Genomic DNA, 43,606 nt, shown 5'->3' with positions numbered 1-43,606 from the left:
CTATTTTGCGAAAGCCCCTTTATTTTTGGTAAAAATGAATAAATTGTGACAAGTTAAATTATTTGTAAAAATAAAAGTAAAAAATATATATTGACTTTGTTTTTCTTTAGTAATATACTTTGATTATCAAACTATTTGAAAGTCAAACAAAAGGAGAATAAAGTAGAATGAAATCCTTAAATTCAAATAAATACGTATTAAATGAATTATTAGTAACTATATTTAATGATATTCTAGAGATTGAACAAACTGCTCTACAAGAAGGAGTACTTAAAGATTTATCGGTTACAGAGATACATACTATTGAAGCTATAGGAATGTATCATCCAAGAACAATGACGGAAGTAGCAAATGATTTAAATATTACAGTAGGTACTTTAACTACAGCCATAACGAAACTTGTAAAAAAAGGATATGTAGAACGTACAAGAGGAGAAGAAGACAGAAGATCTGTAATGATAGCTCTTACTAGAAAAGGAAAGTTAGCATATAGAGTTCATGAAAAATTTCATCAGGATATGATTAGTGAAACTATAAAAGGTTTAACAGATGAAGAGGAAGAAGTGCTAATAAAATCTCTAGAGAAAGTAAATAGCTTTTTTAAGTCAAAATACAATCTTAAAAAATAAGTAAAGGAGAATAGATGTGATTGGTTCAAGAATACTAGGAACAGGTTCTTATACACCATCTAATATAGTTTACAATAAAGATATAGAAAATATTGTAGATACTTCAGATAGCTGGATTAGAGAGAGAACTGGAATTGCGGAAAGAAGAATTTCTAATGGAGAAGATACTTCAGAATTAGCAATAAAGTCAGCTTTAAAGGCTTTAGAAGATAGTAATGTAGATGGTAAAGAAATTGATTTAATTTTAGTGGCTACAGTTTCACCAGATAGTTTAATTCCATCAGTTGCATGTAATGTACAAAAGGAAATAGGTGCTATAAATGCTATGGCTTTTGATATAAATGCTGCATGTAGTGGGTTTATATTTGCGCTAGATATAGCTAAGGGGTATATAGAAACAGGTAGGGCTACAAAAGCTTTAATAATTGGAGCAGAGGTATTATCTAAAATCGTAAATTGGGAAGATAGAAATACTTGTGTATTATTTGGAGATGGAGCAGGAGCTGTAGTTATAGGAAAAGATTCTGAAGAGTATATAAGTTATATCAACTGTAAAAGTGTAGGATCTAAAGGTGAGTCACTTACTTGTGACATACTTCCTATGGAGAATATATATACCAAGGAAGTTATAAATAATAATAAGATTCAGATGAATGGAAAAGATATTTATAAGTTTGCTGTTAAGGTTATGGAAGAGGAATTTAATAGAATTATTGAAAAAGGCAATATAAAAAAGGATGATATAGATTTTATACTTCCACATCAGGCTAATATAAGAATGATAGAAAGTGTTAGTAAGAAGATTGATATACCTTTATCTAGATTCATTATAAATTTAGACAAAAAGGGGAATACATCTAGTGCAAGTATTCCAATAGCTTTAGATGAAGCAAATAAAAATGGTCAAATTAAACAAGGAAGTAACATAGTAATTATAGGATTTGGTGGTGGACTAACCTATGGTAGTGCACTGTTAAAATGGAATAAATAATTAAAAGCGTATAGGAGGAATAAAAAATGGTATTAGAAAGAGTAAAAAAAGTTATAGCAAAAGAACTAGGTGTAGAGGCAGAGGAACTAAATATACAAGCAAGTTTTACAGATGATTTAGGAATAGATTCTCTAGAAATATTTGAAATTGTTATGAGTTTAGAAGAAGAGTTTGATATTGAAATTCCAAATGAGGATATAGAAAACATAAAAAATGTTCAAGATATTTCAAGCTATATAGAAAGCAAAGTTAATTAAAACAAAGGTCAGATAGCTATCTATCTGACCTTAACCATAGGAGGTATATATGTTCAAATCAGATATATGTGAAGCTTTAAGAATACAATACCCAATAATTCAAGGGGCTATGGCTTGGATTGCAGATAGCATATTAGCAAGTAGCGTATCAAATGCGGGAGGACTTGGAATTATAGCGGCAGGAAATAACTCTCCAGAAAATGTTAGATTAGAAATAAGAAAAGCTAAAGAACTTACAGATAAACCCTTTGGAGTAAACATAATGCTTCTTAGTGATAATGCAGATGAGGTTGCTAAGATTGTTTGTGAAGAAGGAGTAAAGGTTGTTACAACAGGTGCAGGAAACCCAGGTAAATACATGAATATGTGGAAAAATCATAATATTAAGGTTATTCCAGTAGTAGCTTCAACAGGGCTTGCAAAACGAATGGAGCGAAGTGGAGCAGATATGGTAATTGCTGAAGGTTGTGAAGCTGGTGGACACATAGGAGAACTTACAACTATGGCACTTCTTCCTCAGGTTGTAGATGCTGTAAATATACCTGTTATAGCAGCTGGTGGTATAGGAGATTCTAGAGGAATGTTGGCTGCATTAGCATTAGGTGCTAATGGATTTCAAGTAGGAACTAGATTTCTAGCAGCGAATGAGTGCACTATTCATGAAAATTATAAAAAGAAGGTAATAGAATCAAAGGATATAGATTCAGTAGTTACAGGTAGAAGTACTGGGCATCCTGTAAGAGTTCTTAGAAATAGATTATCTAGAGAATATTTAAGACTTGAAAAGTTAGGTACATCAGCTGAAGAGCTAGAACAATTAGGGGTTGGTGGACTTAAAAAGGCTGTTATAGACGGTGATGTAGATAATGGTTCTATTATGGCAGGTCAAATTGCAGCTTTAATAAAAAAGGAAGAAAGTTGTGAAGAAATAATTAAAGATTTTGTAGAAGGTACTGAAACATTACTAAAATCTATGATAAATAAATTTTAAAGTTGAGAGGTAACTATGAAAAATATCGCATTTATTTTCCCAGGCCAAGGAAGTCAGTACGTAGGTATGGGAAAGGAAATATATGAAGAATTCTTAGAAGCTAAGAAAGTATTTGAAAAAGCTAACAAAATTTTAAATAAAGATATAAGTGAGTTATGCTTCAATGGTCCCATAGAAGAACTAACTTCTACTGAAAATAATCAAGTAGCTATAGTAACTCTTTCAATAGCATTATTTGAAATTTTAAAATCTCATGGAATAAATCCTAAAGTTGTTGCAGGATTGAGCCTTGGAGAATATTCTGCTTTAATCTCAAGTGGAATTATGAGTTTTGAAGAAGGATTAAGAGTAGTAAGAGAAAGAGGAATATTCATGAAGAAAGATAGTGATAAAACTAACGGCTCCATGGCGGCTATCATTGGTGGGAAAATAGAAATTATAGAAGAAGTCTGTAATGAACTTAGTGATAAAGGAATAATAGGTATAGCAAATTATAATTGTAGTTCCCAAATTGTAATTTCAGGAGAGGATTTCTTAGTAGAAGAAGCTATGAGAAGTTTAAAAATTAAAGGTGCTAAGAAAATTGTTAAGTTACCAGTAAGTGGAGGGTTCCATACAGAATTGATGGAAAATGCATCTAAAAAATTAGGGGATGTATTAAGCGAGGTATATTTTAATGAAAGCAATATAGAAGTAATACCTAATGTTACTGGAGAGATTTTACAAAATGTAATGGAACTTAGACAGTTGTTAGAAGCTCAGGTTAAATCTTCTGTGAAATGGCAAAAGACCATAGAAAATATGATTGATATGGGAATTAATACTTTTATAGAAGTTGGACCAGGAAAAGCCCTTAGTGGTTTTGTAAAGAAAATAAGTAAAGATGTAAAAATATTAAATGTTGAGGATAAAGAATCAATTTATAGTACATTGAAATATTTACAAGAAGCTCATGTATAGGAGAGGATATATATATGTTTAAAGGAAAGAATGTGGTAGTTACTGGAGGAAGTAGAGGGATAGGAAGAGCTATAGCTATAGAGTTTGGTAAAAAAGGAGCTAATGTGGTTATAAATTATGTTAGTAGTGATGCAGAGGCAGAAAAAGTTGCCGAGGAAATAAAAAGTCTTGGAGGAAATGCTATTTTAGTAAAAGGAGATGTAAGTAGTTTCGAAGAAGGAAAAAAATTAATAGATGAAACGGTAAAAGTTTTTGGAACTATAGACATATTAATTAATAATGCAGGAATAACAAAAGATGGATTAATTATGAGAATGAAAGAAGAGCACTTTGATAAGGTTATAGATATAAATCTTAAGGGTGTATTTAATACTTGTAAGAGTGCAGTGTCTCACATGCTTAAACAGAGAAGTGGAAAGATTATAAATATTTCTTCTGTAGTAGGAGTTGTAGGGAATGCAGGGCAGGCAAACTATGCAGCATCTAAAGCCGGTGTTATAGGACTTACTAAGTCAATAGCTAAGGAAGTAGGAACTAGAGGGATAACTGTAAATGCTGTAGCACCAGGATTTATAAAAAGCGATATGACAGATGTATTAAGTGAAAAAGTAAAGGATGGTATGTTAGGACTAATTCCTTTAAATAGATTTGGAAATGTAGAAGATGTAGCAAGGACTGTAGTTTTTCTTGCATCAGAGGGTGGAGACTATATAACAGGTCAAGTTATAAATGTAGATGGCGGAATGGTAATGTAGTTATTTAAGGAGGACATATAAAGTGAATAGAAGAGTGGTAATTACAGGTATGGGAGCATTAACCCCTATTGGTAATGATCTTAACAGCTTTTGGGATGGAGTTAAGAATGGTAAATGTGGCATAGATTTTATAAAATCTATGGATGTAGAAAAGTTTAAAGTTAAAATAGCTGCAGAGGTTAAAGGTTTTGACCCTACAGAGGTTATTGATAGAAAAGAAGCTAAGAGAATGGATAGATATTGTCAACTTGCTATGGCAGCAGCAGAGGAAGCAGTAAAATCTTCAAATTTAGATTTAGATAGTATTGATAAATATAGATTAGGTGTTTTGATTAGTTCAGGAATTGGCGGACTCGATACATTAGAAAATGAATATAAAAGAATGTTAGAAAGAGATACAACTAAGGTATCACCATTTTTAATTCCTATGATGATAGAGAATATGGCAGGAGGAAATGTTGCTATAAAATATGGTGCTAAAGGGCCATGCCTATCTGTAGTGACAGCTTGTGCTACAGGAACTAATAGTATAGGTGAAGCTTTTGAGATGATAAAGGCAAATAGGGCAGAGGTAATGATTACAGGTGGGACAGAGGCATCTATAACATCAATAGGTCTTGCTGGATTTACTGCGTTAACGGCTTTAAGTAAGAGTGAGGATCCTAAAAAAGCATCTACTCCTTTTGATAAAAATAGAAGTGGATTCGTAATGGGTGAAGGAGCAGGAGTTTTAATTTTAGAAGAGCTCCAGCATGCAAAGGCAAGAGGTGCAAAAATATATGGTGAAGTTATTGGATATGGATCTACTTGTGATGCCTATCATATCACTCAGCCTAGTGCTGATGGAGAAGGGGCAGCAAGAGCAATGCAACTTGCCATAGAAGAAGGAAATGTAAGTTTAGAAGATATATCATATATTAATGCTCATGGAACTAGTACTCCATATAATGATAAATTTGAAACTATAGCTATTAAAAATTTATTTAAAGAGCAAGCCTATAAGATCCCAGTTAGTTCTACAAAATCAATGACAGGACATTTATTGGGAGCATCAGGTGCTATAGAATCAATTGTATGTATAAAAGCTTTAGAGGAAGGGTTTATTCCAGCTACTATTGGTCTTGAAGAGAAGGATGAAGATTGTGATTTAGATTATGTTCCTAATATTGGAAGAAGAGCAGAACTAAAATATGCTTTGTCTAATTCCTTAGGATTTGGTGGTCATAATGCTACACTTTTATTTAAGAAATGGGAGGAATAAATTATGAATTATGAAGCAATTGAAAGGCTAATTAAATTAATAAATGATTCCAATCTTAAGGAATTAGAACTAGAAGAAGCAGGGCTTAGAATAAGGATGAGCAAAAATGATTCTAGCAAAATTATTTATAATGAAGATGCTAGAGCATTAAATCAATCTAAAATCACAGATAAATGTGATACAGAGTTTGTTAGTCATACTAATAATGCAAATGATAATACTTCAGTAATATCAACAAAGCATGAAGAAATAGCTACTGAAGAGAGTAATTTAGAAGAATGCTTTATAGTTAAGTCACCTATGGTAGGAACATATTATTCTTCACCTACAGAAAATGGAGAACCTTATACAAAAATAGGAGATTCAGTATCAAAGGAGTCAATTCTGTGCATAATTGAAGCTATGAAATTGATGAATGAAATTGAATGTGAAGTTGAAGGAACGGTGGCTAAAATATTTGTTAATAATGGAGATGTAGTAGAATTTGGTCAGCCTATAATGGCGATAAAACTTTAGAAATATAGATTATATAAAGGAGGTAGTATAAATAATGTTAGATGTAATAGAAAGTGATGTAATAAAACTCAATATAAAAGAGATACAAGAAATAATACCTCATAGATATCCATTTTTATTTGTAGATCAAATAGAAGGTTTAGAACCAATGAAAAAAGCGGTAGGATATAAAAATATAACTATGAATGAATATTTTTTTCAAGGTCATTTTCCACAAGAACCTGTATTACCTGGAGTGATAATAGTAGAAGCTCTTGCACAAGTTGGTGCCATTGCATTACTTTATGATGAAAAGTTTAGAGGCAAGATAGCCTACTTCGGTGGGATAAAAAATGCTAGGTTTAGGAGAAAAGTTATACCTGGTGATAGATTAAAACTAGAAGTTGAAATTATAAAGATAAAAGGACCAATGGGTATTGGTAAAGGAATTGCCACAGTTGATGGAGTAGTAGCTTGTGAATGTGAATTAACCTTCGCAGTAGGAGTATAAAAGTAAGAGAGGTAGCCGTATGTTTAAAAAGATATTAATTGCTAATAGAGGAGAAATTGCAGTTAGAATAATTAGGGCTTGTAGAGAAATGGGAATACAAACTGTAGCTGTATATTCTGAAGGTGATAGAGAAGCTTTGCATGCACAAATGGCAGATGAGTGTGTTTGTATTGGACCATCAGCCTCAAAGGATAGTTATCTAAATGAAAATAATATATTAAATGCTACTATTTTAAAAGGTGCAGAGGCTATTCATCCAGGGTTTGGATTTTTATCTGAAAATAGTAGATTTGCCAAGATGTGTGAAGAGTGTAATATTAAATTTATAGGTCCCACAGCAGAAAATATAAACAATATGGGAAACAAGTCAAAAGCCAGAGAACTTATGGAAAAGGCTAATATACCAGTAGTACCAGGATCAAAGGGAATTATAAATAATGAAGAGGAAGCTATAGTAATAGCTAAAGAAATAGGATATCCAGTAATGATAAAGGCCTCTAGCGGAGGCGGTGGAAAAGGAATTAGGATTGTAAATAATGAGAATCAGCTTATAAGTGATTTTAATGCAGCAAAGAGAGAAGCAAAAGTTTCATTTAACGATGATTCGATGTATATAGAAAAGTTTATAGAAAAACCAAGGCATATAGAAATACAACTCATAGCAGATAATTGTGGAAATACAATATATCTAGGTGAGCGTGAATGTTCTATACAAAGAAAAAATCAAAAGGTGTTAGAAGAAGCACCATCAGTATTTATAGATGATAGTATGAGAAAAAAAATGGGAGAGACTGCAGTTAAAGCAGCTAAATCTATAGGGTATGTAAATGCTGGAACGATAGAATTTCTAGTAGATAAGCATAAGAAGTTCTATTTCATGGAGATGAACACTAGAATACAGGTAGAGCATCCTGTAACAGAAATGGTAACAGGAGTTGACTTAATAAAAGAACAAATTAGGATAGCTTATGGAGAAAAGTTAAGTTTTTCACAAGAAGATATAAAAATTACAGGTCACTCTATTGAGTGTAGAATAAATGCGGAGGATCCTTATAAAAATTTTAGACCTTGTCCAGGTGAAATAACTAATTTATATGTACCTGGTGGAAATGGGATTAGGTTAGATTCTGCGGTATATCAAGGATATAAAATTCCACACTGCTATGATTCAATGATTGGTAAACTTGTAGTTCACGGTAAAAATAGAGAAGAAGCTATAAGCAAAATGAAAAGAGCATTAAGTGAATTCATAATAGAAGGAGTTAGTACTAACATAGACCTTCAGCTTGATATTTTAACTAATGAGAGTTTTGTAGAAGGAACTTTTGATACAGGGTTCTTAGAAGCATATCTTAATAAAGTTAAATAGTTTAAATCTAAATGAGGTAATTATATGAAAGATTTAAGGTCATTATTTAAAAAAAATGTTTATATAGAAGTAAAACCGAGCAATAAAGAGGGCGAGATAAAAAAGAGACCACAAGTACCTGATGGAATGTGGATTAGATGTCCTAAATGCGGTAATACCATATATAGAGGAGATTTAGTAAATAATTTAAAAGTGTGTTATTCTTGTGGAGGACATTTTAGACTTACAGCAAGAGAAAGAATTAAGCAAACAATTGATGAAGGAACATTTAAAGAATTATTTGCAGATATGATTTCAGACAATCCTTTAGATTTTCCACAATACACGGAGAAGGTAAGCAAGATACAAAGAGTTACTAATATGAAGGAAGCTGTTATAGCTGGTATAGGAAAGATAGATGGTAATACTGTAGTTATATGTGTTATGGATAGTAATTTTCTTATGGGAAGTATGGGAAGTGTAGTTGGAGAGAAGATTACACGAGCCATAGAATTAGCAACAAAGGAGGAACTTCCGATAGTAATATTTACTTGCTCTGGAGGAGCAAGAATGCAAGAAGGAATATTTTCTCTTATGCAAATGGCCAAAACGTCAGCAGCATTATCCTATCATAGTGATAGGGGGTTACTATATATATCTGTACTAACAGATCCAACCACTGGAGGTGTAACAGCAAGTTTTGCAATGATAGGAGATATAATACTTGCTGAACCTAATGCACTTATTGGATTTGCAGGACGAAGAGTTATTGAGCAAACAATAAAGCAAAAGCTGCCAGATAATTTTCAGACAGCGGAATTTCTTTTGGAAAAGGGATATGTAGATAAGGTTGTACACAGAAAGGATATGAAGGGTACTCTTAGTACTATTATAAAAATACATGTGAATTGAAGATACAAGGAATAGAGGTGTTGGAAGTAGATGGATAACAAGTTTAGCTCGTGGGAAAAGGTAAGTATAGCACGTAGTATTAAGAGACCTACAGCACTTAACTATATTAATAGTATATTTGAGGATTTTATAGAGTTAAAAGGCGATAGAGGCTATGGCGATGATAGTGCCATAGTAGGTGGTATTGCTAAATTTGAAAATAAAAGTGTTACAGTTATTGGAATACAAAAGGGCAATAGTACTAAAGAAAATATAGAAAGAAATTTTGGAATGCCAAAGCCAGAGGGATATAGAAAAGCATTAAGACTTATGCTCCAAGCAGAAAAATTTAAAAGACCTGTAATTATTTTTGTAGATACTCCAGGTGCCTTTTGTGGAATAGAATCAGAAGAGCGCGGTATAGGAGAGGCAATTGCTAAAAACCTTATGACTATGAGTAATTTAAAAGTTCCTATAGTTTCTATGATTATAGGCGAAGGTGGAAGTGGAGGAGCACTAGCTCTTGCTGTTGCTGATGAGGTATGGATGCTTGAGAATTCTATATACTCAATTTTATCTCCAGAAGGATTTGCATCTATTTTATATAAAGATGTTACTAAAGCTAAAGAGGCAGCTGAAATAATGAAAATAACATCTTCAGATTTATTAGGTTTAGGAGTTATTGATAGGGTTATCAAAGAACCTAAAGGAGGGGCACAGGAAGATTCAAATAAAATGATTTTAAGTATAAAAGCAAATTTAAAAGAAGTATTAGAAAGATTAAGTAAAGAACCTGTAGACTCTTTATTGACTAAGAGATACTATAAGTTTAGAAAATTAGGTAAATATATAGAATAAACTAATAAAATATGGTAATATATGACTAATTATAATATAGTATTGATGTAAATTGTTTTAACTTATAGTAAAATGATTATAATACTAATAATAATTGGTCTTATTTTATTTTGTTAATATATAATTAAATGAATAATTGAACTAGCTATTATAATATAGAAGAGACCATAATTAAAATTAAGTATATAAAATGAATGTAGTAAAAGCTATATAAATTTATAAATGAGAGGAATATGATATATGAATAATAAAGTAGTTTTAGTAGTTGATTCTGGTAGCGATTTACCTATTGAATTTATAAATCAACCTAACATAGTAGGTCTACCTATTGGGTGTAATTTCAAAGGCCGAGATATAGAGGATTATTTTGGTCAGACTTTGGATATTAAAGAGTTTTATGATGGTTTAAGAGCTGGAGATATGTATACTACATCCCAGATTAATGTATATAAATTTGAAGAAGCTTTTAAAAATATAGTAAAAGAAGGAAAAACAATTATTTATATAGGACTATCTTCAGGGTTATCAGGAACTGTAAATAATGCAATAAATGCGTCTTTAAGTGTGAAAGAAGAATATCCAGATTGTGATATAACTATAATAGATACATTATCTGCTAGTATGGGAATAGGATTATTAGTATATAAGGTTTATGATATGATGAAAAAAAATAAATCAAAAGAAGAAATAGTTGAGTTTGTGGAAGGAATAAAACTAAAAATAAATCATTACTTTACAGTAGATGATTTAAAGCATTTAAAAAGAGGTGGAAGAGTATCAAGTTCTGCTGCAACGGTGGGAACTTTACTTAGTGTAAAACCGGTACTTCATATGAATAATGAGGGGAAACTAATACCTCTTAGTAAGGTTAGAGGTAGAAAAAAGGCTATGCTAGAGCTTGTAAAAAAATTTGAGGAAAGAAGCATCGGAGAAGAACAACTAATAACTATTTCTCATGGAGATTGTTTAGAAGATGCAAAGTTGTTAGAAGAATTCTGTAGAAAAAGTGGAAGAGTTAAGGAGTGTATAATTAATAATTTAGGACCGACTATAGGTAGTCATACTGGAGCAGGATTATTAGCACTATTTTTTGTTGGTAATGGCAGAGAAGAGTAAACAAATCAGTAGATTGTGAGTATATAAGTATTATAGAGTTTAAATTACAACCTAATTAGCTTTAATATTTAAGATGGGAGGTTGATTATGAAGAGTATAAGATTACTTAAAATAATCAAAAGGATTAAAAGGAAATCCCAACTTAAAGATGAGATAATCAATAGAAAAAACTATGTATATAATAGAGCGAGAGCAAAGGCTTATGCTGAAGCTTATGCGGAGACTCCCAATGTAAAAGAATACCCTGTATTTAAGGATAATGACTGTACTAATTTTATAAGTCAAGTTTTAGTAGCAGGCGGAATGAAAATGAAGGGGTCAGATTATAGAAAGTTTACAGATTGGTTTTGTTATACTAAAGATCCAATGGCTTTAAAGAAAGTTTCCCTGACATGGAGAAGTGCGGAATACTTTAGAAAATATTGGGGAAATAAAGATGGCCAAGGAAATAATATGGCAGATGAATTTAAGGAGTTAACAGTAGAAGAAGCAATAGCTAAGTTTGATGAACTATATACTTATATTATGATAGGTGATGTTATACAATATGCAGACAGTAACAAAAAAATATATCATTCTCAAGTAGTACATGCTAAAGAGTTTAATGTAGCATTAAATAGAAATGACTTATTTATAGCTCAGCATTCATTGAATAGAAAGCATGTATCTTTATACGAATACTTAAAATTATTAAAGAACAAAAAGGGAAGATATATTTATATTTATCACTTTTAATTGTTTAAAGTTTTGTAGATGTATTTCTACAAAACTTTTTTATCATTATATACTATTAAAATATGGTAAGAAGGAATAAGTGGTATAATAGAAGTAAAACATATAGTATATAAAATAGAATAATTTCGTAATAGATTTATATATGAATGTAATAGGTTAATTATGATGGAGGTTAATATGGATAAATTAAATAGAAATGATAGTTGTTGGTGTGGAAGTGGATTAAAATATAAAAAGTGTCATATGGAGCAAGATAAGTATTTAGAAAAGTTAAGTGAACAGTATGGATATAAAATACCAAGAGAAATTATAAAATCTCAAAAGGATATAGATGGAATAAGAAAAAGTTGTGCTCTAACTAAAGAGATACTAGATATGGTAGAAGAAAAAATAACAGTAGGAATATCTACAGAAGAAGTAAATAGGTGGGTCCATGAATATACAGTATCCCATGGAGCATATCCAGCACCTTTGGGATATCATGGTTTTCCTAAGAGCACCTGTGTATCTATAAATAGTGTGGTTTGTCATGGTATACCAGACGAAGAAACTATAATAAAAGATGGTGATATAGTTAATGTTGATGTAACTTGTATTCTAGATGGTTATTATGGTGATTCAAATAGAACATTTCTCATGGGAAACGTTAGTGATAAAGCAAAAGATTTGGTACAAACTGCTAAAGAGTGCTTAAAGGTAGGAATAGAGCAAATAAAACCTTTTAATACTTTAGGAGACATAGGATTTGCTATAAATCAGCTTGCAACTAGCAAAGGATATTCTGTAGTTTATGATTATGGTGGTCATGGTGTAGGTAATGAATTTCATGAAGAACCTTTTGTACCTCATATAGGACAAAAAGGCGAAGGGATGATTCTCCTACCAGGAATGACATTTACAGTAGAACCAATGATAAATGAAGGGGTACCGGAAACTGTTGTGTTAGATGACAACTGGACTGCCGTTACAGAAGATAATAAGTTATCTGCTCAGTGGGAACACACCATACTGGTTACTGAAGATGGTTATGAAATATTAACTTAATTTATATTTGTATACAATAGGATTAAAATTTAATATTAAATTGAAGATATTTGTCTAAAAATACAAGAAATTATTTTGTCATTAAGAAAATGTATAAGTACATCATTATGATGCTGTATGGTATAATATGTAATAAAGATGGATAGTTGGGAGTTATTTAACAATAATCTACATTAAACTTAATAATATTTTAATTAGGTAGGTACTAAATATGAAAATAATTAATGAAAGATATAAAATAGTGGAATTATTAAACCAAAATAGAATTTATTCTGTATATGAAGCCATAGACATAAATAATAACATGTCTATGGTAAACATTTATGTTGTAAATAATTCTAATATAGAAAATAAAATAATTAATTATTGTATATCTGAATATGAAAAAATACCCACTATAAAAAATGATGTTATAAGAATTTTAGATTTTGGTGTAGTAAACAGTGTAGATAACAAAGATAAGATGGATAATTATTATTACACTACAGAAGTATATAGTGATTATAAGTTATTGCTAGATGCTGTAGAAGGCATTTCTGAAGAAATATTAATTAAAGTATTTTTAGAAATATGTGTAGTAGCGCATAATCAAAGTTATAATTATATGAAAGTAGTTCCATTTAGTGATGACAATATATATGTAAGTTTAGATTTTAAAGTTAAATTAAAAGATAAATTAACCACACTTTTACAATCAAGAGAAACAGGCATAGCTAGTTATTCAGAAGACATAGAAGAGGTTATTTCTAATAAATTTAAAGAAGAAAGATACTATATAAATAGATTATGTGAAATATTAATTAATATTTCATTAAAAAATAAAGGAAGATATAGAGATTCTAAAACTTGTAAAATAATTACAAAAAACATGGAAAGTAATGAAGGACAAGAATATAAAGAGTTGTTTGGAGTAAAACTATATAATTTAATAGATAAACTATGTAGTAGAGATAACTCAATAAATAGTATTTTTGATATTATTAAACAAGTTAATTCCATATATAACATGAACTTTAAATATGAAGTTAATAGTGAAAAAAGAGAATTAAATTTTAATATCCCATTAATAGGTAGAGATGAAGAGCTAAAAATGATTATGGAGTCCATAAATCATATAGTTAAATATCATGAAACTAAAAATATTATATTAATTCATGGTGAAATTGGAATAGGTAAGACTCGGTTATTAAAACACATAAAATACATTATGAATGTTAAAGAAAATAAAAGACTTAGATGTTTTTATATGAGAAGTAATAAAGAAAAATCTACAAAGGTTACTATTGCACAGTTATTAAGAAAAATAGTGAGTATTGCAGATAAAAATTTAATTAGCAAATATAAGAAAGAAATAATGCTACTAGATCCAGACATTTATGGAGATAATAATAATGAAAATTTGGGATATTTTAAACTAGAAAATAAAGAAAGACTTATACTTATAGCTAAGATATCATCATTTTTACAAGAGTATTACTATGATAATCCAGGGGTAATTATTATAGATGATATGAATATGTATGATACATTAACACTAAATTTAATTCAATATATGTTGAACAAAACCTATTTTAGGACTAATGTGCTTATTATTATTGGATATAGGGATGGTGATTGCCTTAATAACAATAATTTTACACAGTTTATTGAATACATTGCAGACAAAGTTGCGCTAAATGTTCACCTTAGATCATTAACGGAGAGCAATTCTGCAAAGATGTTAAGAAATATATTAAATGTTGAGAAGATATCCGATGAATTTATAAGTACATTTTACAAATATTCAATGGGAAATCCATTATTCATTGAAGAGTCCTTAAAGGATTTATGTAATAGAGAAATCATATATTTAAACGAAGAAAATGGTAGATGGTATAAGCCTGATAACCATGATATGTATATGCCAATGAATATGGAAAAGGTCTGTGAAATCCAATTAAAAGATGTAGACAAACTATCCTATGAAATTTTATATATAATTTCATTCTTTTATACACCAATGCCAGTAAGAGTATTAAAAGATGTACTTACAACAAATGAAAGTGATGTAGATAATGTAGTTGATCAGTTGGTAGCTAAGGGTATATTATATAGTTCCATAGGCGATAATGGATTTGTGTATACCTTTTATAATAAATTTTTAAGAAGTTATCTATATAGGGATTTGGAGCAATCTACAAAAGAAGATATTCACAGGAAAATTGTAGTAGTACTTGAAAGGTATTGCTATGATGAATTAAATATCTATATAGAGGAACTTATCTATCATCTTGAGATTTTAGGGCTTAGTAGAAAACTTATATACTACTATAAGAAAAATGAGCAGAGATTAGAGAATATGAATAGTGTAAATGAAGCTATAAGATATGGCTTTAAGATTCTTCAAATCATTGATAAGTTTGAAAATAGAGATGAATTTATTAATGATGAAATAGAAACTAACATGAATTTAGGTAAGTTATACAATAGTATATCTGAAAAAAGTGTGGCATTAGAATATTATATTAAAGCTCAAGAACTATGTAAGTTTCAAGATAAGATAATTACTAATATAGATATCATGGTAGAAATGATCTGGATATACATAGATTTGTGTATGGAAGAAGAGATTGAGTACTACACTAAGGAGATATCAAAATCATTAGAAAATGTAGATTATTTAAAAGGCACTATAGAATACTTAAGAATAATAGTGAGAAACTCATACAATACTGGAGAGTATGAGAAGATTAAAGATGTATGCATGGAAGGAATAAGACTTTGTAAAGAAGAGCATATAGATTATAAAGTTGGTTTCTATAATAGCTATTGTAATGCACTAATTGCCCAATGTAAGGAAGAAGAAGCTTTAAAGATATTAAAAGGAACAGTTACTGAATGTTATGAAAAGAACTATACTAAGGCACTACCTAGAATATATAATAGCATTGGAGTTATATATGGTGATTATTATCAATATGGTGATGAAGCACTGAGGTGGTTTGATAGGCTTTATGAAATAAGTAAGATTGAACAAAATAAGTTTTATGAAGTAATAGCTTTATCTAATATGGGATTTTTTAGTTATGTTTTAGTAAATTATGATGAAGCATATAGGTGTTTAAATAACGCCTCTAATATAGCTACTCAAAATGAATTAATATATATGAATTTTTATAATTATGTATATATGGCATCTACATTATATAAACAAGGAAAGTATTCTGAATGTTTTAGATATATAGATATATGCAACAAATATATAGAAAGAAATTCAATTTTTGAGCAAGAATTAGTTCCATACTATATATTGGAATATTATATAAATTCCTTAATTGGTAATAGACAAAAAGCTATGGATTATTTATTAGAAGGTAAAAAGGCCTTTGATAATACGAATTCTTTAATGAAATATAAAATGGAGCTACTTTGTATTATAAACAAGATACTTTTAGAGAGAAAAATGAAAAGTATAGAAGATGTAATTGAAGCTAGTGAAAAGATATTATATGTAGATTTAAGGGTGTCAATGTTATCAGATGGAGTTTTACAACTTTTAAATCAAGACTTAAATAGTGTAGCTACAGAAATATTTTATTACATTAAAAAGTTTGAACATGAAATAAAGTCTGATCTTAATAAATTGACTTTAATATATATTGAAGCTGTTATAGATAAATGTATGCCTATAGATGCCTTAGAAGAGGCATTAGCTCAATATAAGGATATTAAAAATTCTAATTTATCCTGGAAAATATATTATAAAATAGGATATACCTATTATGAGAATGGAGATAGGGCTAAGGCGGCATTATATATTTCAGAAGCCTGTGATATAATACAGGATATATTATTGCAAATTCCTAAGAACTATAGAAAATCTTTTTTACAGAATCAAGGAAACATGGTGGATTGCTTTCGAATACTATTACAAATAAAAAGTTACTATAATCAAAGAAAAGGAATAAAGTTAGACCAAATAAATATTAATACAACAGAAAATATTGAAGATTTATTTCAAATTATATTAGAGAGTGATTTTGTAAATGAAGAATTTATAAAATCCTTAAAGGATTCATCTAAGGATTATCTTACAGATATTGACAGTATTGAGGACTTACTAAATAACTTATGTGGAAATAGTCAAGAAAGTATGGACATCATATGCAAATATATAAGTTATATTAGTTTAGCAACGAAAACTAATATAATAATAGAGAATAATAATAGATTTTCTGTAGTGTCAAGTGATGGAAATGATGTAGAACTCCCAAATGATATGTCTATAGTTAACATAGCTAGAAATAAGGGAATACCTATTAGGTTAAGTAGAAAAGTTATTTGTGATGCCAATGGGAATATACTAAGTTATGATATCGAAAATGATATAAAAGCAGCTATGTGTATACCAATAACTCAAATTTCTAAAAACAGTAGAGGTATGAGTAAATATGATTATAATCATGATGTGTTAGGATATGTATATGTGGAAAGTAAAAGGAAATTAAATAACATAAATGAGGAGACAATGCACCAGTGTGTAACTATAGGTAAAATCTTGTATATGATAATTGATAAACTTAATATAAAAAGAAATTCTACTATAGACAAGTTGACTAACACATTAACAAGAAGGTATTTAGAATCATTTATTCATGAACAGATAGACAGATCTTTTAATTTTAACTCTGAATTTTCAACTATAATGGTAGATATAGATAAATTTAAAACCATTAATGATACCTTTGGACATAGAATGGGCGACCAAGTGTTAAGTAAGATATGTGAAGTAATTATAAAAAATATTAGGCAAGATGATGCAGTAGGAAGATATGGTGGAGAAGAATTTATTATAGTATTACCTAATACAGGTATAGAGGAAGCTAAGAGTATAGCTGAAAGAATTAGAGTGAAAATTTATCAGGCAAAAGTTATGGGAGATAAAAGAGTAGTAACGGTAAGTTTAGGCGTGGCTAATTATCCTAATCATACGACTACCTATGAAGAGCTTATTGAAAAAACAGACCAAGCTTTATATGCAGCTAAAAATAGTGGCCGTAATGCTACTAGAGTATGGGAAGAATCCTATGGTTCCAAAATAAGCACTACAAATAAATTAAGTGGTATATTTGTAGGTAGTGAAAATCAAGACTATAAGAATGTCTCAACTTTAATTGAATTCATAGATTTGATTAATTCAGAGGGAAATATAGATGAAAAAATTGCCATTACAATTAATAGAATTACAGAAATTGTTGAAGCAGATTCATGTACATTGTTTACCATAAAACAAGGGGAATTAGTCAATAGATACTCTAAAATTATAGATGAAACATGGGATGAATTTGATGAAATACGTAAATACAATAAGATTAAGGCTACAATAAATTCAGGAGAGAATATTTGTGGAGTAGATTGGGATTGCATAGATGAATATGATGAAATTAAAAACATTCCTGATTTAAAATCTAATATTATAGTTTTATTAAAAGACAAAATAAATATAATTGGAGTAATATACTTAACAGCATCAATTAATCATAAGGAGTTTACTTATGATGAATTAAATTTTATTAATACTTTAGGTAAAATAATTGTTCCAATCCTAAAAGAATATCAATAATATTAAATTTATAGGTATGAAATTAGAGAACTAGTTTCATACCTTTTATCATAAATAGATAATTAATAAAAACTTAAAAGTATATATTTTTATATATAGTATATATAAGATATAATTTAAGTAGGAGTTATAGAGCTTTTCCATAGGGAAAGGTACTTATAAGTTATTTAAAATTTATATTAAAATATAATAATGAATATTAAAGTTTGGGAGATAAATAATAGTAGTACTATTAAAAGATAAAATAATAAAATAGCAGGAGGAGAAAGATGAATTATAATTTAGGAAAAATATATCATGGATTTAAGTTACATAGAGAAGAAAAGGTTGAAGAAATAAATTCTATAGCTAGAGTTTTTATACATGAAAAAACGGGGGCAAAATTATTACATCTGGAAAATGATGATTCTAACAAAGTATTTGCAATAGGGTTTAAAACACCACCAAGCGATGATACTGGAGTTGCTCATATATTAGAGCATAGTGTATTATGTGGTTCACGCAAATTTCCTACAAAAGAACCCTTTGTAGAACTTATAAAAGGATCATTAAACACATTTCTAAATGCTATGACCTTTAGTGATAAAACTATATATCCACTAGCAAGTAAAAATGAAAAGGACTTTTTTAATTTAATGGATGTATATTTAGATGCAGTGTTTTATCCTAATATATATAATACAAAGGAAATTTTAATGCAAGAAGGTTGGCATTATGAATTAGAAAATGCTGAAGATGAGCTAACTTATAAGGGTGTAGTTTATAATGAAATGAAAGGAGCCTTTTCATCACCAGATGGAGTGTTAATGAGAGGAATTCAAAAATCTTTATTTGAACATAATACCTATGGATATGAATCAGGTGGAGATCCAGAATTTATACCAGATTTAACTGAAGAGGAGTTTTTAGGATTTCATAGTAAGTACTACCATCCGTCTAACAGCTATATATTCTTATATGGAGATGGAAACTTAGATGAAAGATTAGCATTTATTAATGACAATTACTTAAACAATTTTGAAAAAAAGGATATTGATGCTGAAATATTACAAGAAAAGCCTTTTAAAGAAATGAAAGAGGTTGTAACAGAGTACTCTATTTCTAATGAAGATAATGAAGATGAAAAAACTTTCATGGCATTAAACTTTGTTACTGGAGAATGTACTAATGATGAATTATATATTAGTCTAAGTGTTTTAGAATATATTTTATTAGAAACTCAAGGAGCTCCATTAAAACAAGCAATCCTTGATGCTAACCTAGGAAAGGATGTATATGGAAGTTTTGATAATGGAATTTTACAACCGGTATTTAGTATAGTACTTAAAAATAGTGACGCAAATAAAAAAGAAAAATTTAAGAATGTAGTATTTGATACATTAAAATCTTTAGTTAAAAATGGAATTGATAAAAAACTAATAGAAGCATGCATAAACATTACAGAATTTAAATTAAGAGAAGCAGATTTTCAGGGAATGCCTAAAGGTTTATTCTATTATATGACAGCTATGGATAGCTGGCTACATGATGGAGATCCGTTAATTCACTTAAAATATGAAAAAAATATGGAAAAAATAAAGAAAGCACTAACTTCAAATTATTTTGAACAATTAATTGAAAAATATATATTAAACAATAATCATAGCTCATTAATAGTGTTAACGCCTAAAAGAGGGTTAGCAGATGAAAAGGATAAGAAATTAAGAACTGGATTAATGGAATATAAAGAAAATCTATCTGTTGAGGAAATACAAGACATAATTAATGAAACAAAGTCTTTAATAAATAGACAAAATACTCCTGATCCAGAAGAAATATTAGAAACAATACCAGTATTATCAATAGATGATATAGATGAGAAAGTTGAAGAATTAGATGTTATAGAAGAGGATGCTTATGGAGTGAAGCTACTTCATCATGATGTATTTACAAGTAAAATAGCTTACTTAGATTTTATGTTTGATAGTAGAACCATAGCACAAGAGGATATTTCTTATCTAAGTCTATTAACCACACTATTAGGAAAAATTAATACTAAAACCTATAGTTATGTGGATTTATCTAATGAAATACTAATTAATACAGGTGGAATATATTTTAAAAATGAAGTATATGGTGATAGTAAAGATGTCCTTAGATATAGTACTTACCTTGAAGGACATTGTAGTGTAGTAGTAGATAGAGTGCCAAGAGCTTTAGAAATATTGGCAGATATAATTAAGAATACATCTTTTGAAGATAAAAAGAGAATAAGAGAACTTATAAGAGTTTTAATATCAAGAATAGAAATGAAGCTTATGGATAGAGGACATCAAGTTGCAACTACAAGATTAGGAGCTTATTTCTCTCCTGCTTATGAATATATAGAAAAAACTTCAGGATATGAGTACTATAAATTCTTAAAGGAGATAGAAAATAACTTTGATGATAGAATAAATACTGTTATTTTCAAATTTCAAGCTATAATGAATAAGGTATTTAATAAAAATAGCTTAATAGTAGCAGTAACTGGTAAAGATGAAGAAGTTACTGCTGTAAAGAAGAATATTTCAGAGATATTAGAAGTATTATCTGATGAAGAAGTACAAATTAATAAGTATAGCTTCCATGAAGAAAACAAAAATGAAGGAATGCTTACTCCATCTAATGTTCAATATGTGGCAAAGGGATATAACTATAAAAAATTAGGATATGAATACACAGGAAAGTTATTAGTGCTAAAAACTATAATTGGCATGGATTATCTATGGAATAAAGTTAGAGTACAGGGTGGAGCTTATGGAGCTTTTGCTAATATAGTGAGAAGTGGTAATTTTATGTTTGCTAGTTATAGAGACCCTAATATAAAAGAGACCTTAAAGACTTATGATAATGCAGCTAAATACTTGGATAATTTTACAACTACAGATAGAGAGATGCTAAAATACATTATAGGAACTATAAGTGAATTAGATATGCAATTAACTCCGTCCATGGCAGGAGATGCAGCAGTTAGCTATCATATAAGAAGAATATCTAAGGCGGATAGACAGCAGGAAAGAAAAGAAGTGTTATCTACTACAGTTAAGGATATTAATAACTTCTCAAAATTAGTAGCAGATGTTATGAAGATGAATTATATAGTGGTTCTTGGTAATGATGGTAAGATTAAAGAAAATAAAGATGTATTTAAAAACTTAGAAAATGTGTTTAACTAAGGGGGGAGAAATTTAATCAGAAGTTATAATTTACTTATGAATTCTGATTAATATTAACTATGATAAATGATAGTATATATGGAGAAGGAGAGATCGCTCTAGAAGATGCAATAGGAGAAATGCTAGTTAATAAGGGTTTAACTATTGCTACTGCAGAATCATGTACAGGAGGAATGGTTGTAGCAAGATTAATTAACTATCCTGGTATATCAAAAAGTTTACTTGAAGGAGTAGTAACCTATAGTAATGAAGCCAAAATCAATAGAATTAATGTAAAAAGAGAAACTCTTGAGAAATTTGGAGCTGTTAGCCATCAGGTAGCAGCTCAAATGGCTGAAGGAATAGCGAAGACTTCAGGAGCTGATATAGGAATATCAACTACAGGAGTAGCAGGTCCAGGTGGAGGAACTGCTGAGAAACCAGTAGGAAGAGTATATATAGGATTATATTATAAAGGCAAGGTTACGACAAAAGAATTAAACCTTTCTGGAGATAGGCAAGAAATAAGAGAAAAATCTACTATAAATATTTTAGATATGTTAAGAAATGAATTATTAAATGATAAATTAATATAAAAAAGTAAAGCACCCATGTAAATGAAGGTGCTTTACTTTTTATGTTTATGCTTATTTTTATTATCCTTATTAATTAAAATAGAAGACAAATCAGTACCAATTAAGTTGTTAATATTTATATATCCATTACCTTGTTTATATTTTTTATCATTTATCAAGGTTGAATTTATTCTCAATAAAGTATATATATCATCAAAGGTAAACTCGTTGTTTATTTCAAATAATAGTGCACAGATACCTGCTATAAAAGCACAGGATATAGAGGTTCCACTACGAATAGTATAAGGGGAAGTAAGAGGTGGGGGATATATTTTTTCACCATCTCTCTCAGATATATAATTACAGTCAGTGTTTAAAGATATAATATCATCACTGGCAGCAACAAAATCAGGTTTTTTTAATATTTTATTAGAGCCGCAACAGGAATAATCACTTATTTTATAAGTAGAATTTGTATCTATTCCACCTATTGTAAGCACTTTATCAGATAGAGCAATACCTTTTATAGTATCTTCTTTATCTTCATTATTACCAGCAGGTACAACTATTATTATGTTTTTATTTCTAAGTATAGTAAAAATTTTATCATATAGAGATAAAATAAACTTATTTAAAGTAGTTATTTCAAAAGGTGCACATACTATTTTTATATTAAATTCATCAATACTATTATATAAACATTCCAAAGCAAATAAAGTAGCTGAAATATACCCTTTACCAAGTTTATTAAAGGCTTTTACCATAACTAAATGGCTATCAACAGCAATGCCATGTTGTTTTACTTTTTTATTTGTACCTTCTCCACATATTAATCCAGAAATAAAAGTCCCATGACCATTGTCATCATAAGGGTATGTTGAACCATTAATTATATCAATAAATTTTTTTACTTTATTTGATGGGGTAGATATATCTATATGTGGATACACGCCGCTATCAATAATACCAATACCTATGCCTTTACCGGAAACCTCTTTATTTTTTAACACTTCAAATCTTTTATTGTCTAAAAAAATTCCATTGGCATGAAGGATATTTTTGTTGCATAAAAATGCTATGTCGTCAATGCATATATATTTGACTTCCGGAAGCTCTATAATTCTTTTAATAGCTCTTTTGGTAGCAAGAACACATAAACAATGCAAGGATTTAATATTATACAAGACTTCACCTTTTGAGGATTTAATGTTTTTCTCTATTGAATTTTTAATGCTACCATATTTAATTATTATTCTATATCTATTATAAATATCATTATCCATCATATTTTTAAGAGTTGGATCAAGTTTTTTATTAAAAAGCATAAAATACTCCTTATATACTTATTACACTTATTAGTATATGTAAACTAGGAGTATTTGTTAAAGCTTTTATTTATTGTAAAAATAAAAGCTAAGATTAAGAATTTTTATATTCTAATCTTAGCTTTTAAAGCTTTGTAAATTTTATTATAAATTATATATGTTCTTACACATAGAGAAAAATGCTCTTGCAATAGGAGTAAGAGTTCTTTTAGAACTTACTATTAAGAAAAGATCTCTTCTTAAGTCTACATTTTCTACTCGACTTATACGCATGTTACCACTAATCAAGCCATCATCACATAGGCTTTTACTAATTATAGAGATTCCTAATCCTAGATTAATAAGTTTAAGTTGAGCATGTACACTATTTACCTCACAAAGAACTTTTAATTTCTTAGGATCTATTTTGTTAGCATGAAGCTGAGATTCTAAAGTATGTCGAGTGGCAGATTCTTTTTCTCTTATTATAAAAGGATATTTTATTAAATCATCAATAGAAATAGTTTCAGGTAAATTTAATTTTGGATTAGAAACAATAACAAGTTCATCTTCCATTATCTTATAACTATTTATTTTTGAATTATCTATGATTGTACCAACTAAACCAATTTCACATTTAAGATCTATAATATCTTTAATTATAGATACAGAACCTTGTTCTTTAATGTTAAATTTAACATTTGAGTAGAGTTCACTAAAGGTTGAAACAAGAGTAGGGAGTAAGGAATTGCATGGCGTAGTGCTAGCAGCAATGTTTAAGACACCAGTAATATTATTATTGAAATTAGATAGATCGGTAATAGCATTATTCCTTAAATTTATAATATCATTAGCATATTGTAGAAAAGATTCTCCTACAGGTGTAAGATTAACTTCCTTAGATGTTCTATCAAATAATTGAATATTAAGTTCTTTTTCTAAACTAGAAATATGAGAACTTATAGTAGGTTGAGATAGGTAAATAGCATTTGCAGCCTTAGAAAAACTTCTAAGTTTAGACACTGTAATAAATGCTTCTAATTGTTTAAAATCCATAGTCTACCTCCTTGTATAATAATTTAAGATTTAATAATTCGATTTATATGAAAAAAGATTTCTATTTGAGAACAGTTAAAACTCCTTACGAAAAAATAGAAAAGATAGAAGCTATCCTTTCCATTTAAAAACTATAATTCCAGCTATCATTATGACAACACCGATGCATTCTCGTATTCCATATCCAGCTTCAGTAGAGCCAAACCAACCAAAATGATTGATAAGTGCAGCTGCAATAAGTTGGGCAATAAGAATAGTTGCTACAGCTATAGCCGGACCAAGACTAGACATGCCCTTAATTACTGTAAACGTAATAACAGCACCCAATACTCCGGCCAAAAGGTAAAGTTTGTTAGCATCTTTTAAATTTCTAAAGGTACCGTCACCTGCAAAGAATAACACTATTAGGGCAGTTATAAGTGCAATAGCTTGGGTTAATACTGTGGTCTCCCATAGTCCAATTTTTTTTGAGAGTTTTGTATTAAATACACCTTGAACACTCATAGTTACCCCTGCAATTATTGAGAAAATTATACCCAACATAAAAACTTTCACCATCCTTTTAAAGATAGCTTACCCTAATATGGATATAATTATTTAAAATTTAAGGGGTATATATTCGCTTAATTTTATTAATTATAAAGTTAAAATCATAGAAAAGAAATTGTTTTTAATATTAAAACTCTTTTAAATCATAACTTTTAACTAAGGTATCCCTTCTATTGTTAAGTTGTTTCCAAATCTCGATTTTATTTATCTTAGTAAAATTAAACAAATCAGTTTTATCTTTATTTTCATCTAAGGTAAATAAATTATTTGAATAAGCCTTTCTAATTGCGTTATTAGCATTAGAAATAGGCATGTTAAAATAGGATAGTGTTGAGAAATCCTTAACACTTATACCATGAGTATTAAACATGTCAAACATGCTTCTAGATATCTTGTTTATGTATCCTTTATCTTTAACTTTTAAGTTTACAGTATTAGATGTATCGTTAATGAAAATGTCATTATCAATTCCAACTTTAAATTTTTTATAAGGAGATAAAATTTTTGAGATTATCTCATCTAATTTATCAAGCTCTGTATTAGAGACAGAACCTAGAGGAATGTACAAATTAGATATGTTTTTATACAACTTATATTTCTTATTTAAAAATTTTTGGATATATATAATGTCATCAACAGATTTATCATCCACCAATGCAACTAAATAATATTTCATTTTTTCCTCCCGAATGTAGATTTTTATTATAAAGTATTATATCATTATAAAATACTTTAACGCTACAATTAACAGTATTATAACATATAATAATAGGTTATAATAGACATATATAGTTAATTATATTTTTACTTTTATATGTATATAAAAATAAAAATTAAAAATTACACTTATAAATTAAAAATTTTTATTAAAATATACGAACATTGTGATATAATTATAATTATGAGATTTTAACATTTAAAAATTAGGTTTAATTGACATAGATATAGATAGACATGGATTTAAGTTAACATATGTAAAGTATGGACATTATATAAATAGTGAGGATGATACCTGTATGGAAAAATTAGTTATAAATGGAGGCAATCCATTATTTGGAAATGTAAATATTAATGGCGCAAAAAATGCAGCTGTAGCAATTTTACCAGCAGCAATTTTAGCATCTAAGGGAGTTTGTACAATAGAGAATGTTCCTAATATAGAAGATATAAATTGTTTAGAAATTATTTTAGAATATTTAGGATGTAAGGTAGAATCAAGTTGTAATTCAATAAAAATTGATAGCACAAATATAGTAACAACCAATGCTACAATCCCAGAAGTAAGGAATATGAGAGCATCTTATTACTTATTAGGATCATTATTATCTAGATTTAAAAAAGCTAGAGTAGAACTTCCAGGGGGTTGCCCTATTGGAGATAGACCAATAGATCAGCATATCAAAGGATTTGAAGCCTTAGGAGCTACAGTTACCATAGAACATGGTGCAGTAAATCTGGTTGCAGAAAAATTAGTTGGAACAACTATATATTTTGATGTAGTTAGCGTAGGTGCTACTATAAATATCATGCTTGCAGCGGTTCTTGCGGAAGGAACTACAGTTTTAGAGAATGCAGCAAAAGAACCACATGTAGTAGACGTGGCCAACTTCTTAAATACTATGGGGGCAAATGTAAAAGGTGCTGGAACTGATGTAATAAAGATTACTGGAGTAGAGGAACTTTCAGGATGTAATTATTCAGTTATACCAGATCAAATTGAAGCTGGAACCTTTATGATAGCAACAGCAGCTTGTGGTGGAGATGTTACATTAAATAATGTAATACCAAAACACTTAGAATCTATTTCAGCAAAGCTTTTGGAAATGGGTGTAGAAGTTATAGAAGATGAGGATAAAGTTATAGTTAGAAGTGGAAATAACCTTAAAGGTGTAAATATAAAGACTTTACCATATCCAGGATTTCCAACAGATGTACAACAGCCAATGAGTACTCTTTTAACTATGGCTCAAGGAAGAAGCATTGTAAATGAAAGTATATATGAATCAAGATTTAAGCATATAGATGAGTTAAAGAAGATGGGTGCAAATGTTAAAATAGAAGGTAGAATAGCTATAATAGATGGAGTTAAAAATTTATCTGGAGCTAATGTTAAAGCTACAGATTTAAGAGCAGGTGCAGCTTTAGTTATTGCAGGTCTTTCAGCCCAAGGAAAAACTGAAGTTGAAGGCATTGAGCATATAGATAGAGGATATTTGTATATAGAAGAAAAATTTAAAGCTTTAGGTGCAGATATTAGAAGAGTAAAAATATAAGTTTTATATGTATTTTAGATACTAGATTGAGGAGATAATTATGAAATTTTGCCCATTATTTAGTGGTAGCAGTGGGAATAGTATATTTGTATCAGAAAACAATAGTAACATTCTAGTGGATGTAGGAATGCCAGGTAAGGCTATCGATAAAGAATTAGGGGACATAGGTATAAATCCTAATTCTATAGATGGTATATTTATTACTCATGAACATTCAGATCACATTAAAGGGGCCGGAGTATTTTCAAGGAAATACGATATTCCTATATATGCACCAAGTCTCACCTGGGAAGCCATGGATGGGAAAATTGGAAGTATTAAGGAGAAAAATATAAAAATAATTGATGGTAAGTTTACTGAAATTAATGATTTGACCATAGAGAATTTTCCTATACCTCACGATGCAGTATGCCCTAGAGGTTATAGAGTACATGGCTCTAAAAAATCATGTTGTATAGCTACTGATTTAGGTCACTTTTCTATAGAAGTAAAAATGGCACTAGAAGATAGTGATATGATTTTAATAGAGAGTAATCATGATATAGAAATGGTTAAATTTGGACCATATCCATATCCATTAAAGCAAAGAATACTAAGTGCAAAAGGACATTTATCCAATGAAGATTGTGGTAAAGCTATAGTAGATATTTTAAAAGGAAATCATAAAACTATATACTTAGGGCATCTAAGTAAAACAAATAATTATCCGGAGCTTGCTTATGAAACTGTAGCAAGTGTATTAAGGGAAAACAATATTAGCGTAGAAAAAGATATAGAATTAAAAATGTGCAATAGAGATAGGCATAGTATATTATCAGAAATATAAACAGAGTTCTTAGCTTCTTTGAAGCTCTAGAAATCGTTATCCAGGGACATAGGCACTCTTTACTCCAACTTTGAAGAAGATGGTAGTACGAGAGTGGGTAGTTATCGGATAAAAAGTTTGGTTAGTAATAGGAGGTGTAGAATGAAAAAGAAGACCTTTAGTTTAGTATTAACAATAACAGTAGTTGTAATAGCACTAGTTGTAGGCGGAATTTACCTTACAAAAACGATGAGTATAAAGAAAGATAAGGCAAGTATAATAAGTAAAGAGAAACTTGAAAATACTAAAGGAGCTACAGAGGATGATGGCTATATTGATATAACTCTATATTTTGGAGGAGATGCTGAAAAATCTGAGCTTATAAAGGAAGAAAGACTAATTAATAGTGAAGATTTAATAGGTGAGATGATCATGCAAGAACTCATCAAAGGGCCAGCTAAAGTTAGTGAAAAAAGCAAGCCTATTTTACCAAAGGAAACAAGACTCTTAAGTTTTTCAATTAAGGATGGCATAGCAAATATTAATTTAAGCCCAGAAGCTATGTTTGAAATGTCTGAAGTTCAAGAAGTAACAATACTTAAGTCTATGTCAAACTCTTTGAGTCAGTTGAAATCTGTGAGTAAAATAATGATTACAGTAAATAATCAAGGTGTTGAAAGTTTAGGTGGAAACTACAATATATCAAAACCATTTACTAAGGATGAAATAATTACTTTAAAAATACCAAAATAAGATATTATTGAAAGACAAATAAAAATTTATTATAATTAATAAAATAGATAAACAAATTTTGTTATAAAGAAGGAGAAAATAACATGAGCATATATAGCAATTGGACAAATTATGTTGTAGAGTATGTAAAGGAAAATGGAGAACCTGCATTTTGGAAAGAGTATGCAAAGGTTGAAAAATCAATATATACAAAAGCCTTAGCAATTGATGGCGGTGTTATTAGTGGAAAGTTCTCTGAACTAGTTAAAGAATTTGACGTTAATGAAATTTACTTTATGGGATTCTTAGATGGAATAAATGAAAGTATAGATAAAGAATTAGATCTTGAAGCTATAGAAAGTGATTCAGAAGTTAGCTTCAAAATAGATTATGAAAAACTATACTTCAATATGCTTGATTCTAAAGCAGACTATCTTTATACATTATCACAATGGGATAGAATATTCTCACCAGAAAAAAGAAAAGAGATACAAAAAACTTGGAGAGAATCAAAAACAGTAATAAATGAAGTTAAAATTGGTAGAAATGATGCATGTCCTTGTGGAAGTGGTAAAAAGTACAAGAAATGTTGCGGAAAATAATATAAACATTACCCCTAGTGAATTTTTTATTCATTAGGGTTTTTTATATATGTATTATTGTAAGATATTCTATATATGGCTATGATATAATTAATTATATGATAAATTTACAGGGGGATTGTTTATGGATAAAAATATGAAATGGCTAAAGGAAAGTAGGGTTAATAGTACAATTAATTCACTTAAAAAGAATGGTATGAATGGCTATTTAGTAAATAGTCATGAAGAACTCATTGAGAAAATTAATGAACTTACCAATGATGGTGATACAGTAAGTTGTGGTGGTTCAATGAGCCTATTTGAAACTGGAGTTATTGATTATTTAAGAAGTGGAAAATATAATTTCCTAGACAGATATGAGGATGGGTTAAGTAAGGATGATTTGAAGAAATTATATAGAAACACTTTCTCTGCTGACGTATATTTTACTAGTACTAATGCAATTACAGAAAAAGGAGAGCTATACAATGTAGATGGCAATGGAAATAGGGTAGCAGCTATGTTATATGGTCCAGATAAAGTAATAATCATAGCAGGAATAAATAAGATTGTAGAGAATATTGAAGAAGCCATTAAGAGAAATGAAAGAGTATCAGCACCTGCAAACTGCAAAAGATTAAATAAAGTTACTCCTTGTGTAAAGGTAGGCCATTGTATGGATTGTTCAAGTGAAGATAGAATTTGCAATGAATATACTATAATAAGAAGACAGGGAAATAAGGATAGGATACATGTAATTTTCTTGAATGAGGAATTAGGATATTAATTAAAATACGAATATTAGAGTAAGTGCTTTGGCAAAATAAGTTAGTCTAAAATATTTTGCTAAAGCACTTTTTTATAACTATATGAAAAATAATGAAAATTAAAGAAAAGTTAAGAGAATGAAAGCTTATCCATCTATATATACTAATAGCATGGTTGAATAAAATGATATTTGAGGTAAAATATTATTAGATAATGATTGTTAAATAACAAACATTGTTACGAGATTATAATTAAATAATTTTTAGAATATAATATAAGAATAAATTTTATTTAGGTGTAAATTATAGGAGGTCATGTATTATGAAAATTGCAGTAATAGGATGTACACACGCAGGAACAGCAGCGGTAGTAAATGCAAAACAACTTTACCCAGATAGTGAGATTACAGTTTATGAGAGAAATGATAATATATCTTTCCTTTCTTGTGGAATTGCTTTAAGTGTATCTAATGTAGTAAATGAACCAGAAAAATTATTTTATAATTCCCCAGAAAATTTAAATAACCTTGGTATAAACATGAGAATGAATTATGATGTAACTGATATTGATATGGATGAAAAAATAATCACAGCTACAAATCTAAAGACTGGTGATATAGTAAAAGAAAAATATGATAAATTAATTTTAACCTTGGGATCGTGGCCAATAGTTCCTAATTTTGAAGGAAGAAACCTAAAAAATATATTACTATGTAAAAATTATAGTCATGCAAAAACAATTATAGAAAAGTCAGCTGACGCTAAGAATGTAACAGTTGTAGGAGCTGGATATATAGGAGTAGAACTTGCTGAAGCCTTTGAAATGAAAGGTAAAAATGTAACCCTAGTTGATGCAGAAGACAGAATAATGAGTAAATATCTTGATAAAGAATTTACAGATATAGCAGAGAATGAATTTAAAAACCGTGGAGTAAAACTAGCTTTAGGTGAAAAAGTTCAAAGGTTTGAAGGAGAAAATGGTATAGTATCTAAGGTAGTAACTGATAAAGGAAGTCATGAAGCAGATTTAGTAGTACTTTGCATAGGATTTATACCAAGTACAAGTTTAGTAAAAGGAAAATTAGACACTCTTCCAAATGGAGCAATAATAATAGATGAATATATGAGAACTAGTGTTAAAGATGTATTTGCAGCTGGAGATTGCTGTGTTGTAGAATATAATCCAGCAAGGGATAAGAGATATATTCCTCTTGCAACTAATGCTGTAAGAATGGGAACCTTAGTTGCTAAAAATCTAGTAAACCCAACTCTTAAGTATATGGGAACCCAAGGTACTTCAGGAATAAAGATATATGATAAATGTATAGCTTCAACAGGTTTAACAGAAGAGGTTGCTAAGAAAACCACATCTATGGAGATTGACTCAGTAATGGTTAGTGAAAATCATAGACCAGAATTTATGCCAACCTATAAGGAAGCAACCATAAAGCTTGTTTATGACAAAGCTACAAGAAGAATTCTTGGAGGACAGATTATTTCTGATGAAGATTTAACTCAACACATGAATACCCTATCTGTAGTAATTCAAAATAACATGACCATAGAAGAACTGGCAATGACAGATTTCTTTTTCCAACCACACTTTAATAAACCATGGAGCTTATTAAATACTGTAGCTCTTAAAGCACTAAAGTAATATATAAGTTATATTATATATAATTTAAAAATAACTCATCATAATTAATATGGTGAGTTATTTTCATAGTAAAATAGATTACTTTGATAAATTAAATAAAAGTAAGGAGATAACAGTTAAAGTTTCTATGAAGTCTGTTTATTAGAGTTAGATTCGCTGGATTTACAATTATTATAAAAATTATTTAAAAAATTATAAACTTCTCCTGAATAAAATTTATCACTAGTATTTTTATCCATCTTGGACAATAAGACTTGGCGAGTAATAATATCATTTAGATTAACTTCTTTGCAATTTTTCATAATATCGTACATTATCATAAAAGTCGTAGTTCTTTCAAGTCCTTCATTGCCATGGAAATGAAGCCAACTGCCCTCAGGTTGATTTTTTACAACTTCCATAAAATAATTTACCATAGCCTCTGTAGGTAAATTTTTATATGTTACAGGAATACGAGTATAAGATAATGAATAAGATTCAGACTGCTCAGCTTCATTTTGAACCTTTGAAGGTATAATTACATCTTTAAAACCCTCTAAAGCAATAGCTTTATTAAGTGGAATAGATTTTAATCTAGAGTTTTCATCAGCAATGATTTCATTTACTGTTAAGCCTCTATTTGCATCGTTGTTAGCATTTTGCCAACTTACAGGAATACCATCAATAAATCCATGGGATTCTTCTCTTAAGTCAATAATAGTTATAGGCAAATCATTACCTATAGAATCCTTCATTAAAGGAACTCCAGTTTTAGAAAATTGACCACTACCAGAAATATTAAGCTTATCTAGACCAGACAAATTTATATTTTCTGAAGGAGTGATTTTATCTGTGCTCTTTCTAAAATATTTTGGTAATTCGAAAGCAGTTGGAGAATCAACTGTTAACTTTACATCTGGAATAGGAGTAGCATAACATACAACATAATTAAAGGATAGAATTATAGTTAAAAAAGCAAATAAATTAATCTTTAAAAATTTTTTCATATTTAGACACCACCTATATAATATTTAATTAGTATCTATTATAATTTTACCTATGACATTCTAAATTATTCATAGTAAAATATAGGTATTATTGGTGTAGTGATAGTATATTTTAATGTAAAACTATACAAATAGATTAATATAAAACTAGAAAAATAGTTAACTATGAAACTATATAACTATATAACTAGTTAACTATTTGTTCTGTTCATGCGGGTTTCAGAGATTTTACTGCTTAATAGTATTATGAACTTATTAGTTAAATTAAAAAAATTAGGAGGAAGTTTAGTGAATATAACATTAATAACTGTAGGAAAAATAAAAGAAAAATATTTAAGAGATGCCATAGATGAATATTCTAAAAGATTATCAAGATACTGTAAGCTTGAAATAATGGAACTTCAAGATGAGAAAACACCAGATAATGCATCAGAAAAGGAAGAACTTCAAATAAAGGATAAAGAAGGTCAAAGTATATTATCAAAAATCAAAGATAATGCTTATGTTGTAGCCATGGATTTAAAAGGAAAACAAATTTCATCTGAAGAATTTGCAAATTTCATAGATAACTGCGGATTAGAAGGAAACTCTAATTTAGTTTTTATCATAGGAGGAAGCTTAGGTCTATCAGAACAAGTTATAAAAAGAGCTAATTACAAAATATGTTTTTCTAAAATGACATTTCCCCATCAATTGTTCAGAGTAATGCTTCTAGAACAGATATATAGAGGATATAGGATAATAAAGGGTGAACCGTACCATAAGTAAGCCTCTAAATCTTTGATTTAGTTAGGCGAACTTACTCAGCGAACGAAGTGAGTCGAGTTTCCTTTATGACCAAGTGCGGCTTATAGCTTTAGGCAATGATATGAATGGCTAAGGCTATTTTTATAAGTAATAGTGCATTTACAAAATATGCTATAATAAAATTAGGAAAAAATTTGAGGAATAGACAAATAGTAATTTATCTGTTAGTTAATTTGCTTATTAATTTTAATAGAATACAAGGGGGAAAAATAATGATTCAATCAGTTGTACATATTGCTTTAGTAGTAAAAGATTATGATGAAGCAATCGAGTTTTACACAAACAAACTTCATTTTACATTAGTAGAAGATACCTATCAACCAGAACAAGAAAAAAGATGGGTGGTAGTATCTCCACCAGGTTCAAATGGAACAACAATATTACTTGCAAGAGCATCTAAGCCAGAACAAGAGCCTTTCATAGGAAATCAAGCAGGTCGACGAGTTTTTCTTTTCTTAGGAACTGATGATTTTTGGCGTGATTATAATGAAATGAGAAAAATAGGAATAGAATTTGTTAGAGAACCTAAAGAACAGGATTATGGAACGGTTGCAGTATTTAAAGATTTATACGGAAATTTATGGGACTTAGTTGAATTCAATAAAAATCATCCAATGTTCAAAAGAGTTAAATAAATAATCACAAAGAGGAATTGATCTGAAATTATCGAATAAATATATAATTAGAAATAATTATATATTTGGGAGGGTTTTATGGAAGATAATACAGAAAAAATAAAGTTAAGTTTTTGGAAGAAAATAATAGGTAGCATTCAAGGAATAAATCATTATGAGAATGTGTTAAAAGAAACTACTGGAAAGGCAGTATTATATTTGCTATTAATATCGTTGTTTCTTGGAGCTATTGGATCTATAAGAGGATCTATTGAGGTTAATAATGGAATATCAGAGTTTATCAAAATATATAATGACAATTGTCCAAACTTTGAGCTTATAAATGGAGAGTTAAGTGTTGAGGGCGTTATGCCAATGGTTTTATCAGAGGATGAAGATAATTATATTATTATAGATACAACTAACGGCACTAATCCTGCTGTTCTAGATTCTCATAGTAAAGGTATTTTAATACTAAAAGATAAAATGATTCAAAAAGAGAACCAATTACAAACTCAAGTAATCGAATTTAAATCATTACAAGGATTAACCATAAATAAAGATATAGCATATAGCTACTTCCATTATGCAAAGATTATTATACCATTTATTTTTATTGTAAATATCCTTGGGTATTTCTTGGGTGGACTCTTAAGCTCTCTATTTTTAGCTCTATTTGCCCTTATAATCAATGGAATTTTTAAAACAAAGTTGAAATATGGACAGTTGTATAGATTAAGCATTTATGCACTAACTACTCCGCTTATAATAAATACAATCTTGAAAATTTTAAGTATAGAACATTTTAGGTTCTATTGGTTACTATATCATACTATAGCTTATATTTATATTGGCTTTGCATTGAACAAACTAAAAAGTTCTAAGAATAATATTTTATTAGATTAGGTGTATAAATCAAATAAAAAGGTTAATGTCATAAATATTTTGGTTAATGGTACCATAAGTAACCATGACTCTCTATATTATATATGTTTAGGGTATTGAAATTCCGTTTATGATATGCAATGAAAAGTATATTAAGGTTAAAAAATGGAGCTACAGATTGTATAAAAATCTGTAGCTTTTTCTACGTTAATCAGAATTGAAGATATATAGTCCATATTGTAATCGGATTTGCATTATAGTTATCTCATAACCAGTCAATATATTATATAGAAAAAACAGTGGATTGTCAATATAATATGTTAAAAAGCTTGAAATAATGAGTGCTAAGTAGATAATATATATGGATCCTATTTGGATGTATTTTGTACATTTGTAATAACAAACCTAAATGAATATAATTAATTTCGTTGGTTAGGAAATTTGTAAATTGAAATTGAGGTGTTGATTATGTTGTCAATGTTAGCAGACTTAAGAGAAAGTGACAAGGTACAGTATGGTGCTAAAGCAAGTGAGTTAGGAGAGTTAATAAGAAGCGGAGAAAAGGTTCCAATTGGCTTTGCATTATCTTTAGAATTTTTCATGCGGTTTCTTGAATATAATAATTTTTCCTATAGTGCTGGAGACTATTTAACTTATAATGCAGAAATATGCAAAGTAATATTAAAAGGTTCATTTTCTCCTGATATGGAGAGGGAGTTACTTAAATTTTTTAATTGTATACAAGGCATGGGACTGAAATATGTAGTAAGATCCTCTGCTCTGTGTGAAGACAGCGATAACTATAGCATGGCAGGAATGTTCGATTCATTTATTAAATTGAATACTTTTGAAGAAGTTAAGACTGCAATAAAGAAGTGTTATGCTTCATTGTTTAGTGATAAGGTAATAGCATATTTCATAAAACAAAATTTAAATTTGGATGAGCTAAAAATGTGTATAATAATTCAGCAATTCGTTGAAGGTTGCTATTCTGGAGTAAACTTTTCTGTGGATACTATTGATATGGATGAAGAAGTAATGCATATTAATGCTGTAAAAGGCTTATGTGAAGATTATGTTAGCGGTAAAGCAAATTCAGCTTTTTATAAAATCTATAAAAAATGTGGAGCCATACTTGAAGAGAAGCTTCCGAAGGACAGTAACTTTCTGCCAAAGAATTTAGTAAATGAACTATATGAGTGCACATTAAGAATTGAGAAAACCTTCGGTAAATATCAAGATATCGAATGGACTATCAGAAATAAAGATATATATATTCTTCAAGCTAGGCCTATAACAACTTTTAAAGAAAAAAACTTTGAAATTATTTGGTCTGATAAAAATCAGGGCAATTATACTTGGTATAGAGAAGGGGAAAAACCTTTGGAATCGTTAATCAATGAGATTAACATAATCCTGGGAGAGGCATTAAATAGAGGATGTTATGACACTGGACTTGAAGAATTTTATACAGAGTACTGTATTCATAATGGATATTGGTATTATCGAGATAAGGAAATGCCAAATCATAAGGTACAAGAGCAAAGCTTTTTAAGTTCATTAAATAAGTTTTATGTTAAAAATCAAAATATATTCCAAGATGTAGTACTGCCGGAATTATTGATATTGAAAGAGGAACTGGATAAATATTTGTTTAGAGACTTATCTCAAAGGGAAGCAGCAGAGTTCTTGGACAAGTCCCTACAGTATATGGAATACTTAGCAGAAAAGCATCAACCAGTTACTCACGGATGTGATTATTTAGAGGATTTTATGCAATACTGCAGAATAATACAAAATGATCTTAGTGTAGAGGATTTATATGATTTAGTATTTAACATCAGTATATTAAATAAAGAACGAGGATTTTATATTGATATGGCAGATGAGGTGAATTCAAATCCTGTATTAAATAAAATGTTTAAAGATTGCAGGTATGATGAACTTTTACATGCTAGGCTTAAAAATATCCCAGAGAGCAAAAAGCTGCTTAAATTAATAGATGATTATATTGCTTTGTACGGAATTTGTAATTTGGAAGGTGATATCAATAGTGACTATCCAGAACCTATATTAATGGAGGCGCCTTACAAAGTAATAGGACACATTCGTGGATTTCTAATGTTTAATAGTGACAGCTTTAAAAGGTCTATTGAAAGCTCTTTAGAAAATAAAAAAAGAATTAAATCCATTATACTAAGCCAATTAGGAGAAGAAGATTCTCAAGAATTTCTAAGTAAGCTTGAATTAGCAGAAAAAGCATATTTAGCAAGAGATAATCATCATTACTATTTTGAGCGAATGACAAGATCATATCTTCGATTGGCTATTATTGAGGCTGAAAAAGTATTATTAAGAAATAAACAAATTCAGCATAGAGGAGACATGTATTTTCTTACCATAAATGAATTGAAGGAAGGACTAATACAAGGAAGGGATTATAATAAGCTTATTAATGAAAGAAAACAGCTATTTAATTATCAAAAAAAGCTGTTATCACCTCCTATTATTGGGAAAGCACCTGTTGAAAAGGTAGATTATAAAAATCAAAATGATGAACATGGCATAGGAAAATTACGTGAACAGGATATTATTTTAAAAGGGCTTCCAGGCCTAAGAAAAAAGGTTAAAGGAAAGGTTAAAATCGGATTGCCTGTTTATTTAAATGAAGATAGCATTTTAGTACTTCCATTTACAAGATGCGGAGAACTTAAGCTCATAGTTGGCAATGTAATAGGCATAGTTGTAGAAGTAGGGTCGCCTTTTGAGCATATGGGAATCCTTGCTAGGGAGCTGAATATACCAGTGCTGTATAATGTAGAAAATGCAATGAGCATCTTTAGGGATGGAGATGAAGTTCAGTTAGATGGTTTTGCAGGTGAAGTTAAAATCATAAAATCGGAGCTGTAGAAGTAAATTAATTTTTAACATGGTTGAGAAATTTTTCTATTTAAATGATTTACCAAATCATTTATGTGAGATATAATAATTATTAATCAATTCTTAGAAAATATAAATTAATTAAAAAATGAGCTAACTCAAGTGATAAATATGATAATGATTGGATTCCCAACGTTGGACATCGTGGAAACGATTGCGGGGAAAGAATTTGAAGAAACGTTGAATTTTTATAATTTTGCATAAAAGAAAGGTAAAATGGAAGATGTATAGCTTGATTTACTGTTTCCAATTAAGGAGAAGGGTTAAGAATAAGTTCGAAGGGTAAGGCAGATTAACTATTACAAAGAAAGAGGTGCTTAAATGGAAGATATTAAAATCGACTCAGCATTATCATTGGGCGGTTATAATTGGCGTGTGCTTGACATACAAAACAATACGGCTTTGATTATAACCGAAGATATTATAGAACAACGCCCTTACCATGATACTTATAAAGATATAACATGGGCTGACTGCGCGTTAAGAAAATATCTTAATGGTGAATTTTATGACAAATTCAACGCAACTGATAAATCAAGGATAATTCCGGTAATAAATAAAAATCTTGATAATCAGTGGTATGGTTCAAAGGGCGGAGCAGATACGGAAGACAGTATATTTTTATTAAGTATTGAGGAAGTATGCAAATTTTTTGGTGATAGCACTTCAAAACTGTATAACCGAGGAAAAAATCAAAGATATTGGTTTCAAAGAAAAGATGAAAACAACAGTAAGCGAATAGCAAAACTTCTGGGTAAAGAAGGGAGTTGGTGGTGGTGGCTTCGATCACCCGGTCGTGTTAATGTAAAAGCCGTGTACATCTTCGGGACTGACGGTAATATAGGTATACAAGGCAACAATATATTGAAAGGTAACATCAGTGATGGCAAATGTACAGGCGGTGTTCGTCCTGCTTTGTGGCTAAAGCTTGAATTGTAAATCTTGGGTCACTTTTAAAGTGGCTTTACTATAATTACAGAATAGAATAATTAAATTTAAAGGAGAATTAAAATGAGCAAGTATGAAAATGCAATGAAACTTATGGAGGAACGTTGTGGAAATGGCAAAGAGGAAGTTATTGCCCTTGCGACAATATCACTATCCTCGAGCACTGCCGGTAATCCTCGTCCTGCTGTCCGTATGGTATGCGCTTATTATGAAGATGGTGTATTTTATGTTTCTACGGATGCAAAAAAAAGTAAAATGCTACAAATTGAGAAGAATAACCAGGTTTCTGTCTGTGGGTTAGATTGGTATGCGTTCCAAGGTACGGCTGAAAATCTCGGTTGGGTCAAGGACGAGAAGAATGCGGAAATCAGAGCGAAATTCAAAAAAATTTTCGATTGGTTCGATGAAGTTGGTGACGAAGACAATCCTAACTCAATCGTTCTGCGTATCTCTCTCACAGAGGGTACGATTACTGACAACGAAAAAAAATACGGTGAACATCAGTATGAAATTGATTTTATAAATAAAACGGTGAAATAAGTACGTAAAGAATAAGCAGTTTCTAACTTGATAGACCAAAGACATCACTACTTGATTATCAATATTTTCTAACTTAGTTTTCTGAAACTCAACATTAAAAATGTAAATATAAAGATTTCTAATTTACAACTATAGCTTAGTATGTTATAATTTCTAAATATATTAATATCTTAAATTAATCTATATGGTTTATACATTAACTTATTGGCATATGGGGGTATCTAATGACAAAAGGACAAATTGAAGCGAAGATAAGCGAAGCAATTAGTAAATTTGAGATTGAACATATGGGAAGAGGGCCAGAAAAAATTCGAACAATCATATTTGGAGATTTGATAATAGTGAGGATTAAAGGTTTTTTGAGTAAATCAGAAAGAAGTTTGGCTCGAAACAAAGAAGGTATAGACTTAATAAAAAAAGTTAGGACTGCTTTATTCGAAAATGCAAGAGAAAGTTTGGAAAAAGCTATAAAATCTGTACTTGATGCTGATATAATAAGTACCTATTCTGATGTAAGTACAAAAACAGGTGAAAAAATTATAGGTATAGTTATAGATCAAGATATTGAAGAAAATTTTATAAAATAATTTGGAAGATGTATTGAAAGGTTAATACCAGTCAAGAATAAGCCAATAACAATAACTCTATTATAGGGAGTTTTTGTTATTGGCTTTTTTAAATTTAAATTAGGATGGTGAAATATGAATACAACAGAGATATTTAGATTAAAACCTCCTTCAAATATAGGTATAATTGGAGGCGGACAATTAGGAAAAATGTTGACAGTAGAAGGAAAGAGAATGGGATATAACATAATTATATTAGATCCAAAAGCTAATTGTCCGGCAGGACAAATTGCTGATGAACAAATTATAGCTGAGTTTTCAGATATAACTGCATTAAGAGAGTTATCTAGAAAAACTGATGTTATAACATATGAGTTTGAACATATAGATGTAGAATTGCTTAGTTTAATAGAAGAAGATGGACATAAAATATACCCATCATCTAACACACTTAGGATGATACAAAATAAATATATTCAAAAAAGTATATTTAAAAAGTCAGGTATCAAAGTACCAGATTTTTATTTGATTAATAGCTTAGATGAATTGAAAGATATATTTTATAAACTTGATAAAAAAATTATATTAAAAGCTTGCAAAGGTGGTTATGATGGTAAAGGAAATATTGTAATAAAGGATGCTAATAAAATTGAAGAAGCTTATAAAAAGCTTTGCAATGATGACTTAATGGTTGAAGAATTTATTGATTATATAAAAGAAGTATCAGTAATAATTAATAAGAACCATGAAGGTATATCTTTTTATCCGGTAACAGAGAATATTCATAAAGATAGCATTCTTATAAATTCTATTATACCTGCAAAGATTTCAAAGGAAACAGAAGAAAAAATTATACAAATGGCTAAAAAAATTATTGAAACAATAGATGATTTTGGAGTGTTTTGTATAGAGTTTTTTATTGATTGTAACTTGAATATTTTAGTTAATGAAGTTGCTCCAAGACCACATAATTCAGGTCATTACACAATCGAAGGATGTATTACATCACAATTCGAACAACTTATTAGAATTATAACAGGGATGCCATTAGGTTCAACAAAATTAAGATTACCATGCGCTATGTACAATATATTAGGAAGCAATGATGTTGATGGTAAGTATTGTGTAAATGGTATAGAATCAATTCTCGATATTGAGGATTGTTATTTCCACTTGTATGGAAAGTCGGAATCAAAGTATTTGAAAAAAATTGGGCATATAACAGCACTAGATGAATCAGTTGAAAAGGCAAATCAGAAAGCCCAAAAAGCAATGAGTAGTATAGGGATAGCTCCTTTAGTAAATGCTTAGATTTAGAAAATACCTAATGTTAAACATTTAGAAACTAGGAGGGAAGTATAAAATGTTTGAGAATAATATTGTTCCATTAGTTGGAATTGTAATGGGAAGTGAGTCAGATTTAAAAGTTATGAAAATGGCGGCACAGATAATGGAAGAATTAAAAATACCATATGAAATAAAAGTTGTATCTGCTCATAGAACACCTGATAGAATGTATGAATATGCAAAAAATGCTGAAAAAAGGGAATTGGAGGTGATTATAGCAGGTGCAGGAGGAGCAGCTCATTTGCCAGGAATGATTTCTTCTATGACGTTATTACCTGTAATAGGAATTCCTATAAAATTAAGAGAGTTAGATGGTATGGATTCATTACTATCAATAGTGCAAATGCCAAGTGGAGTACCAGTAGCTACAGTAGGAATTAATAACGCAAAAAATGCAGGTATTCTAGCTGTTAGAATATTGAGCATAAAACATCCAGAAATAAGAGAGAAGTTAAATAACTATATGATTAGAATAAAAGAAAATGTAGTATTTGACTTAGAAGATAAATTAGATGAAAGTTGGAGCATAGATAATGAAAAAACTAACTAAACAAAATAATATTACACCTGGACAGAGATGGATATATGTAATTTTGGGAATCATTATTATGATGTGCCTAGGTACCGTATATTCATGGAGTGTTTTTAGATTACACGTAGAAGAATTATATAATGTAGGTACTACTGAAAGTGGATTTCCATACATGATTTCTTTAGCATTTTATGCACTTTTTATGTTTTTGACAGGTAAGCATTTAGATAAATATAGCCCTAGGGTGATGATTTCTTTTGGATCTATTCTTGTAGCGGTAGGATGGATATTATCTGGATATGCACCTAATATATATATTTTAACAATTACATATGGAGTCATAATTGGTGCTGGGGTTGGCATAGCTTATGGTGCTCCAATGACAGTAGTAGCAAGGTGGTTTCCTGAAAAAAAAGGTTTAGTAGTAGGACTTATATTGACTGGATTTGGTTTATCACCACTTATAACAGCACCTGTTGCAAGATATTTTATAGAAGTTTATGGAATAGTTCAATCATTTAAGATATTGGGAATATCATTTGGTATTATAATACCACTACTTTCATATCCATTCAGATATCCTTCCGATAATGATTATAACTACCTAAAAACAACATCTAACATAATTGAAAATATAAATGATGTAAATACCGAAAAAATGATTAAATCTAAAAGTTTTAAGAGTTTATATTTTAGTTTTATTATTGGCACAATGATTGGATTAATGTTAATTGGGATGACAAGTAATGTTGGAATTGAACTGGTAAAGTTGCCATCAAAAACAGTTACTTTATTAATTTCGTTATTTGCCGTGTTTAACGGCATAAGTAGACCTATATTTGGTTGGATTACTGATAAGTTATCCCCTAAAAAAGCCATGATAATTTCTTATGGGTTAAGTATTGTTGCAGCATCATTAATGTTAATGGCTGATGAAGGAAGCTTAGTGTTATTTATTATATCATTTTCAATATTTTGGTTTAATCTTGGTGGATGGTTAGCTATTGCACCAACTTCAACCCTCAATATTTACGGAATAAAATGGTATAGTCAGAATTATGGTGTTGTTTTTACTGCATATGGAATAGGTGCTATTATTGGGGTATTGGCTTCAGGATTGCTAATGGATTTTCTTCATAGTTATAATGCGATCTTTTATTTTGTAATAATTTTATGTATTATAGGCATATTCATATCACAAAAGATTACAAAAACTAATGAAAATATAATATAAATAGCATGAAAAGCAAGAAGTTATAGCCTTTATAATGTAGTTGAATATTAATTTAAGGTCTTCTAAAAAACGGTCAGTAGGTTTAAAATAAAATTAATCTACTGACCGTTTTGGTCTATAGATGAACCGAAGATTTCTAACTTAAAAGCCAAAAAACGCCACTACCTGATTATAAATATTCAATTAAGACGAAGTGTGGTTTATAGCTTTAGGCATTGATATGAATGCCTAAGGCTATTTTTGTAAATGGAAATAACGTATCTTAAGTACTATAATAGTGCACTTTCA

General features: G+C 29.4%; 38 protein-coding genes and 1 pseudogene. 34 read left to right on the top strand and 5 right to left on the bottom strand.

Features of this window, described 5'->3' with window-relative positions:
• The first annotated feature begins 167 nt into the window (after positions 1-167).
• The 18 genes and pseudogenes from B2694_RS13765 to B2694_RS13680 all read left to right on the top strand — a co-directional run.
• Positions 168-629, top strand: a complete 462-nt coding sequence (locus B2694_RS13765) for a MarR family transcriptional regulator (RefSeq protein ID WP_346886239.1) — start codon at positions 168-170, stop codon at positions 627-629.
• 16 nt (positions 630-645) lie between these two features.
• Entirely contained in the window at positions 646-1,620 is a 975-nt protein-coding gene (locus tag B2694_RS13760) for a beta-ketoacyl-ACP synthase III (RefSeq protein WP_346886238.1), read from the top strand.
• Between the two features lie 26 nt (positions 1,621-1,646).
• Positions 1,647-1,877, top strand: coding sequence for an acyl carrier protein (acpP, locus tag B2694_RS13755; protein WP_346886237.1), 231 nt, complete (start codon positions 1,647-1,649; stop codon positions 1,875-1,877).
• 49 nt (positions 1,878-1,926) lie between these two features.
• Positions 1,927-2,868, top strand: coding sequence for an enoyl-[acyl-carrier-protein] reductase FabK (gene fabK / locus B2694_RS13750; protein ID WP_346886236.1), 942 nt, complete (start codon positions 1,927-1,929; stop codon positions 2,866-2,868).
• Positions 2,869-2,883: 15 nt separating this feature from the next.
• On the top strand, positions 2,884-3,828 hold the full coding sequence (gene fabD / locus B2694_RS13745; RefSeq protein ID WP_346886235.1) for an ACP S-malonyltransferase: 945 nt from the start codon (positions 2,884-2,886) through the stop codon (positions 3,826-3,828).
• Positions 3,829-3,842: 14 nt separating this feature from the next.
• Entirely contained in the window at positions 3,843-4,583 is a 741-nt protein-coding gene (gene fabG / locus B2694_RS13740) for a 3-oxoacyl-[acyl-carrier-protein] reductase (protein ID WP_346886234.1), read from the top strand.
• Between the two features lie 22 nt (positions 4,584-4,605).
• Positions 4,606-5,844, top strand: a complete 1,239-nt coding sequence (fabF, locus tag B2694_RS13735) for a beta-ketoacyl-ACP synthase II (protein ID WP_346886233.1) — start codon at positions 4,606-4,608, stop codon at positions 5,842-5,844.
• Between the two features lie 3 nt (positions 5,845-5,847).
• Complete coding sequence (gene accB, locus B2694_RS13730; protein WP_346886232.1) at positions 5,848-6,360, top strand: acetyl-CoA carboxylase biotin carboxyl carrier protein; 513 nt, start codon at positions 5,848-5,850, stop codon at positions 6,358-6,360.
• Positions 6,361-6,421: 61 nt separating this feature from the next.
• Entirely contained in the window at positions 6,422-6,850 is a 429-nt protein-coding gene (gene fabZ / locus B2694_RS13725; RefSeq protein ID WP_414632735.1) for a 3-hydroxyacyl-ACP dehydratase FabZ, read from the top strand.
• 19 nt (positions 6,851-6,869) lie between these two features.
• Positions 6,870-8,219 (top strand): acetyl-CoA carboxylase biotin carboxylase subunit, encoded by a 1,350-nt coding sequence (locus B2694_RS13720; RefSeq protein WP_346886230.1) that lies wholly within the window; start codon positions 6,870-6,872, stop codon positions 8,217-8,219.
• A gap of 24 nt (positions 8,220-8,243) precedes the next feature.
• Positions 8,244-9,110 carry an acetyl-CoA carboxylase, carboxyltransferase subunit beta gene (gene accD, locus B2694_RS13715; protein ID WP_346886229.1) on the top strand — a complete coding sequence of 289 codons (867 nt, stop codon included), beginning with the start codon at positions 8,244-8,246 and terminating at the stop codon, positions 9,108-9,110.
• Positions 9,111-9,140: 30 nt separating this feature from the next.
• Positions 9,141-9,947: an acetyl-CoA carboxylase carboxyltransferase subunit alpha gene (locus B2694_RS13710; RefSeq protein ID WP_035134571.1), complete on the top strand. Its 807-nt coding sequence runs from the start codon at positions 9,141-9,143 to the stop codon at positions 9,945-9,947.
• A gap of 240 nt (positions 9,948-10,187) precedes the next feature.
• Positions 10,188-11,063: a DegV family protein gene (locus B2694_RS13705; RefSeq protein ID WP_346886228.1), complete on the top strand. Its 876-nt coding sequence runs from the start codon at positions 10,188-10,190 to the stop codon at positions 11,061-11,063.
• Positions 11,064-11,150: 87 nt separating this feature from the next.
• Positions 11,151-11,798 carry an amidase domain-containing protein gene (locus tag B2694_RS13700; protein WP_346886227.1) on the top strand — a complete coding sequence of 216 codons (648 nt, stop codon included), beginning with the start codon at positions 11,151-11,153 and terminating at the stop codon, positions 11,796-11,798.
• Between the two features lie 177 nt (positions 11,799-11,975).
• Entirely contained in the window at positions 11,976-12,842 is an 867-nt protein-coding gene (gene map / locus B2694_RS13695; protein ID WP_346886226.1) for a type I methionyl aminopeptidase, read from the top strand.
• 211 nt (positions 12,843-13,053) lie between these two features.
• The gene (locus B2694_RS13690) at positions 13,054-18,444 is read left to right on the top strand and encodes a diguanylate cyclase (RefSeq protein WP_346886225.1); all 5,391 of its coding nucleotides are present in this window, start codon (positions 13,054-13,056) and stop codon (positions 18,442-18,444) included.
• Positions 18,445-18,713: 269 nt separating this feature from the next.
• Positions 18,714-21,641: an insulinase family protein gene (locus B2694_RS13685; RefSeq protein WP_346886224.1), complete on the top strand. Its 2,928-nt coding sequence runs from the start codon at positions 18,714-18,716 to the stop codon at positions 21,639-21,641.
• A 62-nt stretch (positions 21,642-21,703) separates the two neighbouring features.
• A pseudogene (locus B2694_RS13680) lies at positions 21,704-22,216 on the top strand (nicotinamide-nucleotide amidohydrolase family protein); the annotation flags it as partial.
• Positions 22,217-22,248: 32 nt separating this feature from the next.
• Here B2694_RS13680 and B2694_RS13675 read toward each other — a convergent pair.
• The 4 genes from B2694_RS13675 to B2694_RS13660 all read right to left on the bottom strand — a co-directional run bounded on the left by B2694_RS13675 (position 22,249) and on the right by B2694_RS13660 (position 25,780).
• Positions 22,249-23,520 carry a S8 family serine peptidase gene (locus B2694_RS13675; protein WP_346886223.1) on the bottom strand — a complete coding sequence of 424 codons (1,272 nt, stop codon included), beginning with the start codon at positions 23,518-23,520 and terminating at the stop codon, positions 22,249-22,251.
• A gap of 144 nt (positions 23,521-23,664) precedes the next feature.
• Positions 23,665-24,555 (bottom strand): selenium metabolism-associated LysR family transcriptional regulator, encoded by an 891-nt coding sequence (locus B2694_RS13670; protein ID WP_346886222.1) that lies wholly within the window; start codon positions 24,553-24,555, stop codon positions 23,665-23,667.
• A 111-nt stretch (positions 24,556-24,666) separates the two neighbouring features.
• Positions 24,667-25,098 carry a DMT family transporter gene (locus B2694_RS13665; protein ID WP_346886221.1) on the bottom strand — a complete coding sequence of 144 codons (432 nt, stop codon included), beginning with the start codon at positions 25,096-25,098 and terminating at the stop codon, positions 24,667-24,669.
• A 133-nt stretch (positions 25,099-25,231) separates the two neighbouring features.
• Positions 25,232-25,780, bottom strand: a complete 549-nt coding sequence (locus B2694_RS13660; protein WP_346886220.1) for a hypothetical protein — start codon at positions 25,778-25,780, stop codon at positions 25,232-25,234.
• A gap of 340 nt (positions 25,781-26,120) precedes the next feature.
• Between B2694_RS13660 and B2694_RS13655 the strand changes: the two genes are divergently transcribed.
• From B2694_RS13655 to B2694_RS13630, 6 genes are all read left to right on the top strand, one after another.
• Positions 26,121-27,377, top strand: coding sequence for a UDP-N-acetylglucosamine 1-carboxyvinyltransferase (locus B2694_RS13655; protein WP_346886219.1), 1,257 nt, complete (start codon positions 26,121-26,123; stop codon positions 27,375-27,377).
• A 40-nt stretch (positions 27,378-27,417) separates the two neighbouring features.
• On the top strand, positions 27,418-28,203 hold the full coding sequence (locus B2694_RS13650) for an MBL fold metallo-hydrolase (RefSeq protein ID WP_346886218.1): 786 nt from the start codon (positions 27,418-27,420) through the stop codon (positions 28,201-28,203).
• Between the two features lie 141 nt (positions 28,204-28,344).
• On the top strand, positions 28,345-28,935 hold the full coding sequence (locus B2694_RS13645; RefSeq protein ID WP_346886217.1) for a GerMN domain-containing protein: 591 nt from the start codon (positions 28,345-28,347) through the stop codon (positions 28,933-28,935).
• An 83-nt stretch (positions 28,936-29,018) separates the two neighbouring features.
• Complete coding sequence (locus B2694_RS13640) at positions 29,019-29,516, top strand: SEC-C metal-binding domain-containing protein (protein WP_150844347.1); 498 nt, start codon at positions 29,019-29,021, stop codon at positions 29,514-29,516.
• Between the two features lie 124 nt (positions 29,517-29,640).
• Positions 29,641-30,282 (top strand): lactate utilization protein, encoded by a 642-nt coding sequence (locus tag B2694_RS13635; protein ID WP_346849203.1) that lies wholly within the window; start codon positions 29,641-29,643, stop codon positions 30,280-30,282.
• Between the two features lie 302 nt (positions 30,283-30,584).
• A complete protein-coding gene (locus tag B2694_RS13630) occupies positions 30,585-31,919 on the top strand; it encodes an FAD-dependent oxidoreductase (RefSeq protein WP_346867564.1) in 1,335 nt (444 codons plus the stop codon).
• 125 nt (positions 31,920-32,044) lie between these two features.
• On the opposite strand, the gene B2694_RS13625 is transcribed toward B2694_RS13630, so the two are convergent.
• On the bottom strand, positions 32,045-32,905 hold the full coding sequence (locus tag B2694_RS13625) for a fused DSP-PTPase phosphatase/NAD kinase-like protein (protein ID WP_346886216.1): 861 nt from the start codon (positions 32,903-32,905) through the stop codon (positions 32,045-32,047).
• 288 nt (positions 32,906-33,193) lie between these two features.
• Here B2694_RS13625 and rlmH point away from each other — a divergent pair, with 288 nt between their 5' ends.
• The 10 genes from rlmH to B2694_RS13575 all read left to right on the top strand — a co-directional run bounded on the left by rlmH (position 33,194) and on the right by B2694_RS13575 (position 43,318).
• On the top strand, positions 33,194-33,673 hold the full coding sequence (rlmH, locus tag B2694_RS13620; protein WP_346886215.1) for a 23S rRNA (pseudouridine(1915)-N(3))-methyltransferase RlmH: 480 nt from the start codon (positions 33,194-33,196) through the stop codon (positions 33,671-33,673).
• A 251-nt stretch (positions 33,674-33,924) separates the two neighbouring features.
• On the top strand, positions 33,925-34,347 hold the full coding sequence (locus B2694_RS13615; protein WP_346886214.1) for a VOC family protein: 423 nt from the start codon (positions 33,925-33,927) through the stop codon (positions 34,345-34,347).
• A 78-nt stretch (positions 34,348-34,425) separates the two neighbouring features.
• The gene (locus B2694_RS13610) at positions 34,426-35,232 is read left to right on the top strand and encodes a DUF1189 domain-containing protein (protein ID WP_346886213.1); all 807 of its coding nucleotides are present in this window, start codon (positions 34,426-34,428) and stop codon (positions 35,230-35,232) included.
• A gap of 447 nt (positions 35,233-35,679) precedes the next feature.
• Complete coding sequence (locus tag B2694_RS13605; RefSeq protein ID WP_346886212.1) at positions 35,680-38,121, top strand: PEP/pyruvate-binding domain-containing protein; 2,442 nt, start codon at positions 35,680-35,682, stop codon at positions 38,119-38,121.
• Positions 38,122-38,472: 351 nt separating this feature from the next.
• Positions 38,473-39,090: a DUF6273 domain-containing protein gene (locus tag B2694_RS13600; protein ID WP_346886211.1), complete on the top strand. Its 618-nt coding sequence runs from the start codon at positions 38,473-38,475 to the stop codon at positions 39,088-39,090.
• Positions 39,091-39,162: 72 nt separating this feature from the next.
• A complete protein-coding gene (locus B2694_RS13595) occupies positions 39,163-39,639 on the top strand; it encodes a pyridoxamine 5'-phosphate oxidase family protein (protein WP_346886210.1) in 477 nt (158 codons plus the stop codon).
• A gap of 224 nt (positions 39,640-39,863) precedes the next feature.
• A complete protein-coding gene (locus B2694_RS13590; RefSeq protein ID WP_346886209.1) occupies positions 39,864-40,226 on the top strand; it encodes a DUF2294 domain-containing protein in 363 nt (120 codons plus the stop codon).
• 114 nt (positions 40,227-40,340) lie between these two features.
• Positions 40,341-41,516 carry a 5-(carboxyamino)imidazole ribonucleotide synthase gene (locus B2694_RS13585; RefSeq protein WP_346886208.1) on the top strand — a complete coding sequence of 392 codons (1,176 nt, stop codon included), beginning with the start codon at positions 40,341-40,343 and terminating at the stop codon, positions 41,514-41,516.
• A 52-nt stretch (positions 41,517-41,568) separates the two neighbouring features.
• On the top strand, positions 41,569-42,102 hold the full coding sequence (gene purE, locus B2694_RS13580; protein ID WP_346886207.1) for a 5-(carboxyamino)imidazole ribonucleotide mutase: 534 nt from the start codon (positions 41,569-41,571) through the stop codon (positions 42,100-42,102).
• A complete protein-coding gene (locus B2694_RS13575) occupies positions 42,086-43,318 on the top strand; it encodes an L-lactate MFS transporter (RefSeq protein WP_346886206.1) in 1,233 nt (410 codons plus the stop codon). The genes purE and B2694_RS13575 overlap by 17 nt, the downstream gene beginning before the upstream one ends.
• Positions 43,319-43,606: the final 288 nt, after the last annotated feature.

The organism is Clostridium sp. UBA4395, assembly GCF_002390995.1.
GTDB classification, from domain to species: Bacteria; Bacillota; Clostridia; order Clostridiales; family Clostridiaceae; genus Clostridium_J; species Clostridium_J sulfidigenes.
Note: the sequence above shows the minus strand (reverse complement) of the source record. Positions and strands in the feature narration are given on the sequence as shown.

Bases quoted from the DNA above. Each gene is read 5' to 3' on its own strand.
- B2694_RS13600 (WP_346886211.1), top strand. From the start codon at position 38,473: ATGGAAGATATTAAAATCGACTCAGCATTATCATTGGGCGGTTATAAT.
- B2694_RS13720 (WP_346886230.1), top strand. From the start codon at position 6,870: ATGTTTAAAAAGATATTAATTGCTAATAGAGGAGAAATTGCAGTTAGA.
- B2694_RS13700 (WP_346886227.1), top strand. From the start codon at position 11,151: ATGAAGAGTATAAGATTACTTAAAATAATCAAAAGGATTAAAAGGAAA.
- B2694_RS13765 (WP_346886239.1), top strand. From the start codon at position 168: ATGAAATCCTTAAATTCAAATAAATACGTATTAAATGAATTATTAGTA.
- B2694_RS13640 (WP_150844347.1), top strand. From the start codon at position 29,019: ATGAGCATATATAGCAATTGGACAAATTATGTTGTAGAGTATGTAAAG.
- B2694_RS13625 (WP_346886216.1), bottom strand. From the start codon at position 32,905: ATGAAAAAATTTTTAAAGATTAATTTATTTGCTTTTTTAACTATAATT.
- B2694_RS13610 (WP_346886213.1), top strand. From the start codon at position 34,426: ATGGAAGATAATACAGAAAAAATAAAGTTAAGTTTTTGGAAGAAAATA.
- map (WP_346886226.1), top strand. From the start codon at position 11,976: ATGGATAAATTAAATAGAAATGATAGTTGTTGGTGTGGAAGTGGATTA.
- fabD (WP_346886235.1), top strand. From the start codon at position 2,884: ATGAAAAATATCGCATTTATTTTCCCAGGCCAAGGAAGTCAGTACGTA.
- B2694_RS13690 (WP_346886225.1), top strand. From the start codon at position 13,054: ATGAAAATAATTAATGAAAGATATAAAATAGTGGAATTATTAAACCAA.
- B2694_RS13590 (WP_346886209.1), top strand. From the start codon at position 39,864: ATGACAAAAGGACAAATTGAAGCGAAGATAAGCGAAGCAATTAGTAAA.
- B2694_RS13595 (WP_346886210.1), top strand. From the start codon at position 39,163: ATGAGCAAGTATGAAAATGCAATGAAACTTATGGAGGAACGTTGTGGA.
- fabK (WP_346886236.1), top strand. From the start codon at position 1,927: ATGTTCAAATCAGATATATGTGAAGCTTTAAGAATACAATACCCAATA.
- B2694_RS13665 (WP_346886221.1), bottom strand. From the start codon at position 25,098: ATGTTGGGTATAATTTTCTCAATAATTGCAGGGGTAACTATGAGTGTT.
- B2694_RS13605 (WP_346886212.1), top strand. From the start codon at position 35,680: ATGTTGTCAATGTTAGCAGACTTAAGAGAAAGTGACAAGGTACAGTAT.
- B2694_RS13650 (WP_346886218.1), top strand. From the start codon at position 27,418: ATGAAATTTTGCCCATTATTTAGTGGTAGCAGTGGGAATAGTATATTT.
- B2694_RS13705 (WP_346886228.1), top strand. From the start codon at position 10,188: ATGAATAATAAAGTAGTTTTAGTAGTTGATTCTGGTAGCGATTTACCT.
- accB (WP_346886232.1), top strand. From the start codon at position 5,848: ATGAATTATGAAGCAATTGAAAGGCTAATTAAATTAATAAATGATTCC.
- B2694_RS13635 (WP_346849203.1), top strand. From the start codon at position 29,641: ATGGATAAAAATATGAAATGGCTAAAGGAAAGTAGGGTTAATAGTACA.
- B2694_RS13670 (WP_346886222.1), bottom strand. From the start codon at position 24,555: ATGGATTTTAAACAATTAGAAGCATTTATTACAGTGTCTAAACTTAGA.
- accD (WP_346886229.1), top strand. From the start codon at position 8,244: ATGAAAGATTTAAGGTCATTATTTAAAAAAAATGTTTATATAGAAGTA.
- B2694_RS13660 (WP_346886220.1), bottom strand. From the start codon at position 25,780: ATGAAATATTATTTAGTTGCATTGGTGGATGATAAATCTGTTGATGAC.
- B2694_RS13675 (WP_346886223.1), bottom strand. From the start codon at position 23,520: ATGCTTTTTAATAAAAAACTTGATCCAACTCTTAAAAATATGATGGAT.
- acpP (WP_346886237.1), top strand. From the start codon at position 1,647: ATGGTATTAGAAAGAGTAAAAAAAGTTATAGCAAAAGAACTAGGTGTA.
- B2694_RS13710 (WP_035134571.1), top strand. From the start codon at position 9,141: ATGGATAACAAGTTTAGCTCGTGGGAAAAGGTAAGTATAGCACGTAGT.
- purE (WP_346886207.1), top strand. From the start codon at position 41,569: ATGTTTGAGAATAATATTGTTCCATTAGTTGGAATTGTAATGGGAAGT.
- B2694_RS13575 (WP_346886206.1), top strand. From the start codon at position 42,086: ATGAAAAAACTAACTAAACAAAATAATATTACACCTGGACAGAGATGG.
- B2694_RS13645 (WP_346886217.1), top strand. From the start codon at position 28,345: ATGAAAAAGAAGACCTTTAGTTTAGTATTAACAATAACAGTAGTTGTA.
- B2694_RS13630 (WP_346867564.1), top strand. From the start codon at position 30,585: ATGAAAATTGCAGTAATAGGATGTACACACGCAGGAACAGCAGCGGTA.
- B2694_RS13585 (WP_346886208.1), top strand. From the start codon at position 40,341: ATGAATACAACAGAGATATTTAGATTAAAACCTCCTTCAAATATAGGT.
- B2694_RS13655 (WP_346886219.1), top strand. From the start codon at position 26,121: ATGGAAAAATTAGTTATAAATGGAGGCAATCCATTATTTGGAAATGTA.
- B2694_RS13615 (WP_346886214.1), top strand. From the start codon at position 33,925: ATGATTCAATCAGTTGTACATATTGCTTTAGTAGTAAAAGATTATGAT.
- B2694_RS13685 (WP_346886224.1), top strand. From the start codon at position 18,714: ATGAATTATAATTTAGGAAAAATATATCATGGATTTAAGTTACATAGA.
- fabG (WP_346886234.1), top strand. From the start codon at position 3,843: ATGTTTAAAGGAAAGAATGTGGTAGTTACTGGAGGAAGTAGAGGGATA.